The following is a 56,381-nucleotide window of genomic DNA, read 5'->3' as shown; positions in this document are numbered from 1 at the left end:
TCGGCGCGCTGCCGGTCGCTTTGCCGAAGTATAAGAGCGAAACCTATGGCGTCACCGCCTCGGGTCCGATCATCAAGGACAAGCTGTTCGTGGTGGTTTCGTACGAAAAGAACACCGACCCCCGCCCGCTCACGCCCGGCGCGGTAAACCAGGTCCCGGGCCTGACCGACGCGCAGGTCGCCGCGGTTCAGTCGATTGCCAAGAACGTCTATAATTATGACGCTGGCGGCATCCTCGCGGTCACCAACAATCTTGACGAGAAAATCGTCGGCAAGATCGACTGGAACATCACCGAAGGTCAGCGTTTCTCGCTGAGCTACATCAACGCTTTCGACGCGCAGGACAATCCGCAGAACAGCAGCACGTCGACGACGTCGCCAGCAATCGGGCTGGCATCGAACGCCTACAAGCTGACCGAAACGCTCCGTACCGGCATCGCACAGTTGAACTCCGACTGGAGCGACCGAGTTTCGACCGAAGCGCGCTTCGTGTACAGAGCCTATAAGCGCGGTCAGGATCCGGAATTGGGCCGTGGCTTCGCGCAATTCCGCATTTGTACTGCGCCGACCAGCGTTTTGACGCCGGTTGCAGGTAACGGCGACAATGCAACGTCGTGCGGTAACGGCAATCCAGTGATTGCTCTCGGGCCGGATATCAGCCGCCAGACGAACGCGTTGTTCACCGATACCTATGACGGTTCGTTCCTCGTCCGCTTCAAGGCTGGCCAGCACGACTTCAAGGCACTGTTCGAATATGCCGAGAACCGTACCACCAACGCCTTCCTGCAATATAGCGCTGGTGCCTATTATTTCGACTCGCTGGCGGATTTCCAAAATCGTAACGCAAGCTCGTTCGACTATCAGAACGCGCTGACGCTGAACCCGAACGATACGACGTCCAACTTCAAATACGGCGTCTATACCTTCGGCCTTCAGGACGATTGGAACATCACCCCGGAACTGCGGGTTACCTATGGCGCGCGCTACGACCTTTATGGTTCACGTGACCAGGTCATCAACAACCCGAACTTCTTCAACCGTTATGGCTTCTCGAACACCCAGAGCTTCAAGGGGCTTGAGGCGTTTCAGCCGCGCTTGAGCTTCAGCTACAAGCCAACGCCTTCGCTCAGCCTGCGCGGCGGCGTCGGGATCTTCAGCGGCGGTACGCCGGACATTTACTTCTCCAACTCCTACAGCAACAGCGGCTTCATCCAGAACCGTATTTCGACCGTCAACCGGGTAGCCGTTGCGGCGGGAAGCACGGCGACGGCGACCTGTACGAGCCCTTATACGGGTGCGAACGCTGCGCTTTGTGCGGCGGCCCTCAATGGCGTAACCGGTACGTCGATCCCGGGTTCAATCAATACGTTCCTCTCGACCAACACCGCTTCGCTGCTCACCGCGCCTACGGCATCGGTGGCGCCGAACTTCCGGTTGCCGTCGCAAACCCGCGCGACACTCTCGGCTGACTACCGCTTGTTCGGGGTTGACCTGGGTGCCGACTACGTGTTCTCAAAGGTCAATCAGGCGGTAACCTTCACCGATCTGCGCGCGCTTGTCGTCGGCACGTTGCCGGACGGTCGTCCGCGCTACACCTTCCGGCCAACGCCGGGCGCGGGTGTCCAAGCTGCCGACACCAATAACGATATTCAAATCGGTAACACCTCGCTCGGGCGCAGCCATATCTTCACGCTGCGTGCCAACAAGGACTTCGATTGGGGTTTGTCGGTCGGCGGCAGCTACACCTGGCAGGACGTGAAGGACGTCAGCAACGCGACGTCGTCAGTTGCTTCGTCGCTCTATGCGGCTCAAGCGTCGGTAGATCCGAACAATGCCAGCTACGGCATCAGCAGCAACGAAACGAAGTGGCAGTTCAAATATAACGTTGGCTTCGACCATGCCTTCTTTGGCGATTACCGTACCGTTGTGCAGTTCTTCGGCGAGACCCGTGCAGGGCAGCATTACAGCTTCTCGGCGCAGGACACCTCCTCGGGCCGCTCGGCGGTGTTTGGTACGACCGGTAACAACGATCGTTACTTGCTGTACGTGCCCACCGGCTTGAACGACCCGTTGGTCTCCTACGCCGCCAATGACACCACCACTGCGGCGGCGCTCAACAATCTCATCAACAACACCGCACTTCGGAACTTCCGCGGCAGAATCGCACCAAAGAACATCGCGCGGGCCCGTGCCAACACCCGTATCGATCTTCATCTTGAACAGGAAATTCCGACCTTCGTGTTCCATTCGCGGATTTCGCTGTTCGCGGACATCGAAAATCTGCCCAACCTGCTGAACAAGAATTGGGGTGGCCAATATTATACCGGCTTCCCTTACACCTCGGCAGTGGTGCAGGTGACCTGCCTCAACGCGGCTGGCGTTGCGCTTACCGGTGTTGTCGGATCGGCAACCAACCCGTCCAACGGCTGCGCCCGGTATCAGTATAGCAGCTTCCGGTCGCCGACCGAAGCAGTGAGCGTGAATCAGTCGCTGTACCTGATCCGCGTCGGCGCTCGCTTCAAATTCTGAGGCGTACGCAATTCGATAAAAAATTGGCCGCCGTCCCTTGGGACGGCGGCCTTTTTTGTCCTCACCGCATCGGTATTAAGCGTCAGCCCGCAGCTTTTGCCCCCGCCCCCGCGTAGATCGAGTTGATTGGCCGCGCGAACACCCGGCCCACCATTGGTTCGAAAAAGGACAGCGGCGCGCTGTCATAGGCCGGGTCGAATCCAGCCTGATCGTATTTCTCGCAAAACTCGGCGCAGGCTTCGAAGTGCGGATGCCCGCGATACGCTTCGCGCAAGTCGCGATCGCCGCCGATATAATGAAAGAAATAATAGCCCTGGAACACGCCGTGCATATTGGCGATCCAGTGCAGCTCCTCCGACACGAACGGTCGCAGCATCGCCGCACCGATCTCGGGATGGTTGAAGCTGCCCAGCGTATCGCCAATGTCGTGCAACAGCGCCATCACCACATAGGCTTCGTCGCGCCCATCGCGGTGCGCGCGGGTTGCGGTTTGCAGCGAATGTTCGAGCCGATCGATCGGAAAGCCGCCATAATCGCCGTCGAGCAGCTTCAAATGCGTCAACACGCGCGCGGGCAAGCCCTTGGCAAAGGTGGCGAAGTGGCCGGAGATCGTGCTCCAGTCGGCCTGCGTGCCATGTTCCATCGCGCTGAAGCGCGCGCGGTCGGGCTGATGGTTCATGCCTCTCTCCTCTCGTCACCCTTCCCCTGCCATGAAGCGGGGGAGGTCCGCGTTATCGCGGTTGCCCCGACGATAGCGTACTTTGCGCATCCCTCCCAGCCGGGCTAAGACGGCGCCATGTCGCTTCCTCCCCAACCCGCGATCCTTTCGCGGCCCTTCTTCGAAGACAAGAATCGCGCCTTCTGGACGCTGCAGGCGGCGGGGTGGACCGGCTATCTGATTCTGCGCAGCGTTTCGAACATTTCGAACGCCAGCGACATGACCAGCATGGTGCCGGTCGTGATCGAATCGATCGTGGGGTACAGCATCACGCTGCTGCTCTCGACGCTGTACCATTATTACCGCCGCCAACCGCGCTTCGCGATGGCGATTTTGACGGTGCTGACGCTCGCCGCCGCGACCCTGGTTTATGCGGTGCTCGATGCCTTTTCGTTCTCGTTCATCAACGCGAGCAATCCCGGGCTCAACCTCGGGCTGGTGCTGGGCACGATCTTCCTTAATTTCACCGTGCTCGCCGGGTGGACCGCGCTCTATTTCGGGATCAATTTCTATCTGATCGTCGAGGATCAGATCGATCAGCTCGCCGCGCTCGAGAACACCGCGTCCTCGGCACAACTGGCGATGCTGCGCTATCAGCTCAACCCGCATTTCCTGTTCAACACGCTCAACTCGATCTCCACATTGGTGCTGCTGAAAGAGACCGAGCGCGCCAATGCGATGCTCGGGCGGCTGTCCTCGTTCCTGCGCTATACGCTGGCCAACGAACCGACCGCCAACGTAACGGTGGTGCAGGAATTCGAGACGCTCAAACTCTATCTCGAAATCGAGAAGATGCGCTTCGAGGACCGGCTGCGCCCGTCCTTCGAGCTCGATCCGCGTGTCGCCAAGGCGCGCCTGCCCTCATTGCTGCTGCAACCTTTGGTCGAGAATGCGATCAAATATGCGGTAACGCCGCAGGAAGATGGCGCCGAAATCGCCGTGATCGCGCGGCTCGCCGGGGATCGAGTGCAGATCGTCGTATCCGACACCGGCCCCGGCTTGAACGAAAGCCGCGGACGGCCGAGCGTTTCTGCGGGCCAGCCCCTTTCAACCGGGGTCGGGCTTGCCAATATCAGGGAAAGACTGGCCCAGGCTTATGGGCCGGACCATAGATTCGAGACGCGATCGATCCCGGGGGGCGGTTTCGGGGTCGAGATTGAAATCCCGTTCCAGCTCGAGGAACCGAAGAAAGAGGCCGCATGACGATCCGCACCATCCTCGTCGACGACGAAAAACTGGCAACCCAGGGCCTCGCCCTGCGGCTGGCCGCCCATGAAGATGTGGAGATCATCGATACCTGCCAGAATGGCCGCGAGGCGATCCGCTCGATCAAGACCAACAAACCCGACCTCGTTTTTCTCGACATTCAGATGCCCGGCTTTGACGGTTTTTCGGTCGTCCAGGGGCTGATGGAGGTCGAACCACCGTTATTCGTGTTCGTAACGGCGTATTCAGACCATGCGCTGAAGGCGTTCGAAACCGACGCGGTCGATTATCTGATGAAACCCGTGGAGGAAGCGCGCCTGGCCGATACGCTTGACCGGGTACGCCAGCGTTTGGCCGAAAAGCGCGGGATCGAGGAGGTCGACCGGCTGAAGGAAGTGATCGCCGAAATTGCGCCCGACTCGGTCGAAACGCTCACCGATGGCGGCGAACAGGTTTCGTCCAACCGCTTCGAAAAGCTCATCAACATCAAGGATCGCGGGCAGATTTTCCGCGTCGATGTCGACACGATCGAACTGATCGAAGCAGCGGGCGACTATATGGTCATCAAAACCGGCGACAATTCGCTGGTGCTACGCGAGACGATGAAGGATCTCGAACGCCGCCTCGACCCGCGCCGCTTCCAGCGCGTTCACCGCTCGACCATCGTCAACCTCGATCTGGTGAAAGAGGTGAAGCCGCACACCAATGGCGAATGCTTCCTAGTGCTGCAGTCGAACGCGCAAGTGAAAGTGTCACGCAGTTACCGCGACGTGGTGGCGCGCTTCGTCCACTGACCAAACGCGCCGCAACCGACGGGATCGTTATTCGCTCGCGTCGGTTTCCGCGCCTTCCGCAGGCCGTTCGAACCACGCCTCGACCTCGCCCGATAGTTTCAGCGTCAGCGGCTGACCGTGGCGATCGACCTTCTTGCCCAGGGCAACGCGGATCCAGCCCTCGGAGCGGCTATATTCCTCCACATCATGGCGCTGCGCGCCCTTGAAGCGAATGCCGATGCCGCGCGACAGCGCCGCTTCGTCATAATGCGGGCTGCGCGGGTTGGAGGACAGGCGGTCGGGGGGAAGATCGGTCTCGGTCATGATTGCGGCTCATGGCGCAAAATGCGCGCATACGCCAGATGCGAAAACGGCGCGGAGCCGAAGCCCCGCGCCGTGTTTCCGGTCACCCGGCGATCAATCGCAGACGCGGACGCGGACCCAATCGTCATAATAGCGATCATAGCGCCGCTCGATCCAGCACCGGTCATAGCCGGCGCGCGACCGGTACGCGTAATAGCCGTCATTGGGATAATAACCGTGGCTGTGATAATAACGGTCGTCATAATAACGATCATATCCGCGCTCACGGTAATAATCGTCGCGATAGCGGTCGTTGCGGTTGGACGCGATCGCCGCGCCTACCGCCAGCCCGGCGATGCCCGCGACGATGGCGGTGCCCGCGCCGTCATTATGGCGATAATAGCGATGGCCATACCCACCCCAACGCTGCGCCTCCGCCGGAGCCGCCGCCGTCAACGCGGTCGCGCCGAGCGCCGCCGCGAGACCGATCTTCTTCAACAGGCCGTTCATCTCGAATCTCCTCACTCCAGCAGCCCTGCATACGTCGCCCAATAACGCATTGGCGGACTGGCTTGTTGCAACCAATATGCGAGTCGCCCTGAATGCGGGCGGAATGGTGCGTTTAACCGGTGTTCAGCGAAGGAAAATCGCAATGGCCTATTGGCTGCTCAAATCCGAACCCGACAGCTACAGTTGGGATGATCTGCTGGCCGAAGGTGCCACCGAATGGACCGGCGTGCGCAATGCCGCCGCCGCCTTGCACCTGAAGGCGATGCAGGTTGGCGACCGCGCCTTTTTCTACCATAGCGGCGGCCCGAAGGAGATTGTTGGCACGGTGGAAATCACGCGCACGGCGCGGCCCGATGGGGGCGATCCGCGCTGGGTGTCGGTTGCGGTCAAACCGCTTGTCGCCTTGGCATGTCCGGTCCCGCTGGCAACGATCAAGGCGACGGCGGGGCTTGCCGATCTGGCGATGCTGCGCCAGTCGCGGCTGTCGGTGTCGCCCGTCAGCGACACGGAATGGACGATGCTGCTGGCACTGGGTGAAGGGTAAGGGTTTGATGCGGGTTCGCGCGTTGTTGTGGATCGGGGCGTTCGCGCTCGTCACCGCCGCCAAGGCACCTCCTGCCCCGCCTCCTTCCCGCGAACCAGCCACCGTCCGCGTGCGGCTAGTGACGGGCGCGGGACCGATCGTGATCGCGCTTGATGCGCGCCATGCCCCCGCAACGGTCACCAATTTCCTCGCCTATGTCGACGATGGCCGGTTCGAAGGCACCAGCTTTTACCGCGCGACGCGCCGCAAAACCGCGCCCAGGACGGGCTTCGTGCAGGGCGGCATCGGCACCGACGCGCACCGGATGCTCGGGCTGGTGCCGCTGGAACCCACCAGCCAGACCGGGATCAAGCATCTCGACGGCGTGCTGTCGATGGCGCGCTATGATCGCACCGATTCGGCGACGGGCAATTTTTCAATCATGGTCGGCCCCACCCCCTCGCTCGACGCGCGACCGGGCTTTGTCGGCTATGCCGCGTTCGGGCGCGTGATTGCGGGCATGGACGTGGTCAAGCGGATGCTGGCCGAGCCAACCTCCCCCGGCGGCGAGGGCGCATTCAAGGGGCAGTTGATGGTCAACCCGGTCCGGATCCTGCGGGCCGAGCGGCTCGACGGTACGCCCAAGCCGACCGGCGCGCCCAAAGTGTGGCAAATGCTAAGGGGCGTGAAGCGCTAAGCGCACGCCGCGCCGCGCAGGCAAAGGGGCTGGGGTTATCGCCCCCACCGCCCGCCCGCACGGCAACGGGGGGGCGGACGATGGTGGCCTTTGGCCGCGCTCAGGCCTTGTGCGCGTAAAGCGAGCACCAGCCCGATGGCGCGATATCGCCCGCGACTAGCTTGCACCCCTTGGGGGCTTGCCACTGGAGGCAGACGTCGCAGCGCGCCTTGCCCTTGGGCTGCGGCTGATAATGCACGGCCTTTTGCGGCAGCTTGGTCGCGGCGGCGGCGGGTGCGGAGGTGACAGCGCCCACCAGCAACGCCCCGCCCCCAGCCGCCGCAAGCGACAAGAGCCGGCGGCGCGACAAATCGGCGGATTTCGGGTCGGTGGACATATACGCTCCTGTGATATTCGTTCCCTGGCGGCAGGAACCATCGCCGTCGCGAGTGCAGCGCGACGGCGATGCGCCCCCGCGCGCGCTATGCGCCCGGCGGCGGGCGAAGCGAAAGCTGCGGAAGTTACTTATTGGGTGCCGCGTGGGCACCGATTAGGGCATCGCCCCATCCCCGCTCCGTCGCCGGCGATTTCTTCCACTGACAGCCAAAAGCAATGCAGCGCGTCAGCGCTATACCGCCCTACCCCCAAAAACAAAAAGGCCGGCCGCTTTCGCGCCCGGCCCCTTTGGTATCACGCTCTCGCGTCACTTACGACTGCTTCGCCCGCGCTGCGCGCTTGCGCTCGTTCGGGTCGAGGTAGCGCTTGCGCAGACGGATCGACTTGGGCGTCACTTCGACCATTTCGTCATCGTCGATATAGGCAATCGCCTGTTCCAGCGTCATCTTCTTCGGCGGAGTCAGGCGGATGGCATCGTCCTTGCCGCCGCTGGCGCGGAAGTTGGTCAGCGCCTTGGTCTTCATCGGGTTGACTTCGAGATCGTCCGGCTTGGCGTTCTCGCCGACGATCATGCCCTCGTACAGCGCTTCGCCGTGGCCGACGAACAGGATGCCGCGCTCTTCGAGCGGCCCTAGCGCATAGCTATTCGCTTCGCCCGCGCCGTTCGAAATCAGCACGCCGTTCTTGCGGCCTTCGATATTGCCCTTGTGCGGGCCATAACGCTCGAACAGGCGGTTCATGATGCCGGTGCCGCGCGTGTCCGACAGGAACTCGCCGTGATAGCCGATCATCCCGCGCGACGGCGCGGAGAAGGTGATGCGGGTCTTGCCGCCGGTCGACGGACGCATGTCGGTCAGCTCGGCTTTGCGCAGGTTCATTTTCTCGACGACGGTGCCCGAATGTTCCTCATCGACGTCGATGATGACGGTTTCGTATGGTTCGGTCTTCTTGCCGTCCTCATCTTCCTGGAACAGCACGCGCGGACGCGAAATGCCCAGTTCGAAGCCCTCGCGGCGCATCGTCTCGATCAACACGCCAAGCTGAAGCTCGCCGCGCCCGGCGACTTCGAAGCTGTCCTTGTCGGCGGCTTCCACCACCTTCACGGCAACGTTCGATTCGGCTTCGCGGAACAAACGGTCGCGGATCATGCGGCTGGTCACCTTGGTGCCCTCACGCCCCGCCATCGGCGAATCGTTGACGGCAAAGCGCATCGACAGCGTGGGCGGATCGATCGGCTGTGCGTGCAGCGGCTCGGTCACGGTGATGTCGGCGATGGTGTTGGCGACGGTCGCAACGGTCAGACCAGCGAGGCTGATGATGTCGCCTGCCTTGGCTTCATCGACCGGTACGCGATCAAGCCCGCGGAACGACATGATCTTGGAGGCGCGGCCGGTCTCGATGATCTTGCCGTCATTGTCGAGCGCATGGATCGGCTGGTTGACCTTGACCGTGCCCGAATTGACGCGCCCGGTAAGGATGCGCCCCAGGAACGGATCGCGGTCGAGCAGCGTGACGAGGAAGGTGAACGGCACGCCGGCCACTTCCACGGCGGGTGGCGGAACGTGGCTGATGATCGTCTCGAACATCGGGATCAGCGTGCCTTCGCGCGCGTCCATGTCGGTCGAGGCATAGCCGTTGCGGCCCGATGCGTAGAGCACGGGGAAATCGAGCTGCTCGTCATTCGCGTCGAGCGACACGAACAGGTCGAACACTTCGTCGAGCACTTCCTGGATGCGCGCGTCGTTACGGTCGACCTTGTTGACCACGACGATCGGCTTCAGGCCCAGCGCCAGCGCCTTGCCGGTGACGAACTTGGTCTGCGGCATCGCGCCTTCCGACGAATCGACCAGCAGCACGACGCCGTCGACCATCGACAGGATGCGCTCGACTTCGCCGCCGAAATCGGCGTGGCCGGGGGTATCGACGATGTTGATGCGCACGCTCTCGCTCGCGCCCGGCGGGGTCCAGTCGACCGAAGTCGGCTTGGCGAGAATGGTGATGCCGCGCTCTTTTTCGAGGTCGTTCGAATCCATCGCGCGCTCTTCGACGCGCTGGTTGTCGCGGAAGGTGCCGGACTGGCGGAAGAGCTGATCGACCAGAGTTGTCTTACCATGATCGACGTGTGCGATGATGGCCACGTTGCGGAGGCTCATGTGTGTCTCGTTACAAAATCGGGAAAAGGATCGCGTGCCCCTAGCCGAAACGGTGCGGTGCAACAAGGCCGGGCAACACGCTGTGCTGCCCGGCCCGTGTCGATCAGGGTTGGTCGCGCTGCGGCGATCAGAACTTGCCGCTGACTTCGACGCCGTAAACGCGCGGTTCGCCACGGATATAGGACGGGATACCGAAGCCACCACCGGTGTTGCCCGCGTCGATCAGATATTTGCGATCGAGCAGATTGCGCGCGAATCCGCCGACCTGATAGCGGCCCCCGGCCAGCTCGACACCCGCACGCAGGTTGACCAGCGCATAGCCGCCCTGGCTGATCGCCTGGGAGTTCGGCAGTTCGAAGAACACCTTGCTCTGATAGGTGGCCGATGGCGTGGCGTAGAAGGTCAGATCGCCCGCCGGTACGCGCAACGTCGCGCCGCCCGAGGCGCTATACTTCGGTTGCAAGCGGAACTGCGCGCCCGAATAGACGCCATAGCTGGCATTGTTGGCGATCTTGCCATCGACATAGGCGAAGTTGCCGAACAGTTGCAGCAGCCTGTTGACGCGCACATTGCCCTCGAACTCGACCCCAGGATTGGTCGCCTTGCCCGCGCTTTGCGTGGTGGTGACGCCGTTGTTGGTCACCGACACCTGGAAGCCGTTATAATCCTGATAGAACACACCAAGCGAGCCGCTGAACGGGCCGACCTTGCCCTTGATGCCCGCTTCGTAGTTCCACACCACTTCGTCTGGTACGATCTGCAGGTTCGGCACCACCACGCCAGCCGAGGTGGTCGCCCCGAGTTGCACCACCGGCGAGCGGCGGCCCTTGCTGATCGTGGCATACAGGTTGATGCTGTCGGTTACGCGGTACAGCGCGTTGAAGCGCGGCAGGATCGCTGCGAAGCTCTTCTTTGCGGTGAAGATGGTGCCCCCGGTGCTGGCGGTGCCGAGCAGGCTGCTCCGCACGCCCAGCGACGCGAGGATCGTCGAATTGGGCTGGACCGAGCTGTAGCCCGACTTGCGCCGCTCGATCAGCAAACGCGCACCCGCCGTCAATTCAAGCCGTGGGGTGGGGATCCAGGTGCCATCGGCGAACACCGAATAGGTGTCGTTGGTGCCATAATTGGTGAACACCGATTGATACGGAACCTGCGTCGCCGCACCGCGCGTCAGCACCGCGGTTGCGTTCGCGGCGGTCACGGTGCCGTTCGGCGCGACGCACCCGGATACGCCATTGGCCGCAAGCACCGACCGAACCGCAGCAAAGGCCGGGCTGACGGAGCAAGCGAGATAGGTGCCTTCTTCGGTCGAGAAGGGCACGCGCTGCAGATTGTTCTCGAAGAACGCGTTCCACCCGAATGACGCGCGATAGGTGTCGCCGGTAAAATTGAAACGACCTTCATGGCTCCACTGATCGCCGCGCGCATCCTCGGCGAATTCGAGATACCAGGCCGGGCCGCCATCGGCATCGAACACTTCGTTGCTGTCGAACTTGCGATAGCCGTTGACGGTGGTGAAGGTGACGCCCGGTGCCAGTTCCCACGCGACCGTCAGGTTCGCATCATAAACGTCGCGCTTCAGGCCGAGTTTCGCCGCGCCGAGCACCTGCGCGCTGAACGGTGAGCCCGACAATTCGGCATAGCTATAATCGCCGCCATTGCCGCCGGTGGGCGCCAGTGCGCGCGAGCGGAAAGCGGTGCCGGGGTTGCGCTGACCGTCATAGGTCAGCACCAGGCTGGCGGTGATCGCATCGGTCGGTGCCCAGCGCAGCGAACCGCGAATACCGCGTTGATCCTGCCCGTTGAGATCGTCCTGCTTGATCTTGCCCTGGTTTTGGTTGGGGACATTGGGGTCGCCCGCGATGTTGCGGACGAAACCGTCATGATATTTGTAGGCGAAGGCAAGGCGGCCAGACAGCGTGTCGTTGCCGACATTGACGAAGCCCGACACCTGCCCACGATTGTAATTGCCGTAAGACGCGATGATCCCGGCCGAGGTCCCGGCCTTGGGTTGGGCGGAGATGATGTTCACCGCGCCAACCGCCGAGGCGGTACCGAACAGCGTCGCCTGTGGGCCCTTGACGACTTCGATGCGCTCCAGATCGTACAGATCCTGATACGCACCGCGCGTGCGCGAAATGTCGACGCCATTATAGTAAAGCGAGACGCGCGCGCCCTGCTGCGACGAGCCACTGTCCGAGGTGATGCCCCGGATGACGAAGCCGGGGTTGTTGTCGCTTTGTTCCTGAATGCGCAGACCCGGGATATACAGTGCCACTTCGGCGAGCGAATTGACGCCGAGTTCCTGCATCCTCGCGCCGGATACTGCGGTCACCGTAATCGGCACGTCCTGCAGCTTTTGTTCGCGCTTTTGCGCGGTGACGATGATGTCGCCTCCATCCGCCTCGGGTGTGGTCGGCTGCACTACCGACTGCGCGAGCGCCGCCGTCGAGGAACATCCGAGCATGACGCCCAGAAACGCGAGCGAATAGGAACGACGCATCAAAAACACCCTTTGTTTTTTGGAGTTTGTTGCGGTGCGGTATCGTCCGGGCATGTCGAATTCGCGTCACCGGAATGAAAGTTATGTGACGGTATGCGTGTTATTGAAATGATACACTTGAACCGCGCCGCGATCCGCTTCATCTAGGGGGCATTCCCGGTTGGAGTGACGACATGGCGACCGCTGCCGATAGCGAAACGACCCCCCTGGTACTGACCCCGCCCGAGCCCGTGGCGGTGCTCGCGCCCGAAAGGGCGGTGGGGCTGGTGCCGGTCGAAGATGGCGTGCGCACCAAACTGCAGGCCAAGGTCGCCGATTTCATCGACGATCTCGTCGCGCAGGACGTCAACTCCCCCGAATTTGGCAAGCGCGTCGATGCGATTTCCGCAATGGGACAAAAGGAAATCCGCGCCGCCGCCGATCAGTCGAACCGTTTTCTTGATCGTCCGGTCAAGGCGATGGACGGCGAAACCGGGATCGGTGCCGACCTTACCGAACTGCGCCGCACGATCGAAAAGCTCGACCCTTCGGTCAACGGCAAACTGATTTCGGGCCGCGGCGTGCTGAGCAAGATCTTTGGTGGCGGCATCAACACCTATTTCGACAAATACCGTTCCTCGCAATCGCACATCTCGGCGATCCTCAAGACGCTCGCGCGCGGCAAGGACGAACTGTTGATGGACAATGCCGCGATCGACACCGAACGCGCCAATCTGTGGACCGCGATGGGGCGGCTCGAACAGATGATCGTGCTGTCCAAGGAGATGGATGCACGGCTGGAAGAGAAAGCGAACGATCTCGACCATAGCGACCCGGCCAAGGCCAAGGCGATCCGCGAAAGCGCGCTCTTCTATGTCCGCCAGCGCACGCAGGATCTGCTGACGCAAATGGCGGTGACGGTGCAGGGCTATCTCGCGCTCGATCTGGTCAAGAAGAACAATGTCGAGCTGGTAAAGGGCGTCGATCGCGCGTCCACCACCACCGTCTCGGCGCTCCGCACGGCGGTGACGGTGGCGCAGGCGCTCGCCAACCAGAAACTGGTGCTCGACCAGATCACCGCGCTCAACACCACCACCGCCAACATCATCGATGCGACCGGCAAGCTGCTCAAATCGCAGACCGCGACCATCCACGAACAGGCCGCCGCCTCGACCATCCCGGTTGAAACGCTGCAACGCGCCTTCCAGAACATCTATGACACGATGGACGCGATCGACAGCTTCAAGCTGAAGGCGCTCGATTCGATGAAGACCACGGTCGGCACGCTCTCCAACGAAGTCGAAAAGTCGAAGGGCTATATCGCCCGTGCCGAGGGTGCCGCGCAGAACCGCCTGTCCGGCCCCGACGCCAGCTTCAAGCTGGAAGCGGAGTAACCCCCGTGACCGATGTCGATCGCCAGATCGCGCGCGCCGGCGAATTGCTCGAACGCACCCGCGCGGGTCGTGAAGCGCTGGCCAAGCGGCGGCGGCAGGGCACCGGCATCGCCCGACGCCTCACACTGGCGGCAAGCGCGGACCTCGCGATCGTCGTCGCGGCGATCGCGATCGGCTGGTTCGTGCCGCTCGGCATGGGCGGGGCGTTGCTGGTCGGCGCATTGCTGGTAGCGGTGACGCTGTTCCTGCTGTTCGCGACGCTAACCCCGACGGTGCGCGTCGAACAGCTCACGCAGGTGCCGCTGAAAGTGCTACCGCTGATGACCGAGCAATGGCTCGATACCCAGCGCAAGCTGCTGCCAGCACCTGCACAGACGCTGGTCGACGGCATTGGTGTGCGGCTGGAAACGTTGTCGCCGCAGCTTGCCTCGCTCGACGAGCACGAGCCCGTCGCCGCCGAAGTGCGCAAGCTGATTGGCGAGCAATTGCCCGAATTGCTGAAAGGTTATGCCAAGGTTCCCCCGCCGCTGCGTGGCGTCGCGCGCAACGGCAAGAGCCCTGATGCGCAACTGGCCGATGCGCTCAAGCTGATCGACGACGAAATCGGCGAGATGTCGGCGCAGATCGCGCAAGGGGATTTGGACTCGCTCGAAACGCGCGGGCGGTTTCTGGAGATCAAGTATCGGGATGAGGTTTAGCGCGGGACAGCGTGGATTGCTGGAGGACGGCCCCACCCCGCTCAGACCGAAAGCGTCCGTGCGCGCTCGCTCAGGCGCTCGACCGCCGCTGCGTGAATGCCAGGTGTCGTCGCCAGCACGCCAAACGCCTGCGCGCGCGGGGTGTTGAAGGCGAGCGGTGCGCCAAACGCATCGGTGACCGTCGCGCCCGCTTCGGCGGCAATCAGCGCGGCGGCGGCGACGTCCCATTCATAGCCCCAGCGCAGCGTCGCCACGAGATCGGCCTCGTCGGCTGCCACCATCGCGATGCGCAAGGCGATCGAATTGGGCTTGGCCACCGCAACCAGATCGCGGTCGGCCTTGGGCAGGCCATCGCTCGGTACGCGCGACCCGCTGAACACCCCCCGGTCGCCGACATGGATCGCGGCACCGTTGCGCGTCGCCCCGTGCCCCAGCGTCGCGCGCCAGATGTCGTTCCGGGCGGGCGCATCCAGGATGCCGATCGTCACCCGACCCTGCTCGACCAGCGCCACCGACACCGCCCAGCCATCGCGCCCACGAATGAAATCACGCGTGCCGTCGATCGGATCGACCACCCACACTCGCCCACAGGCGAGCCGGTCGGCATTGTCGGCGGTTTCCTCGGACAGCCATCCGGCATCGGGCAACAACGCCGACAACCGCGCGTGGAGCAGCGTGTTTACGTCAAGATCGACTTGCGAGACGGGGTCGCCCGGGCTCTTTTCCCAGCGATGAAAATCGGTGCGCCAATGCCGCAGGGCGAGCGCGCCCGCCTCCTGCACGATCGCAGTCACCGCATCGGCAAGACCGGAATCAGCCACTCGCCACCGTCATCCCGTCGATCCTGAGCGTCGGCACATTGGTGCCATAGCGGAATTCAAGGTCGTTGGCGGGCGTCAGGTTGAGGAACATGTCCTTCAAATTGCCCGCGATCGTGAATTCGGCGACTGGCCCGGTAATTTCACCGCGCTCAATGCGGAAGCCCGCAGCACCCCGACTATAATCGCCGGTAACGCTGTTGACGCCCATGCCAATCAGCTCGGTGACGAACACGCCGTCGGTGATATCGGCGATCAGCGTTTCCGGGGGCACATGGCCCGCCGCCATATGTAAATTGCTGGTCGAAACCCCGGGCGCGCCGCTCACCCCGCGCGCGGCATGGCCGGTCGGCTCCAGCCCCAATTGCCGCGCCGAGGCACTATCGAGCAGCCAGCGTTCGAGCATACCCGCTTCGATGATCGCGGTCGGCGACACCGGCAGCCCCTCGCCATCGAACGGACGCGAGCGCAGGCCGTGCGGGCGGTGCGGATCGTCGAGCACGGTCACGCCGCTGGCGAACACCTGTGTGCCGAGCGCCTCCAGCAGGAAGCTGGTCTTGCGCGTGATCGCCTGCCCCGAAATCGCGCCGGTCAAATGGCCGAGCAGGCTGGAGCCGACGCGCGGATCGAACACCACCGGCATCGGCCCGCTGGCGAGCCGTCCGGGATTGACGCGGGCGACGGTGCGCTCACCCGCACGCGTGCCGACGATCTCGGGCGCTTCCAGCGCGCGCAGGTGGCGGGCCGAGCTATAGGCATAATCGCGCACCATCGCCCCGCCCTCGCCCGCCAGCACACTCGCCGACACGCCATAGCCGGTGGCAGCATAACCTGCGGCAAAGCCGTGGCTGGTCGCCAGCGCCCAGATCGAGCGCGAGGCGCTGGCAGAGCCACCCTCGCTATTGGTGACACCCGCCACCGCCCGCGCGGCATCTTCCGCCGCCCGCGCCGCATCGCGCAGCGCTTCGGGGCTGGGCTCGCTGCCGCCCTTCGCCAGATCGTCGAGGTCGAGCAATGGCGGCGCGCCGTGCATCAGGCGTGCAGCGGGCGCGAGGCCGGCCCACGCATCCTCGGGGGCCTCGCGCGCCATTGCGATTGCGCGATCGACCAAAGCCGCCAGCGCATCCTGCGACAGGTCGGAGGTGGAGACGCTCGCCGAACGCTGGCCGACGAACACGCGCAAGCCGAGTTCCGCGCTTTCCGATCGTCCGACATCCTCCAGCACGCCCAACCGCACCGAAATGTCGAGCGCGGTGTCGGCGGCATAGACCGCATCGGCAGCATCGGCCCCGGCAGCGCGCGCGCGGGAGACGATATCGGCGGCGCGATCGCGCCCTTGGTCTGGGGTCAACATCCTCGTGGACTTAGGAGCGGCGGGACGGGCGCGCAACCGTGCGCGGTGTCGTTCAATACGGCCAGGGCGTGCCCACCACCACACAGGCCAGAAACATCAGCAGCCCGGCAAAGCGGTTGGAGCGGAAGCGGCGCAGCGCGCCTGTGCCGTCATCGGGCGACAAGGTGGCCACTTGCCAAAGGAAATGCCCCGCCACCGGCAGCAGCGCGACCAGCGCCAGCCAATCGGGCCGCAGCACCCAAATCGCCCCCGCCCACAGCGCCAGCGCTGCCAGATAGAACAACCCGACGCCCAAACGCACCCGCGCGCCCATGCGCAACGCCGACGAGCGCACCCCGATCAACGCATCATCCTCACGGTCCTGCAGCGCGTAGATGGTATCATAGCCGACCACCCAGCAAATCGACCCGGTATAGAGCAGCAGGCCGGGCACGCTGAGTGCGCCCATGATGTCGCTCCACCCGACCAGCGCCGCCCAGGAAAAGACGAGGCCCAACCACACTTGCGGCCACCAGGTAATGCGCTTCATGAAGGGATAGGCGGCAACCGGGGCCAAGCTCAGCACCGCCACCACCTTGGCATAAAGATCAAGCTGCAGCAGCACGAGCAGGCCAAGCAGGCACAGCACCACCAGCCACACCCACGCCGCCTTCAGCGAGACCGCTCCGCTCGCCAGCGGACGGCTGCGCGTGCGTGCGACTTGCCGGTCGAGATCGCGGTCGACGATGTCGTTATACACGCAGCCCGCGCCGCGCATCGCGATGCTGCCGAGCAGCAGCCACAGGATCAAATCCCAGCGCGATACCGCCCCGCCTGCCAGCGCGACACCCCACGCCCCCGGCCAGAACAACAGCCACCACCCGATCGGCCGGTCCAGCCGCGCCAACAATGCGAACGGACGCGCGGCGCGGGGAAGCCAGCCGACCAGGCCGCGATATTCGGTATCGGGGGTGGTCTGCGCTTCAACCATGTCGAGTCGCCCGCCCGGAAGTCCACAAAGTCCACGCTACGTCCCCCCGTTTTCGCCCCCTCTGCATGGTTTTGGTCGATACAGACGAGCAAGAGCGAAGGGCGGCGGGCGCGAGGGGTTGGTGCATGGCGACGAGCATGCACCAACATGCGCGTGTAGGACAGAGTGCAATCCGTGCCTCGACACCGCCATGTTGCGCCGCGATAGCAAGGGGGGATGGCCCGGCTGCGGGCCGGGGCATTGCAACAAGGGCGGACAGTGTGATCCATCTCTCCGTCGCGATCGGACGATTCTTCGAAGCGTTGCTGTGGGCGGTGGCGCGCGGGGTCGGCGTGATGGCGGGCTGGGCGGCACTGGCCATAGTCGCGCTCGCGCTCTTCGCCGTGGCGCTGCGCGCGCTGTGGCAGGGACGCAAGTGAGCGCCGACGATTTGCCACATCGCGCGCGCCTGCTCTAAGGCGCAGCCATGCCCGCCACCCCCGCCTGGCCCCCGCAATCGACCCCGCGGCTGTTCGTCGAGTCCCCGCTCGCCCCCGGCCCGCTGCGCATCGATGGCCCGCAGGCACATTATCTGGTCAGCGTGATGCGGATGAAGGCGGGTGATCCAGTCAAGCTGTTCGACGGCGCTTCCGGCGAGTGGCTGGGCGTCGCCGCCAGCGTCGGCAAGCGCGACCTCGTGCTCGACGTGAACCAGAAGCTGCGCGAGGCCGAGACGGTGCCCGACCTGTGGCTGTGCGCCGCCCCGATCAAGAAAGGCCGGATCGACTGGGTCGCCGAGAAAGCGTGCGAGCTTGGTGTCGCGCGCCTCGTGCCGGTGCTGACCCGCCGCACGATCGTCGACCGGCCGAACGGCGAGCGGCTGCGCGCACATATGATCGAGGCGGCTGAACAATGCGGGCGCACGGCGGTGCCCGAGCTTGCCGAACCGGTGAAACTGGCCGCGTTGCTGCGCGACTGGCCCGCAGACCGCGCGCTGTTCTTCGCCGACGAAACCGGCGGTGCGCCCGCTTTGGCAGCAATGCGCGCGGCGAGCGGTGCGGCGGCGATCCTGATCGGTCCTGAAGGCGGCTTCGACGATGACGAACGCGCCGCGATTCGGGCGGTGCCCGGCGCCGTTGCCATTGGCCTGGGCCCGCGTATTTTGCGAGCGGATACGGCGGCGGCGGCGGCCGTCGCGCTGTGGATGGCGGCACGCGGCGATTGGTGAGGCGCATCGGTAGCTAAACGAAACGCGCTGGCGGGCGACCGCAGGCGGCGCTAAGGCGCGATCATGACGACGCGCCCAGAAACCAAGAAAACATCCCCCGTAATCGAGTCGCGCGACCAGCTCGTCGCGAGCTTTGCGCGGGGCGAGAAGGCCCCTGATCGCTGGCGGATCGGCACCGAACACGAGAAGTTCGTCTATGCCGATAGCGACCATCACGCGCCAAGCTACACCGAGAAGGGCGGCATTCGCGACCTGCTCGACGCGCTGACCGAATTCGGCTGGGAACCGGTGATGGAAGGCGACAACGTCATCGCGCTCAACGGTGCCGACGGATCGATCAGCCTCGAACCCGCCGGCCAGTTCGAGCTGTCGGGCGCGCCGCTCGAAAACCTGCACCAGACCTGCGCCGAAACCGGGCGGCATCTGGAACAAATCAAGGCGATCGGCGACAGGTTCGGCATCGGCTTCCTCGGGCTCGGCATGTGGCCCGACAAGACCCGCGCCGAGCTGCCGATCATGCCCAAGGGCCGCTATGCCATCATGCTGCGCCACATGCCGCGCGTCGGCAGCATGGGCCTCGACATGATGCTGCGCACCTGCACGATCCAGGTGAACCTCGATTACAGTTCCGAAGCCGACATGGTGCAGAAGTTCCGCGTGGGGCTGGCGCTGCAACCGCTCGCCACCGCCTTGTTCGCCAATTCGCCCTTCACCGAGGGCAAACCCAACGGGATGCTGTCGTACCGCAGCCACATCTGGTCGGACACCGATCCTGCGCGCACCGGTATGTTGCCCTTCGTGTTCGAGGATGGCTTCGGCTATGATCGCTACACCGAATATGCGCTCGATGTGCCGATGTACTTCGTTTATCGCGAGGGGCGCTATATCGACGCGGCAGGCCTGTCCTTCCGCGATTTCCTGAAGGGTGAATTGTCGGTCCTGCCGGGCGAAAAGCCCACGCTCGACGATTGGAACGACCATCTCTCCACGGCCTTCCCCGAAGTGCGGCTGAAGACCTTCCTCGAAATGCGCGGGGCCGATGGCGGCCCGTGGGGCCGGATTTGCGCGCTGCCTGCTTTGTGGGTCGGGTTGCTGTACGATCAGAGCGCGCTCGATGCGGCGTGGGATGTGGTCAAGCACTGGACGATCGAGGAACGCCAGACGCTGCGCGACTCGGTGCCCAAGCTCGGCCTCGACGCGCCGATCGCGGGCGGGCGGACCTTGCGCGCCATTGCCGGCGACGTGCTCGATATCGCCAGCGCAGGTCTGACGGCACGTAACCGCACCGATGCAAGCGGCAGCAACGAAACCGGCTTCCTCGATCCGCTGCGCGAGATCGTGCGCAGCGGCAAGGTGCCCGCCGAATTGCTGCTCGAAAAATATCACGGCATTTGGAATGGTGACGTGTCGAAGGCGTATGAGGAATTGCGGTTCTAGGAGCCGATAACGCTGGGGGGCGAACATGGTCGATCATCCGGAACGGATTACCGAGTGCTTTGAAGCGGCTTGGAATGCGCATGACATGGGCGCCTTTGGCGCGCTGTTCCATCCGGATGCCACCTTCGTGAATCGCTATGCGATGTACTGGCGCGGCATCGACCAGGTCGTTGCCGGACATCGCTTCATCCATGAAACGATCTACAGCGATTCGGTCCTGCGGGTTGATCCCGCCGACATCGATTGGGTCGGGGAGGATGCGGCGATCCTGCATTTCTGGACACGCCTCACCGCCGGTGCCGCGCATCCGGCTGGCCCCCATGCCGCCGACACACTGATCCTCGCGATCGCCACGCGCCGCGATGGCGATTGGCGCATCCAGGCGGCGGAAAATGTCACCCTCGCCGATCCGACGACGGGCAAGGACATTTTGCGCGCGGGCTAACGCAGCCGATATTTTTACGGTTTTTGAATATCTTGCCGAAATTCTCGGCAAGAAAAACCGTGCCCGTTGCTCATCCAAAAATAGCACTTCACAAAAGTGCCTCATAAGTGTCATCATTCTGTAACCGAATGACTCGATGAAGGATGAAACCCATGACCAAATTGATTGCTTTGAGCTTGCTTGTCCTGGCGCCACTGTCGGCGCCGGCAGTGGCGACCCCCTCGGCTGCAACGCCGTCTGCGCGTGCGGCTGCCCAGAACGCAGATGCGATCTCGGCATTGGAAACTCGGGTTCGGCTCAACCCGGATGATGGCGGACGCCATATCGAACTGGCCGCCGCCTATTTGCGCAGTGGACGCACGGCTGAGGCACTCACCGCCTTCCGTCGCGCCCGCGCGCTTGAGAATGAGATGCTGGAAACGCCGACGGGCGACGCGATCTGGTCGCACCAGATTGCCGACAGCGTGCTTGCCCGCGCCGCAGCGCGCCCGGTCCAACTGTCTTCGCGCTAATATCCGCCGGGACCATCGGGGTTCGGGTCGTCCCGAACCCCGCAGGGCGCGTTAAACTGCGGCGGTGCGCCCGCCGCCGAGCCAGGCGAAGAAGCGCGGCACCAGGCCGTTGCGCGCCATCCATTCCGAATAGTCGCGATACGCCGGGTCCATCCCAAGGTGGCGCTCTTCGGTCTTGGCGCGCCAGTAATAGACGCCGCTGACCACGCCCAACAGGATCGTAGCGCGCGCAGCATCGACCAGCGAGCCCGTCGTCAGGAACGGCACGGTCGAAATCCACCAGAACAGGTTCTTCGACAGATAGGCCGGGTGTCGCGAAAAGGCGTAAGGTCCGTGCGTCAAGATACCGCGATGCGTTAGATTCGAAAAACGAAAACCGAACGCAACCGTCGCCCAGGCATAGATCGCCGTCAAACCAACCAGCACCGTGCCGATGGCGACCAGCACCACCGGATGTCCGGCGAACCAGACCGACCAGCCATCGGAGCCATAAGTGCCGGGATGATAATCGAGCGGCCCGTTTTCGGCCATCAGCGTGAAGGGGGGGTAGCAGATCAGCGCCGCCATCCACGCCGCCGCAAACGGGTTTGCACTGCGGATGTGCGAATCGAGTGGACGGAAGGTGAGGATATAGCCGGCGGTCGCGAACGCGCAGTCGATCACGAACATGAAGCCGATCAGCCAATTGGCCAGCACCACCGGATTGTGCAGCACCTCCGCGACATTCCCGTGGATGAACCCGGCGAACCCCGGCGGCACCACCGCCAGCATGAACGCCAGGAAAAAGGCCTTCACGCCCCAACTGCGCAAATGGTTATACAGCGCCTCACGGTCGATCGGCTCGTCGAGCCCCATCAACCACGCGCCGAGCGCCCAAGCGCCATCCTTGGGCGCAACCAGGCGACGATCGATCCACAAGACATAGGGTACAGAACCGACGAACAGCAGCGGCGCGGCGACGCCAAAGCATTGCATCGCAAAGGGAAAACCGCCCCATTGGTTGCTCCAGTAAAAGCGCCCGGTGCCATAAATCAGCGCGATGCCCGCCCAGGTTGCCCATAGCCCCGCGAGCTTGGTCAGCGACACATCGAGCGTCTCGCGCCACGGCTTCGGCTTGCTCCAGTCGATCCCGGTCGAGGCACGCCGGTGGACCTTGTCGACCAGCACCGCCCACAGCACCATCGGCAGCGCGCAGGCAGCGATGTTGACGAGCGCGGCATAGGGCCCGTCCATGCCAAAATAGCGCGCAATCGCGACCCACACGAACAAGCCGCCGAGCCCCGCCAACCCGCAGCCAGTGCTGACCGCCGAGACCGGGCGAGGATCGGCCACCTTGGCGGCACGCGCGAGGGCGGTGTCATGAAACATCGCGCTAGGCGTAGCGCAGGAACGGTTAGCGATGCGTAAAGGACAATCCCGGCAACTGGCGGCGGTCCGCTATCGCCCCACCCCGGCACGGCATTGCATCAACGGTTGAATGCGCGTGCCGAACGCCTCCACCCCTTCAACGAAATCGTCGAAGGTCAGCAGCACGCCACCGGTATTGGGCACCGCTGCCATCTCGTCGAGCATCCGCGCGACATTGGCATAGGAGCCGACCAGCGTGCCCATGTTGATGTTGACCGCCCCTTCCGGTGCCGCAAGCTGGCGGACATTGGTGTCCTTATTGTGCGTGTCCTTCGCGCCCTGGTCGGCCAGCCAGGCGATCGCCTCGAGATCGGCACCGTCATTATAGGACTGCCACTTCGCCATCGCCGCTTCATCGGTTTCAGCCGCGATAATCATGACCAGCACGAAGATCGACACCGCACGCCCGGTCTTTGCGGTGGCCGCCGCGAGCCGCGCATTGTTCGACGCGAACGCCGTCGGCGTGTTCACCCCCTTGCCCAGGCAGAAGGCATAATCCGCCCATTTCGCCGAGAAAGCGAGCCCGTCATCGGAAGACCCCGCGCAGATAATCTTCATGTCGCCGCTCGGCACCGGGCGGACGCGACAATCGTCCATTTGATAATAATCGCCCTTGAAGTCACTCTCGCCGGTTTCCCACAGTTCGCGCAGGATATGGGCATATTCATCGAGCATCGTGTAGCGATTGCGGAAATGTTCGTCGCCGGGCCACAGCCCCATCTGGGTATATTCGGGCGGTTGCCAGCCGGTGATGAGGTTGAGCCCGAACCGCCCATGACTGATCGAATCGATCGTGTTGCACATCCGCGCGGCGAAGGCGGGCGGGATGATGAGCGTGGGGCAGGTCGCGAAGATCTTGATCTTCTCCGTCACCGCCGCCAGCCCCGCCATCAGCGTGAAGCTTTCCAGCCCATATTCCCAAAATTCAGTCTTGCCCCCGAAGCCGCGCAGCTTGATCATCGACAACAAGAAATCGAGCCCGTGTTTTTCCGCCGATTGCGCGATCGTCTTGTTGAGATCGAACGACGGCAGATATTGCGGGGCGTTTTCCGAAATCAGCCAGCCATTGTTGTTGATGGGGACGAAGACGCCGACTTGCATGGTGTTACCCTTCCGCGATTTCGCCCGCCAGCCAGGCGAGCACGAAGTTGTTGAACGCATCCGGATCGACCACGTTGACGGCATGGCCGCCATGTTCCGCCCGGCAGAAACCCGCGATCGGCAAGCCATTGGCAAGCGCGACCCCGGCATTGGACGGCACCAGCATATCGTCATCCGAACACACGACCAGCACTGGCCGGTGGATCTCACGCAGGCGATCGGCGATGTCGAAGGTGGCTAGCGCGGCGATGCGTTTTTCCATCGTGGCGACGCCCGGAAACTGCGCCAGTTGCGCGGGCAGCTCCGCCTCCAGCGCCGCGTGATGCGCCGAAATCCAGTTGGCCGGATACAGAAAGATCGGCTGCGCCCGCAGATACGCCTCCACACCGCTATCGCGCAGCAATGCAAGGCGCGCGTCGAAACAGCGCAGGAAATGCGGATCGGGGGACGCCCAGCCATTGACCACGACGAGCTTGTCGATCCGCTCCGGCGCCAACAGCGCCAGCGCGAGCGCCGCCACACCGCCTGCGGCATGGCCGACGATCGTCGCGCGCGCCAAGCCGAGCGTGTCGAGCAGCGTCAGCATGTCCGCCGCCAGATCCTCGACCGTCACCGTCTCGGGCAAAATGCGGTCGCTGCGACCGGTCCCCCGGTGATCGTAGGCGATGACGTAATAGCGCTCGGCAAGCGCCGCGATATTGGGCGCCCAATAGCTTGCCGAACCGCCGAGGCCCGACGACAGGAGGAGCGGCGGCGCAGCAGCGCTGCCGTAGGTTTCATAATATAGGCCGGATGCGTGAGGCATGGCGTTAGCCCCGCATCGGCAGCGATCGCGTGCCGACCATCTCAACCAAGATGCGCGACCGAGGCGATTTCCACCAGGCAATCCGGCTTCACCAGATCGGCGCGGATGCAGTAGCGCGCGGGCTTCGCGCCCGGAAAATATTCGGCATACACGCCGTTGAAGGCCGCATAATCGGCCAAGTCTTTCAGGAAGATGTGGTTCATCGCAACGTCTTCCAGCGTCGCACCCGCCGCTTCCAGCGTCACCTTGATAACCTCCAGCACATGCCGCGTCTGTGCGGCGGCATCGCCGACATGCAGCACCGCACCGCCCTCACCAAGCGCCAGCACGCCCGAGACATAGACGGTGTTCCCCGCCCTGGCTCCGGCCGAATACGGCGCGATCGGGGTCGGGAATTGCGGGGGATTGATCGCTTCGAAGGGCATGAACCTACTCCTTGGGCGACTGGCCGAACGACCCGCAAAAATCTGCCGTCGTGCTGACCCAGCCGAAGAATTTCTCGACATTGTAAACGCTCGCCGCCTGCATTTCGGGCGGGCCGAGATGATGCGTGGCATCCGCCAGCATCACCCCGAAATATTCGAGATGAAACGCATCGCGCAGCGTCGATTCGACGCAGACATTGGTCGCAATGCCGACGAATATGAGAGTCCGGATCCCGCGCGCGCGCAACGTGCTGTCGAGCTGGGAATTGAAAAACGCCGAATAGCGCGTCTTTTGCAGCGCGATGTCGCCGGGTTGCGGCGTCAGCGTATCGACCAGCGCATAATCCCACCCACCGCGCGCCAGCAAGGTGCCCGCCAGTTCGGCGCGTTGGCGCATCGTCTTCAGCGCGTTCGATTTGTGCCAGTTGGGCGAACCCGGCCCGCCCGCCTCGCGATACGCGGGGTCCCAGCCATTTTGCAAGAACACCACCTGCACGCCCGCAGCCCGTGCCGTATCGAGCACCGTGGCGATCTTGCCGATCGTCCCCGCCGCGCCCGAAATGTCGAACCCCGCCAAATCGACATAGCCGCCCTTGCTGGCATAGGCGTTCTGCATGTCCACCACTATGACGGCGGTATGCTCGGGCGCGAGCCGCAGCGCTTCGGGCCGTGCCGGGAGCGTCACCGCCGTGTCGCCATCCCCGCCGGGGCAGATCACGGTCTGGTCATCGGCCACGCAACACTCCCTCGCGAAAGCACGCGATCCTGTCGTGGATGTCGCACAAGTGCAAGGGCCGCATCTTGCGCACCGGCTTTACCCACGCTAACCGGAGCCATCGCCGCAGCAGCGCGCGCAGCCGGCGAGCGGGTATAGTACAATGGTAGTACAGCAGCCTTCCAAGCTGAATACACGGGTTCGATTCCCGTTACCCGCTCCAGCCCGCATTCCGGCGCGCGCATGACCACCCTTTCCTTTTCCCAGGCGCAGGACGAGATCGTCGCGGTCGGGCGCTGGCTTGATGGCAAGGGCTGGGCTCCCGCGACATCGGGCAATTATTCGGCGCGGCTTGAGGACGGCAGCATCGCCGTCACCGTATCGGGCCGCCACAAGGGGCGCCTGACGCGCGACGATATTATGCGCGTGGATGTCGAGGGCCACGCACTCGACGGTAAGCGGCCCTCGGCGGAAACCGCGCTGCATCTGGCGCTGTACCGGCTCTTCCCCACGTGCGGCGCGGTGCTGCACAGCCATTCGCCCGCCGCTGTTGGCCTCAGCCGCGCGACGCCGGGCGCGGGCTACACGTTCACCGGTCATGAAATGCTCAAGGCCCTGCCCGGCATCATGACCCATGAAACTTCTGCGGTGCTGCCGATCGTCGACAACAGCCAGGACATGGCCGTGCTCGACGCCGCCATCGCCCCCCGCCTGCTGGCGCAGGACGCAATCCCCGCCTACCTCATCCGCAGCCACGGTTTGTATGGCTGGGGCCAGGACATGGCCGAGGCCGAGCGCGTGATCGAGGCGGTGGAATGGATGATCGCCGCCGAACTGGCCGAAAGGAGCTTTCAATGAGCCGCCTGCAAGTCTTTGCCGAGGATGACGCCGCGACCCCGCTGCTCGACACCACCGACACCGCCGAAATCGAGGCCACACTGCGCGGAGCGGGCGTGCGCTTCGAACGCTGGCCGCTCAAGCCGGTGACGGCGGACAGCGATCCGCTCACCATCTATGCCGACGAAGTGGCGCGCCTGACCACCGCGGGCGGTTATCAGTCGATCGATGTCGCGCGGATCACGCCCGATCATCCCGATCGCGCTGCGCTGCGCGAAAAATTCCTGTCCGAACATACGCATGGCGAGGATGAAGTGCGCTTCTTCATTGACGGCGAAGGGCTGTTCACGCTCCACCATGACGGGCGCGTCTTCAACATGCTGTGCCGCGCGGGCGACCTCATCTCGGTGCCGGCCGGGATGCGCCATTGGTTCGACATGGGTACGGCACCGCGCTTCACCGCAATCCGCCTGTTCGTGAACCCCGATGGCTGGGTCGCCGCCTTTACCGGCAGCGACATTGCCGAGCGCTTTCCGCGTTTGGAACCCGCGACCGCGTGAAGGCGATCCTCACCGATATCGAGGGCACGACATCGAGCATTGCCTTCGTGGCGGAAGTGCTGTTCCCATACGCCCGCGCGCGCCTTGCCGACTATGTCGCGGCACACCCCCTGGAAACCGCACCAATCCTCGCCGAAGTCGCCGCAACCGAGCCGGGCGACCCGGTCGCCACGCTGCTGCGCTGGATCGACGAGGACCGCAAGGCGACCCCGCTCAAGACGCTGCAAGGCATGATCTGGACCGATGGTTATGCCTCGGGTGCTTTTACCGGCCATGTCTATCCCGACGCGGTCGCAGGCTTGCGCCGCTGGCACGCGGCGGGAATCGCACTCTACGTTTTTTCCTCCGGCTCGGTCCCTGCGCAGAAACTGCTGTTCGGGCATAGCGAGGCAGGCGATCTGACCCCGCTTTTCTCGGGCTTTTTCGACACCACCACCGGCCCGAAGCGTGAGGCCTCCTCCTATGCCAAAATCGCCGGAGCGATCGGGTTGCCGCCGGGTGAGGTGCTGTTCCTGTCGGACACGCCCGAGGAAATCGCGGCGGCACGCGGTGCGGGGATAAACGCGCGGCTGATCGACCGCTCGGGCGACGGCGGGGATATCATCACCTTCGACGATCTCTTTTAAGGACCCGCGATGATCCTCCAAGGCACGCATCAACGCTCGATCACGCGCACCGTCGATGGCGCGGGCGCGCGCATTCTTGACCAGCGCGAACTGCCTTGGACCGTGAAATGGGTCGAACTCCGCTCCGCGCGCGATGCCGAGCGGGCAATCCGGGAGATGTGGACGCGCGGCGCACCCCTTATCGGCGCGACCGCAGCCTATGGGCTGGCGATGGCACTGGCGGAGGACGGATCGGACGGCGCGCTTGATGCGGCCTACACGTTGTTGCTCGACTCGCGCCCGACTGCGGTCAATCTGAAATGGGCGCTCGATCAGGTTATGGAGACTGTACGCCCCCTCCCCGCCACTGACCGTGCCCAAGCCGCGTTCGCGCGCGCCGATGCCATTTGCGACGAGGATGTCGCGCTGAACCAGGCGATCGGCGAACACGGCCTTGCCCTGTTCCGCGCGCTTCATGCGAAACACCCGGATCGTCCGCTCAACATCCTGACGCATTGCAATGCGGGCTGGCTGGCGACAGTCGATTACGGCACCGCCACCGCGCCCATCTATCTGGCGCATGACGCCGGCATTCCGGTGCATGTCTGGGTCGACGAGACGCGCCCGCGCAACCAGGGCGCGTTGCTCACCGCCTTTGAACTTGCCGGGCATGGCGTGCCGCACACTGTGATCGCCGACAATGCCGGTGGCCATTTGATGATGACGGGCCAGGTCGACGCCGTCATCGTCGGCACCGACCGCGTGACCGCCAATGGCGACGTTTGCAACAAGATCGGCACCTATCTGAAAGCGCTCGCCGCCCGGGACAATGGCGTGCCCTTCTATGTCGCTTTGCCTTACACCACCTTCGACGCAAGCACCGCGACGGGGGCGGACATTCCGATCGAAGAGCGCTCGGGCGACGAAGTGACCTATGTTGCCGGCGAAGGCGGGCGCATTCGCGTGACTGCGTCGAACGCCGCCAACCCTGCCTTCGACGTGACGCCCGCGCGGCTGGTGACCGGCTATCTGACCGAGCGCGGGCTGCTGGAGCACATATGACTTCGTGGCTCAACTTGACCACGGTCTCGCCGCTGCGGCGTTATGCGACGGCGCTTGTCGCTATTCTCGGACTGGCCTTCGTTTTGCGCGTCGCCGCAAGGGCGATGGGGGGTGCCAAAGGGTTTTGGGAAAATAGTTACTTCCTGTTCTTCGAGCTCGCCCAACAATTGGCGAAAGGACAGGGATATTCCTTTCCAGGCCCGGTCCCGACAGCCTTCCGCGTACCCTTATACCCAATCTTCATCGCGCTGGTGACGCAAGGGCGGCAGGATTTCTGGGCGCTGCTGATCGCGCAATCGCTGATTTCTACTGCAACGGTCGCCTGCGTGGCAGGGCTTACGCTGTTGTGGTTTGGACGGCGCACCGCCCTGGTCGCGTCCGCAATCGCCGCTGTCTATCCATATTATCTGTGGCACGACACCGCCCTGCAGGAAACCGGGCTGTTCACCTTTTTGAGCGCCTTCGCCATGCTGCTGTTGGTCATCGCGCAGCGACGGCGCTCGCCTGGCACCGCCGTGGGCGCGGGCTTCGTGCTTGGCCTGGCGATCCTGACGCGCGCGACCTTGATGCCTTTTGCGCTGTTCGCGGTCGGCTGGTTGCTGCTGCCGGACGCTCTGGGCCACGCCCTTCGACGCCGTACGCTAACGGCGGCGTTGTGCTGCGCCGCACTGGTCGCGACCCTGTCGCCCTGGCTCCTTCGTACGCACGCTTTGACCGGTCGTTATACGCTCGGCACGGAATTCGGCGCCGCCGTCTTTATCGGCAATAACGACGCCACCTTCAGCGCCTATCCAACACGCAGCATGGACCGTAGCCGCGATATTGCCATGACCACGCTAAGCCCTGCCGACAAAGCCGAGATTAGAGCGCTCCGCTTAAACGACACAGCGACCAGCGATTGGTTTTTAAAGCGTGGGCTTGGCTATATCGCGGCGCATCCCGGCACCTTCGTGCTCAGTGCGCTCCGCAAGAACATGGCGGCATTCGGCCCGATGCCCAGCCCGGCGCGGGATTGGAAGGGCAATTTGGTCGAGGCGTTGAGTTACGGCCCGATCTTGCTGCTCGGTTTGATCGGCGCATGGTGGACGCGGAGGCGATGGCGGAGCTTCCTGCCGGTTTACGCCCATTTCGTGTCCTTTGCGGCGATCACCGGCATACTCTGGGGGCATTCAAGCCACCGTACCTATTTGACGGTCTATCTCATCATTTTCGCCGCACATGTATTGGTGACGTGCTGGTCCAGATTTACGGGCGACGGATCATCCGCTCCAACGCGGCGTCCAGGGTAGCATCCTGCTTGGCGAAGCACAGCCGCACGACGCTCTTCACCGGTTCCTCCGCGTAGAACGCCGAAACGGGAATCGTCGCCACCCCCACCTCTTCCAGCAGCCACTGCGCAAAGGTGGTATCGTCCATGCCGATGCCCGAGGCAGCGAGATCGATGTTGAGGAAATAGGTCGCGGCACTCGGCAGCACGGAGTAGCCAAGCCCGCTCAACCCCGCCGCCAGCCGATCGCGCGAACGCTGGTAGCCGGCACGCATATCCTCGAAATATGTAACATCCTTGCCCAGCCCGAACGCAGCGGCGGCCTGCAAATTGGGGGGCGTGGTAAAGGTTAGAAACTGATGCGCCTTGGCCAGCACCGAGGAAATGGCAGGCGCGGCGCACATCCAGCCGACCTTCCACCCCGTTAGCGAGAAAATCTTGCCCGCCGAGCCGATCTTGATGGTGCGATCCCGCATTCCCGGTTGCGCCATTAACGAGCGGTGCTGCCGCCCGTCGAACACGACATGCTCCCACACCTCATCGCAGATCGCGATGGCATCGTGGGTGATGCAAAAATCGGCGAGCAGCGCCAGTTCATCCGCCCCCATCATCGTCCCCGTGGGGTTGAGCGGCGAATTAAGCAGCACCAACCGCGTGCGCTCGCTTCCAACCGCGCCCAGCGCGGTGGCCGTGATGCGCCATTCGGGCGGTTCGAGCCGTACCAGCTTCGCCACGCCCCCGGCGCGTTGCACCAGCGGCAGATAGGCATCGTAAAGCGGCTGGAACATCACCACTTCGTCGCCGGGCGAAACCAGTGCGAAAATCGCCGCCGCCAGCGCCTCGGTCGCGCCCGAGGTGACGATCACCTCGCTCGCATCGAGATCGAGGCCCTGATGCACGCGGTAATGATCCGCCACCGCTTGACGCAGCGCGGGCGTGCCCGCCATCGGCGGATATTGATTCGAGTCCTCAAGCAGCGCGCGCGCCGCTTCGGCCAGCACATCTTCGGGGCCACGCCCGTCGGGAAAGCCCTGCCCAAGGTTGATCGCACCGGTCGCGCGCGCGCGCGCCGACATCGCTTCGAAAATGGTGGTGCCGAGCGCGGCGTAAACCGGGTTCATCGCTTGCTCCGCTCCGCGAAAGGGATGGTGGTCGGGCGTCCATCGTACAGCGACACTAAAACTTTATGAAATCGTAATTTTCAGCATCTCTGCGGGTTTTGGTCGGCATGGGATTTCACATCCCCTTCTACGCCCCCGGATCACAATCCGATAATTCCAATTTCGGTGAAATTACGAATTAAGTTGACTCGCGGTCATATCTTATTCCATAATTCCACATATCTCGAATTATTGGGTCGATTTTCGAGCGAAAACCGTAGGAGGGTGGAATGTTCAAGGCCGTATTTTTGGGATTGTTTGCACTGGCCGGCACGGGCGCATCCGCCGCGCAAGCAGCCGATGCACCGGCGCGCGCCACCGCGCCGGACGCATTTTTGATGACGGCCAAGGGCGATGGCGGCTGGTCAATCTGGTGCGATTACGAACAGCGTGGTGCCGGTGACGTGAAGCGCGAAGTTGCACCAGACAAGAATCACTCGGGCGCGCTGACCATTGCCCAACTCAATCACGGTGCGTGTCATTACACCGGCGGCAGCGGGCCATTGACGATTACGATCTCGGGCGACGCGTGGGCCTGTCCCTTCAAGGTTGCGACCGACGCCGCTTGCGAAAAGATCATCGCGCGTCTCGACTCCGGTGAGTTCAAGCTCACTCGGCGAAGCGCTCCCCGTTGAAAGAAAAAGGATCATGGCGTGTCATTGAGACACGCCATGTTTCCGGTATAGACGAATCATGGAACTGAAAAACGCTGTCACCGGGCTTTCCGCCCTGGCCCATCCAGGACGCCTTGCCGTCTTTCGTCTGCTGGTGAAGGCAGGGCGCGAAGGCGTCGCGGCGGGCGAAATCGCGCGACAGCTCGACGTTCCACCCAACACCTTGTCGTCGAACCTCAATATCCTTGCCCATGCCGATTTGATCGAGAGCCGCCGCGACGGACGCTCGGTGATCTATTCGGCGCGATATGAAAGCATGGCGGACCTGCTCGAATATCTCATGGAGGATTGCTGCGGCGGCAACCCGGAAATCTGCGCGCGGCTGGCCGATATGGTCCTGCGCAGCCACTGCGACCAAGAGGGGCACGCATGAGCGAGCGTATCTACAATGTCCTGATCCTCTGCACGGGCAATTCCGCGCGATCGATCCTGGCCGAGGTGTTGCTCAACACTTTGGGCCGCGGGCGCTTCCGCGGCTTTTCGGCGGGTAGTTTCCCAAAGGGGGCCGTGCATCCGATGGCGCTGGAGGTGTTGCGCGCATCGGGCATGTCGACGGAAGGCCTGCGCTCGAAAAGCTGGGACGAGTTTTCCGGGCCGGACGCGCCGGCAATCGACATCATCATCACCGTTTGTGACAACGCCGCCGGTGAGGTTTGCCCCATCTGGCCGGGCCACCCGGTTACCGCGCATTGGGGCATCGAAGACCCCGCCGCCGTGGAAGGTGAGGGTCAGCGGCACGCGTTCGAGACTGCGATGCGCTATCTCAGCAATCGCATCAACCTGCTGCTCGCCCTCCCGATCGAGAGCATCGACGCGCTCACGCTGAAGACGAAGTTGCGCGAAATCGGCCAGACCGAGGGCGCAACCGAGACGGCAGGAGCCATCGCATGAACCCGGACATCATCATCTATCACAATCCGGAATGCGGCACCTCGCGCAACGTACTGGCGATGATCCGCAACGCGGGGACCGAACCGCACGTGATCGAATATCTCAAGACGCCACCGTCGCGCGCGCTGCTCGTCCAGTTGATCGACCGTGCCGCGATACGCCCGCGCGATCTGCTGCGCGAAAAGGGCACACCGTTCGCCGAGCTTGGCCTTGGGGACGAGAGCCTGAGCGACGACGCGCTGCTCGACGCAATGATGGCGCACCCGATCCTCATCAACCGTCCGCTGGTGGTGTCGCCACTTGGCGTCAAGCTGTGCCGTCCCTCGGAAGCGGTGCTCGATCTGTTGCCCACACCGCAACAAGGCGCGTTCGCCAAGGAAGATGGCGAGCAGGTCGTGGACGCAACCGGCGCGCGGATCGCCTGATGCTCGTCGCCGCTTTGATCTTTCTCGCGACGATCACGCTCGTCATCTGGCAACCCAAGGGCCTCGGCATCGGCTGGAGCGCGATGGCCGGGGCGGGTGTGGCGTTGCTGGCGGGCGCCATCACGCTCGCCGACGTGCCGGTGGTGTGGAACATCGTCTGGAACGCAACCGGCGCGTTCGTCGCGATCATCCTCATCAGCCTGATCCTCGACGAGGCCGGTTTCTTCGAATGGGCCGCGCTCCATGTCGCGCGCTGGGGCGGCGGCAGCGGCAAGCGGCTGTTCGCACTGGTTGTCTTGCTGGGCGCGGCGGTGTCTTCCGTGTTCGCCAATGACGGGGCGGCGTTGATCCTCACCCCAATCGTAATCGCGATGCTCCGCGCACTTGGTTACGGCATCAAGGCGACGCTTGCCTTCGTAATGGCGGCGGGGTTCATCGCCGATACCGCCAGCTTGCCCCTGGTCGTTTCCAACCTGGTCAACATCGTTTCGGCCGACTTCTTCAAGCTTGGCTTTGCCGAGTATGCGCTGGTGATGGTGCCGGTCGATCTCGCCGCGATCGTGGCGACGCTGGGTGCGCTGCTGCTGTTCTTCGGGCACGATATTCCCGCCGATTACGATCTCGGCCAGTTGCGCGCGCCCGGCGACGCCATTCGCGACCGCGCGACTTTCCGCGCCGGTTGGGTGGTGCTCGCGCTGCTGCTGGCAGGATTCTTCCTGCTGGAGCCGTTGGGCGTGCCGGTCAGCGCAACCGCCGCCGCCGGTGCGTTGGTGCTGATCGCGATCGCCGCGCGCGGCCATGTTATCCAGACTGGCAAGGTCATTCGTGGCGCGCCCTGGCAAGTGGTGATCTTTTCGCTCGGTATGTATCTGGTGGTCTATGGGCTCAAGAATGCCGGTTTGACCGGCTATATCGCCTCCGCGCTGGATCATGCGGCCCAGGGCGGCGTGTGGGGCGCGGCGTTCGGTACGGGATTCATGGCGGCGATCCTCTCGTCGATCCTCAACAACATGCCGACGGTGCTCGTCGGGGCGCTCTCGGTCGATGCAACGCACGCGACCGGCGCGGTGCGCGAGGCGATGATCTACGCCAATGTCATCGGGTGCGATCTCGGCCCGAAAATTACGCCGATCGGCAGCCTCGCGACGCTGCTGTGGCTCCACGTGCTCGGCCAGAAGGACATTCGCATCGGCTGGGGCTATTATTGCCGGGTCGGTGCGATGCTGACGATTCCCATCCTCACCATAACGCTCGCCGCGCTTGCGCTGCGGATCGGTGCTGGCTGATGGCACTGCGAATCCTTTCCGATCCCGACCATCTTCCCGCGCTCAACCCCGCTTTCGCGCATCGACGCCCGGCCACCGGGCTCGGCCCGGATGAACCCGCCCCGCGCATCCTGCTGCTCTACGGATCGCTGCGGGAACGCTCTTACTCGCGGTTGTGCGTGGAAGAGGCGGCGCGGCTGTTACGCTTCTTCGGTGCGGAAACCCGAATCTTCGACCCTTCGGCCCTGCCGCTTCCCGACCAGATTGCTGGTGACGACCATCCGGCGGTCCACGAACTGCGGGAACTTTCGATATGGTCGGAAGGGCACGTCTGGTGCAGCCCCGAACGCCACGGCCAAATCACCAGCATCATGAAGGCGCAGATCGACCATCTGCCGCTTGCCCTGCGCGGCATCCGGCCGACCCAGGGGCGCACGCTTGCCGTGATGCAGGTTTCGGCGGGGTCGCAATCGTTCAACAGCGTCAACACGCTGCGCATTCTCGGTCGCTGGATGCGGATGTTCACCATCCCCAATCAGTCCAGCGTGGCAAAGGCGTTCCAGGAGTTTGATGAAGCCGGGCGGATGAAAGCATCCGATTATTACGACCGGATCGTCGATGTGATGGAGGAATTGGTCCGGTTCACCGTCCTGCTGCGCCCCCACGCAACCCAGCTCGTCGATCGCTATTCGGAACGCAAGGCAAGCGGCGTCGCGATCCATCCGGCGACCGACTTGTCGAGTATTGCGAGCAAGCCCTAACGCGCTGCGCTTGCCGCCACTAACGGCAGCATCAGGCGGCTGAAGACCCGCGTACCGCCCCCGCGTGGCGGATCAAGGTTCGACGAGCGCTGCATCCGTGCGCGATATTGTCCGGGCGTTAGAAGCCATTCAATCCCACAACCATCCCCCCTGGAACATTGCGCAAGCTTCGCCTTGGTGGCCGACCGGACGCACTTTTTTGCGTCATCCAACACGATCACGTCCTCAGCCTTCTACAATACGACCAAACTGAGGGCAGATGATGATGAAAGTATATCAGCTATTTTTGGGCGTTGCTACATGTACGCTTGCGTCAACCGCGATGGCTCGTGAAGTCCCCGCTGTTAAAGATGCAGTAACGAACGACGCAGCCAGTGAACCGGCCAAGGTCGCGCCTGCTGAAGCGGTCTTCTCGACCGGCGTCGCCAAGGGACGCGACCGCCTCGACAGTGCGACGTCGACCAGCGCGCTCAAAAATGATGATATCCAGAAGATCGGCGCGCGCTCGCTTGCCGAAATCCTGCGCAGCATCCCCGGCATCCGGACCGAAGCGTCGACCGGTGAGGCCAATGGCAGCTATACGATCCGTGGCCTCCCCCTTGCCTCGGGCGGCTCCAAATTCATGCAGATCCAGGAAGACGGCTTGCCCGTCCTCGAATTTGGCGACTTTTTCAACGTCGCGTCGGACCTTTTCATCCGTGCGGACTTCAATCTGTCCGCCGTTGAGGCGATCCGTGGTGGATCGGCATCGACCTTTGCCTCAAATTCGCCGGGCGGCGTAATCAACCTGATCTCCAAGACCGGCGATGTCTCGGGTGGCGCGATCCAGCTAACCAGCGGGCTCGACTATGACACGAAGCGGCTCGACTTCGACTATGGCGGCCGGATCAACGATACGCTGCGCTTCCACGTGGGCGGCTTCTATCGCACGGGCGAAGGCCCCCGCGCGGTCGGCTTCAACGCCTTTCAGGGCGGCCAGATCAAGTTCAACATCACCAAGGAATTCAACGCGGGATATGTTCGCCTCACGGGCAAATATCTCGACGACCGGGCACCCGCTTATTTGCCCGGACCAATCCGGATCACCGGCACCGATGCCGACCCGCATTATTCGAGCTTTGCAAATTTCGACGCCCGCCGGGATTCGGTCCTGTCGCGCTATATCACGAGCTTCCCGACGCTCGACGGCAATAACCAGCCGATCAAGGTGCCGGTCAGCCAGGGTCTGAGCGCGCTGGTAAAGGCAATCGGCATCGAATCGCAGTTCGATGTCGCCGGCTGGACCGTTACCCAACGCGCCCGCTATTCGAAGATTTCGGGCACCACCATTCGTGATCTCGTGGCCAACATCTATCCCGCCAACGGCCTGCCCGCATCGCTTGGCGCGGGGACCGGAACGCTGACCTACGCCAACGGCCCCAGAGCGGGCCAGGTCATCACGCCCGCCGCCAACATCAACGGCAACGGCCTGATCGTCGCCACGTCGCTGTCAAAGATCGACGTGCGTTCGCTGGACAATTTCACCAATGACGTTCGCGCGACGCGTGTTTTCAAAATCGGCCGGGGGAACCTGACGCTGACCGGTGGCGTGTACAAATCGCTGCAGGATCTTGTATCGGACTGGCTCTATTCGAACATTACCCAGGATGCGCGCGGCGGAGGCAATTCGTCGCTGATCAACTACACCAACGCCGCCGGTGTTCCGCAAAGCCAGGATGGTTTCCTCGGGTTCACGCGATCCGGCAGCACCGGCTTTTTCCGGCGGACCTACGATGTCCAATATGACGTGACCGCCCCTTATGGCTCGATCAATTATCATATCGGCAAAATCGCGATCGGCGGCAGCATCCGCTATGACTTTGGCAAGGTGCGTGGCCAGTTGTTCGGCTATGATCTGGGCGGCGGGCGCATCGGGACGATTGGCTACGACTTCAATGGCGACGGCGTGATTTCGGTTGCCGAATCAAAGACGAACGTCATCCCGCTGACGCGCCCCGCCCCGGTCAGCTACGATTACGGGTATTTAAGCTATTCGACCGGCATCAATTTCCGCGTTGCCGAGCCGCTTGCCGTGTTTGCGCGTTACAGCCGCGGCGCGCGGGCGAACGCCGACAAGATCCTGTTCTCGTCCAAGGTCAGCGTTACCGATGGCAGCCTGCCCGATTCGGCCGATGGTTCGGACATCGTGACGCAGGCGGAGGCTGGCCTGAAGTTCCGCAAGCCGGGGCTGACCTTCAACATCACCGGCTTCATTGCCAATACCGAAGACACCAACGTTCAGGCCGGTGCCATCACGACAGATCGCAAATATCGTGCGCATGGTGCCGAAATTGAAGCCGGTTTCCAGCGTGGACCGTTCAGCATCAACGGCGGGTTGACCTACACCTCCGCCAAGATCATCAGCGACCGGTTGAACGCTGCCGTCGCCGGTATGGTGCCACGCCGCCAGCCCAAATTCATCTACGAAGTCACGCCGCAATATGAGAGCCGGAAGTTCACGGTCGGTGCCTATATCGTGGGCAACACGAACAGCTCTGCGCAGGACGTCAACGCCCTGAAGATTCCGGGCTATACGCTGGTCAACCCCTTCATTCAGTATCGCCCGGTCGATCGGCTGCAGTTGATGCTCAACGTCAACAACGTCTTCGACAAACTGGCCATCATCGAAATCAGCCAGACGAACGTTCCGGCAAGCGGTGTCGGCTGGGGCCGGGCAGCGAACGGCCGCACGATTTCAGCATCGGCGCGCTATACTTTCTAAGCGGGAGGAAACACAGGATCGGTGGAGCGGAGGGTATCTCCGCTCCACCGAATCAGTCCCCGCTGCCAACGGGCACCGATCAACCGATTCTCATTTTCAAAGCGTGGACGCCGGACTCGACGAAGATTTGTTTGCACACGATCATGATCGATACGATTTCCCGAAACCGCGCACCAAGGGAGATTTCGTTACAGACACCCCATCTCACGATGGCCCATATAACGCACAAAACCCCAACCAATACGGATCGCATCCAAATCGGGGTTGCCAATTAACCATTTGATTTTACTATAACAAATGGAACGTATTCCGCTCTCGCTTCAGGCGGGATCGCACCGCCGCCACTGTGCGACGGCGCGTTGGCGGAACCCTTACCAAACCGAATTTTCGACCGCGCCGACGCGCCCGATTGGAAAAACGTTTGTTAACTAAGTGAAATTACCCAGCTCCTGCGATCTGTATTGCAATGGGGCTGGTAAAAATGAGTATCAAGCGGAACGGACAAATTGGCGGCGCCTTGATTCTGGGGGCAATCGCCATCGCGGGCGTGGTCGCATCGATCGAAATTAATCAAATCCGCTTTGGCGGCCCAATCCAGGTAAAAAGCCAGCTAGTCAGCGATCTGTCAGCCGAAATTCTGACGCCCCCCGAATATGTTATCGAGCCCTATCTCGAGGCAACGCTGCTCGTAAACGACCCATCGTCTTTGGGGACTCGCAAGGCCCGCATCGCGGAACTGCACAAGCAGTATGACGACCGACACACCTACTGGTCCAACGCCGACCTGGATCCCACACTCAAGCAAGAGCTGATCGATCAAGCGGGGGCATCCGCTAACAAATTCTGGAACGAAATCGACAATGAGCTAATCCCTGCGATAGAGCGGAAAGATGATGCGGCAATGCGCGCCAGCTATGCGCGCTTGTCGAACGATCACGACGATCAACGCAGCAAGATCAATAAGCTTATCGCGTCGACGCTCGCTTACCAGACCAAGCTTGGCGAAGCGAGCAACGCTGGAGTGGCGTGGGCGATGGCATGGTTGATCGGCATCGGGCTTATCGTCACTGGCTTGTTGGTCGCCGGGCTTTGGTACGTCATGAAGCAGGCGCTTTTGCCGCTTTCCGTCACTGCGGATGCGATGCAACGCATGGCCGCTGGCGACTTCGATGTCGCCGTGCCGGGAGCCGAGCGCCCGGACGAAATTGGCGCGATGGCTGCCGCCGTTGAAGTCTTTCGCGGTGCATCGCGGGCACAGGCCGAAAATGAGGCCAAGCAACGCGTAGTCGTCGATGAGTTGGCGCGCGCGATGGATGCGCTTGCCGCAGGGGAAATGACCTATCGGATCGAAACCCCGCTAGCACCCGAATATGAAAGCCTGCGAACGGGCTTCAACCGTTCCATCGCCGGTCTTGGCGAGATTTTGTCGAGCGTATCGGCCACCGCGACCAGCGTGCACAGCGGCGCTTCGGAAATCCGCGCGGCATCCGATGACCTGGCGTTGCGCACCGAACAGCAAGCGGCAAGCCTGGAAGAAGCTGCGGCTGCGATGAATCAAGTGACGACGATGGTGCGCGAAACCGCAAAGGGTGCCGCCGAAGTCAGCCGTTCGATCGATGAAGCGCACCGCGAAGCAAGCCAAGGTGGTGCGGTCGTCAAGCGTGCGGTTGGGGCAATGGGCGCGATCGAGAAATCGGCGAGCGAAATTACGCAGATCATCAACGTCATCGACGGTATCGCCTTCCAGACCAATTTGCTCGCGTTGAACGCGGGCGTCGAAGCGGCGCGCGCAGGCGATGCCGGTAAGGGCTTCGCGGTCGTGGCAAATGAAGTCCGCGCGCTCGCCCAGCGATCCGCAGACGCGGCGAAGGATATCAAGGGGTTGATTACGACATCTGCCGAGCAGGTCGGCGCGGGCGTGTCGCTTGTCGGTGAGACCGGCACGCTGCTCGACCGGATCCAGATGCACGTGAGCACCGTCAGCACGATGATTACGACCATTGCCGAGTCTGCGGAAACGCAGGCCACCAACCTGCAACAGGTCAACGGCGCGGTTGGCGAAATGGACAAGATGACCCAGCAAAATGCCGCAATGGTCGAGGAATCGACTGCGGCGGCGCGCAGCCTGGCCAGCGAAGCCGAAACGCTTGCCGATGTCGTCTCGCGCTTCAAGCTCGCCAGCGAACCGCCCGCACCTCGTGCGGTAGCGCCAACCCGGCTGAAACCAAAGCGCAAGGCGCGCGCGCCGATGGTTTCGGGCAATCTCGCCCTGAAATCCGACGATGGCGATGACAATTGGTCTGAATTCTAAGCGGGATTTGGCACCATGCCGCATTCAACCCTGATCCTGCCGGCCCGATGCGATCGACAGGCAGTTGATGATTTAATCCCCGAATTGCGGGCCGCAGTGGCGGCTGGCGATGTCATGATCGACGGTGGCGGCGTGGTCCAATTCGGCCAGGCGATGTTGCAGGTGCTGTTCGGCGCCCGGAAGATGGCGTTCGCGCATCAGACGGCGCTGACGGTATCAGCATCCGACGCGATGCGTGCGACCCTGACGATGATCGGAGCCGATCACCTGCTCGACGGTGGAGACGCGCGATGACCAACGAAGAAATCCAGGCGATCTTCTTCGTCGAATGCGATGAAGCGCTTGCGGCTGCGGAAGCGGCACTCGATCGATGTCGCTTGGGCCATACCGACGATGAAACGGTCAACGCGATCTTTCGCGCGGTCCATTCGATCAAGGGCGGCGCGGGTGCGTTCGGCTTCAGCGCCTTGCAAGCCTATACGCATGGCTTCGAGACCTTGCTGTCCGATGTTCGCGACGGGACACTGGCAATCAGCGAACCATTGGTCGGGCTGATGCTGCGTGCGCTCGACGTTCTGGGCGATCATGTCGGGGCCGCCCGCGATGGCGATGCGGCACCGGATGACTCCGCGTTGCTCGCGCAGCTCGCCGCGGCTCAGACTGGCGTGCTGGCAACGGACATGACGGATGGCGTGACGAATGGCGACGCCGTTGGGGTGACGGACGACGACGATTTTTCCTTCGATCTTGATGCGATGCTCGGCGATATTGCTGCCGACATTGCGACCAATGTCGACTGGATCGTCACGGTTCATCCGCATGTCGGTGCTCTCGCCAATGGCGGTGAGCCGCTGCTGCTGCTGCGCGAACTTTGCGAACTGGGCAATGGCCAAGCTTGCGTCACGCTCGACGATAGCGCGGTGCCAGAGCTCGATGCGCTCAACCCCGGCGAAGGTTATCTTCGCTGGACGGTGATCCTGTCCGGCACGGTCGAGCGCGCCGCGATCGAGGAGATTTTCGATTTTGTTGGCGACGGTTGCAGCCTGACCATCACGCAAGCGGGCAACGAAAACGCGACACCGGTCGCCGCCGAAGCACCCGTGCAAGCGAGCATCGCTACGCCGATCGCCCCGCCCGTTGCCGTGCCGGTTCAGCCTGCGATTGCAGTGGTGCCTTCCGCTACCGAAGCCGCAGCACCCGCATCAGCGGCCAGTCAATCGATCCGCATTGACCTCGCCAAGCTCGATCGCCTGATCGACGCAGTCGGGGAACTCGTGATCGCGCAGGCGATGATGACGCAGCGCCTGGCCGGCCACAATCTCGGCGGGATCGAGGAGCTTGCCATGCTCGACGGGCTGACTCGCGACATTCAGGAAAGCGCGATGGCGATCCGCGCGCAGCCGATCGGATCGGTGTTCAGCCGCGTGCCGCGCATCCTGCGCGAGCTTGAGGCATCGACCGGCAAGAAGGTGCGGCTTGAGCTGGCGGGCGAAGCAACCGAGCTCGACAAAACCGTGATCGAACGGCTTAGCGAACCGCTGACGCATCTGATCCGCAACGCGGTCGATCATGGCATCGAACCCGTCGCCGACCGGATCGCCGCCGGTAAGCCGCCGGAGGGCGTGCTGTCACTGTCGGCCGAACATCGTTCGGGCCGGATCGTCATCCGCATTGCCGATGATGGTCGCGGGATCGACCGACCGCGCGTTTACGCCAAGGCGGTCGAACGCGGACTGATCGCCGCCGATGCCGTGATGAGCGACGAGGAGATCGACAATCTGATCTTCGCGCCAGGCTTCTCGACCGCACAGACGCTATCGAACATTTCGGGGCGCGGCGTCGGCATGGATGTGGTGCGGCAAAATGTGAAGGAACTCCGCGGTCGCATCTCGATCGAATCGCATCCCGGAAAGGGGTCGGTTTTCACGCTCGCGCTGCCGCTGACGCTCGCGATATCGGACGGGATGATCGTGACCGTGGGCGACCAGACCCTGGTCGTTCCGCTCGCCCATGTCGTCGAGAGCCTTCGTCCCGAGCCGCGCGATGTCCACCATCTGGGCGCTGGGCGCGGGATGCTCAACGTGCGCGGGCGGTTCATCCCCATTCTACCGCTTGAGGGACCGGTTGGCGCGCGCGGGGCGGTTGCTGATCCGACCAAGGCGGTGTTGATTGTCGTCGATACCGAAACGGCGGGCCAGGCAGCCTTGCTCGTCGATACGATCTGCGACCAGCGCCAGTTCGTAATCAAGAGCCTCGACACCCATTACCGACCGGTCGAAGGGGTGGCCGGTGCAACCATCCTCGGCAATGGCCGCGTCGCCCTGATTATCGATGTCGATGGGCTGGTTGCAGGCGCGGTGAGCGAAGCACCACCGCTCAAGGAAGCCGCGTGAACGCGCTCGCCGAGGCCTTTGAGAAGCTGCCCGGCATCGGCAAAGGCGTTTACGCGCCCGCTGATTTCGAGGCCGTGCGCAAGATCGTCCACCAGACCGCGGGGATCGTGCTGGTGCCAGGCAAGGCGATGCTGGTCTATTCACGGCTGGCCCCGCTGGTACGCAACACCGGCTGCGGCACCTTTGCCGCTTATGTAAAGCGGATCGAAGCGGACGATTCGGAACGGCGGCGGGCGATTTGCGCGCTGACGACCAACCACACTTTCTTCTTCCGCGAAGATCACCATTTCGATCATCTCGGCACAGAGGTTCGTCCCGGATTATTGAAGCGCGCGAGCGCTGGCGAGCAAGTGCGGATTTGGTCGGCGGGCTGTTCGAGCGGCGAAGAAACCTGGTCGATCATCATGACGATGCTCGGCTCCGACCGCGCCGCCGCCGCGCGGCTGGGCGGGCTCGATTTCCTGCTGCTCGCAACCGACATCGCCGACCACGCGCTCGAGACGGCAGAGGCGGCCCGATATCGCGTCGATTCGCTCAACGCGGTGCCGAGCGAGCTACGGCGCGCGTGGATGCGCGAGCGCGACGGCCATGCCACCATCGCCGATGAAGCCCGCGCGCTTGTACGATTCAAATCGCTCAACCTGCTCGGTGATTGGCCGATGGCGCGCCCGTTCGACGTGATATTTTGCCGCAATGTGATGATCTATTTCGACCAGCCCACCAAGGACCGGCTGGTCCACCGCTTTGCCCAGCAACTCGCGCCGGGCGGCCATCTGTACATCGGCCATAGCGAGCGCGTAACCGGGCCCGCCGCGCAAATGCTGACGGCAGTCGGCCCGACCATCTACCGGAAGGTGGCGGCATGACGATCCGCGTCCTGATCGTCGATGATTCGCCGACCATGCGGGCTTTGCTGAGCGAATTGCTTCGGCGCGAAGCCGATATCAATGTCATCGCGACCGCCGCCGATGCCGCCGAGGCCCGCACCATCATCCGGGAACAAAACCCCGATGTCGTAACGCTCGATATCGAAATGCCGGGCATGAACGGTCTGGAGTTTCTGGACAAGGTTATGCGGCTGAGGCCGACCCCGGTCATCATCGTTTCGGGGCTGACGCGCGCAGGCGCAGATGCAACCGTCCGCGCGCTTCAAATTGGCGCCGTCGATTGTTACGCCAAGCCCGATGGCAAGATCGGCTCCCTGCTGACGAGCGATGATGGACGGCTCGCCACGCTGATCCGCAATGCCGCCTCCGCGCGCTTGCGGGATCGGAGCGCGCGCCCCATCGCGCCCCCCAACTCGCCCACGCCTGCCCCGCCCGTGCCCACCCGGACCGCACATCAGCGACCAGCCTTGATTGCAATCGGGGCCTCGACCGGTGGGGTCGAAGCATTGCACGAAGTGCTCCAGAACTTTCCCGCGGATTGCCCGCCAACCGTCATCGTGCAGCACATCAATGGCCACTTCGCCGAGGCGGTTGCCCGGCGTCTCGATCAGCGATGCGCGCCTACGATCACCACTGCCGAACCCGATCAGCCGCTGAAGCCTGGCCATGTCTATCTGGCACCCGGCAATGATCGGCATCTGCAGATACGCGGCAGTGCAACCAGCCCGTGGGCCAGAATGCGCGCGGATGACAAGGTTTCCGGGCATCGCCCGAGCGTTGACGTTCTGTTTCGCACGGTTGCCGAAACCGTCGGCAACAAGGCCATCGGCATCTTGCTGACCGGCATGGGATCGGATGGTGCGCAAGGACTGCTCACGATGGCGCGCGCCGGGGCCACCACCATCGCGCAAGACGAAGCGACCTGCACCGTCTTCGGTATGCCCAAAGCCGCGATTGCCCTGGGGGCGGCTGGCTTGGTCGCTCCGCTCCACCGTATCGCTGACCACGCGCTTGCAGGGGTTATTTAATGCTGCAACAGATTATCGAAACACCAACGCCCCCCCAGCCCCGCCCCGTGCGGCTGACGGTAATGCAGGGTCAGGCGCGCGTCAGCGGCGATCCACGCGTCGAATTCACCACCGTGCTCGGTAGCTGCATTGCCTGCTGCCTGTTCGATCCGACGAGCCATGTCGGCGGCATGAATCACTTCCTGCTGGCCGAGCCAAAGGGCGGACGCGGCGTTGACGAACATTATGGCGCCTATCTGATGGAAGTGCTGATCAACGAAATGCTGGCTTATGGTGCCAGCCGGACGGCGATTCGCGCGCATCTCTATGGCGGTGCCAACATGCACAGCGGCATGACGCGGATCGGGATGGCCAACGCCACCTTTGCCGTCAACTTTCTGGAACGGGAGCGGGTTCCGCTCGTGCGATCGTCCCTGGGGGGCGTCCACGCACGCCGGGTCGATTTCCGGCCCACGCGCGGCCAGGCGCGCTTCCGGCTCGTCGATGACAGCATCGCTCAGCAGCCAACAGAACGTCCCGCCACAACGCGCGGCGAAGTCGAATTTTTTTGAACCGGGTGGAGCAAATGATGACAGCGCTAAATCCCAAGATACGCGTTTTGACGGTTGACGACAGCGCGACCATGCGCGGGTTGCTCAAGAACGCATTGGTCGGCCACGGATTCGAGGTCGAGCAAGCCGATGACGGCATTTCGGCACTCGAATGGCTTGCCAGTAACGATTGCGATGTCGTGATTACCGACATCAATATGCCGCGCCTCGACGGTTTCGGGCTGATCGAACGCGTTCGGGCGGGTGGGGCGCATGTCCACCGTCCCATCCTCGTCCTGTCGACCGAATCTTCCGACGAGAAAAAGGCGCGCGCGCGAACAGCCGGCGCAACCGGGTGGATCGTCAAGCCATTCGACGCTGAAAAGCTCGCCGCCGCGGTCCGGCGCGTAACGCACTAATCCCATTGTCAGGATCGATCATGACTCGTCAGCTCATCACCTTCGAAGTCGAATCCCAAGTCTTCGGCATCGACATCATGGCCATTCGCGAAATCCGCGCCTGGACGCCAACCACGCGCCTGCCGCAGGTGCCGCATTATATCGCAGGCGTGGTCAACCTGCGCGGTACGGTTTTGCCCGTGGTCGATCTTGCCGCACGGCTCGGCTGGCGTGCGACTGCGCCGACCGCGCGCCATGTCATCATCGTCACCCAGATCCTGGGGCAGTTCCGCGGGTTGATCGTCGATTCGGTCAGCGACATCGTCACCTTCCCGATCGCATCGCTGCAATCGCCGCCGACGACGGGCGATGCGGTCGTCCCTTTCCTCGAAGGGCTCGTTTCGATCGACGACCGGATGGTGATGGTCCTCGACCTGCCGTCGCTGACCGATGCCAACGACATTGCCGAAGCGGCCTAACCCGCCCCCCCGTTTTGTGAAAGTGTACCAGTATAATGGCCGTCACCAAAGTTCTTGTTATCGATGATTCGATTACCATGCGCGCGTTGTTCACCAACGCGCTGGAGCGCAGTAAGGATATTGTCGTCGTCGGCGCGGTCGATAGCGCCGATGAAGCCCGCGCGATGATCCCGAAGTTGCAACCGAATGTCTTGACGCTGGACGTCGAAATGCCCGGCATGAACGGCCTCGATTTTCTGGCAGAGCTGATGGAGAAGCAACCGATTCCGGTCGTGATGCTCTCGACGCTGACGCAAAAGGGCGCCGATGTATCGCTGCGCGCGATCGAACTCGGCGCGGTCGATTGTTTCCCCAAACCCCAGCGCGCGACGCCCGATGAGTTCGAGAAGATTTCCGGCAAGCTCTGCAAGGTTGTGCTGACCGCCGCGAAGACCAACCTTGCTGCCCGCAAAGTGCCTGCCGCAACTGCACCCGCCGCCGCGCTCGGCGATTATGTTTGGGATGGGGAAATCATTGCCGTTGCTGGCGGCATGGGGGCGATCGAGGCCGCTTCCGACATGCTCGTCGCCTTCCCCGCCAATTGCCCGCCGACCATCGTTTCACTGGCAATCGACGAAGGGCTTGGTGTGCCCTTCGCCTCGCGCCTGTCGAAAAATACGTCAGCCAAGGTCAAACTGGCCGCCGATGGAGAATCGCTCGAACCAGGCACGATGTACATCGCCGTCGACCCACGTTTTCACGTTGTGGTCGACCGCTGGCCCGGCGGACGCCTCCGTCTCGTCGAGCGCGATCCGGTCAATGGCGTACGCCCGTCGGCCGATTTGCTGTTCGGCTCCGTCGCGAAGACCGGCGGCACCAAGGCGATTGGCGTCGTGCTTTCCGGTGACGGCAACGACGGCGCGGCCGGCATCGCGGCGATCAAAAGCGCTGGTGGCATCTGCCTTGTCCAGGATCCTGCCACCGCGCTGGTTCCATGCATGGCCCAAGCCGCAATCGCACGCGGGGTAACCGCGACGGCTGCACCCATTCAACTTGCCGCGTACGCGTGCCCAACACGGAGCCCCAGCCTTGCCGCTTGATCACAGCCAAATTGAGAACGTCGCGCGGGAGCTGGCGGCGTTAGCTATCGACATCGAAGCGATCGGCGTGGAGTTGTGCGTAGATGCTGCAGTGGCAGCGGCGCACAGCACCTCGCTGCAATCGATCGACCTGATCGGGCAACGCCAGCGCGCGCTGGCGGATCTGCTACGGGCCGAAAACTTTGACCATGCGCTCGCCGACTGCAATTTGAGCCGCATCGTAGATCTCTTTGCGGATGATAGGACAGCGCTCGAACGGTAGATTTTTGACCGGATCCATTCGAATGCGCCTGATCCCTCGCGATACCGGTCGCGTAGGTCTCACCCGGTAGAACCGCCTGGGGCTTGAGCCGATGCACCGTCCCCCAATGTCCTTAACAACGCGCGTAAAGATGTGCCGTCAACGAGGTGTCCAGCGCACCCACCATACGCCCCCTGAAAGGGCAGAACACTTATTTGGCTTTGTGCAAGCCGTTGGCGGAGACGGAGGCATCTCTCATTTCTTGCTAATCTGATGTAATTGTTAAACGTTTTGACAAGCAGACTTTGTCTACCCCACACTTTTCCCCACATCGGGTCAGAGATGTAACGGATCGCGCTGGCATCGGGTGGCCGCTTTGCTTCCTAATCTCTGTCATAGCGGATAGCGTCTCTATCGCTTGAAAGCGGTTATGCTTACAAGCTTATCTCAACGACGGAGTTTGGGACGAATTCGCCATCCCAACATGCATCCCTGGACCGTCGGTTCAGCCGAGAGTTGCCTTTCGCCAGCGTTCCCTGACTAAATCGCGGGCGACAATGCCGCCTTCGCCTTATTCCGCGGCGTTACGGAGTTGCTGGCGCGCTCCGAAATTCGCTCCGCTTCGGCGGTCTGCATGAGCTGTCGGTGTCCCGCCTCGTCGGGCATGGCGTGGGCTTCCAGAAGATCGCCATCGAGGTCGGCGTGAGTGCGCAGGGCGGTGCCCTCCAGCCGCTGCGTCTGCACGGCCCGGGCGCTGACAACACCCGCGGCGACTTGCTCGCTGCCTTCTTCGGCTGGGGGCAGGGCCGGACCGGATCGACCGCAACGTGCAGATCGATCCGGTCACGCATTGCGCATCTACCAAGCGAAAAGTTCGGGCCGCGTCATGACGGTTTGCGCGGCTGAAGCTCCTCAATCGCCTTATCAAGCTTGCGCTTATGCGCGGTTCGCACCTTCAACATGTCCTCGCCAGGCGACCCCGGCTGCGGGTTCGTGGCGCGCAGCTTTGCGATTTCAGCATCGTTGTCCCGGCCGAGCTTCTCCATCCGCTGGCGATAGCCTTCACGCACGCGATCGACAGCCGAGACGCGTTTCATCGTAATCGGTGGGAAAGTGCGAAGGTGCTCCGGCAGGTCCATCTCGGTATCATGCATCGATACCCAAATCTGGAGAGGCGTGATCACGACTGACGGCACGTCGGCCTCGACCGCCCTCTCGATCATGTCGCGAAGCTCCTGCATGGCCTCTGCTGATCCGATCAGGTGAGGTTCTGCCACGATTCGATCGTTGAGATTCTGGCACTCGGCCACCAGTTCGAGTTGTTCTTGCGTCGCCTTCCAAGCCGGCATCATGCTCTCCTGCTGTGAGTGTCGCGCCTGCGCGCCAGCCCCATATAGGCAGGCGCTGGCTGATCGCCCGCTCTGGTCACCACGTCGGGTGAAGTTCCTTCGTGTGTTCATGCCCGGTAGCGTCGTCCCACGTCAGCCGAATATGCACGCGATTCGGTGAGTCCATGTGGACTGTTGCGATCAATTCGACCGACGCATGTTGCTCCATCGAAGGCACCGGAAACTTGCGCCTGATATCGCTTGCCATCAGCAAGCCGCTGTCATCGAGCACCTCGATGCGGACGTTCGATGCGACGCCCTTGCCCCGGTTAAACACCTTCAAGCGATAGTTCGACTTCCCGGCTTTGTAGAAGTTTGCCGAGATATCCGCCTGCTTCTGCGCCACCGTCTCCGCCGACTCCTTCTCAACCAGCAGTCGGTTCAATCGGTCAGCCGTCTCCTGAAAATCAGTCTGCCGCTTGTTGAACCGGGCTGTTGTCCACGCCGAGTAGATGGCGATAACCAAGGCCAGAGTTGCGACGATATCACCGGCATCGACCTGGACCATGGGCATCAGCGGAATTTGATATGCTTGGAGCCGGAGAACGCCTTCCGCATCGAATCACGGAAGTCCTTTGTAAAATCGTCAACGATCTCCTTTTTCACCTCGGACACCTCCGCTTCGATGATCTCTCCGTTCTCGCGGATCAATTCCTCTCGGCTGAACACACGATCGCAGGCCGTGCAGCGGATCGGGCCGCCGTCGGTCTCTTTGTCATACTCGAAGTCAGCGCTAGCGCATGTTGGACAAATGAGCCTAATCGACCGGGAATACTTGTTAGAGTCCATGTCAGCCTCCGATAGTGGTTTGCGGGCCGTGAATGATCCGGTCAAGCATCTGTATGCGAATGACCGTCAGCCACGAACCCTGCCGTGCCTGTAGCGAGCGATGAACGGCTAGGTCTGGGGAGGACGTTGCCGACGCACCCTGACTTTGCGAATGACTGTTAAGCCAGCGCGATTTCCTAAATCCAGCCAGTCCCCGATCGGCCCATCAACCGCCCGTTCGCTCTCGTCGGGAGCAGACTGTCAGCAATACGCCCTATTCTCAGCCGTTCAGTCTGTTTCGGAGCAATCCCAAAAGCTGATGGGGTGGACGCCCCCCGGCGGCATCTATGTGCCAGAGTGGAGGTGTTGATTCACCACTGAGGGAGGCGTCCGTGTCGCAGGTTATCACAATCGGTCTGGATATCGCCAAGAACGTTTTTCATGCGCACGGCGCAGATGAGCGCGGTGCGATGGTCTTCAGTCGGAAGCTGACGAGGGGCAAGCTGCTCGACTTCTTCGCCGGTCAGCCGGCGTGCGTGATTGCGCTCGAAGCGTGCGGCGGCGCGCATCACTGGGCGCGCGAGTTGCAGGCGATGGGACACGAGGTTCGGCTGATCCCGCCAGCGTACGTGAAGCCGTTTGTGAAACGGCACAAGAACGACGCGATCGATGCGGAGGCGATCTGTGAAGCGGCGCAGCGACCGGGAATGCGCTTTGTGGCGGTGAAGAGCGAGGAGCAGCAAGCGGCCGGGCTCGTGTTCCGCACCCGCGATCTTGTGGTGCGTCAGCGCACCCAGCTGATCAACGCGATCCGGGGCCACCTAGCGGAATATGGTTGGGTGGCACCGCGCGGGACCGCGCACATGACGATGCTGGCTGATCTTCTGGAGGATGAAGAGATGACCTTGAGCCTGCCGGAGGCGGCGCGACCGATGTTCAAGCTCATGGTCGATCTCCTGGGCGAGCTCGGCCAGCAGATCGCCGTGCTCGACCGCGAGATCGCGCGGCGGGCGAAGGCGGACGAGGCGGCCCGGCGTCTGATGACCATCCCGGGGGTCGGACCCATCGCAGCGACGGCGATTATCGCGCTCGCTCCGTCGATCGAGACGTTCCGCAAAGGCCGCGACTTCGCGGCGTGGCTTGGCCTTGCGCCGCGCCAGCACTCAACCGGCGGCAAGCAACGGCTCGGCAGCATATCGAAGATGGGCGAGCGAACGATTAGACGGCTGCTGATCATCGGCGGCAGCTCGATGGTGCGCCAGGCCTGTCGCCACGGTGCGCCAGCGGGTTCATGGCTGGAGCGGATGCTGGCGCGCAAGCCACGCATGCTCGTCTCGGTCGCGCTCGCCAACAAGATGGCGCGCATGGTCTGGGCGCTGCTCACCAAGAGGGAGGATTACAGGGCTCCGGCAGCGGTCGCGGCGTAAGCCGGGACGGCGGTCAGAGGCGTCGGGGACGTAGGCGGTCGAAGGAGGGTATGGCACAACAGTCGGCGAGACGGGGCTGGAAGAACCAGGGAATGGCAGAGCGCTAGCCAAGCGCGCAAAGCTGAAATGGATCCGGTCCGCGCACTCCCATACTGGCCCGCAGCTATGGCGCTGCTCATCGAGGCCGGACAGATGACAGCATCCGACTACGTGCCAACATACCCCGATTTAGCGCTTGCATCCAAAGGGGCGTCCACAGATGCCGTTGGTTCATCGTGTCTGAGGCTACAGGCTCAAGGCAACCTAAGCCCGAAGCGCGTTTCGTATGAAAACCCTAGGATTCATCCAGATCATCGAACGCCAAAAGCGCCCAAGCCGAACGTACCCGATCTGTCGTCGCCTCAAAGTCCTCGTTTTCGGTGCCTGCGGGTATCGCCTGAGCGATTTGATCGTATAGGCCGCGTGCCGCTACCCTAGACACGGACGATCCCGCGTTCTTCCGCACCGCCAAACATTCTGCTCCGCTACACCCCTCGCGCACTGACCCACTTAAGGTAGTGAGGACGGATCGTATGGGGGCCTCAATCCCGTCCTTCGCATTTCGCGCATGTAATATGCGCGCTGGCAGCCCGGCGAGAAACGCGAGGTCAGGAACCAGCCGGAGAACGAAGTGTCGTGAATATTCGCACTTCTCACGATCACCTCCGCCGGGATAGGCCTCTTCAATCTTTTTCAGTGGCTCGCCTGCCATCCACCGTTTTAGCATCGGTTCAATTACAGGTAGCGCGTATCGACCGCGCTGATCGTCGGTCGCCAGTTTTTCGTATGCGCCGCCAAACAGACCTTGCACATTCTCGGGCCGGACCAGCTCAAGCAGTTTGGCTGGTTTTTCGTTCAACCAAGCGACCAGCGCGTCAACCGCGACTGTTGTATCCACGCTACGCTGCGGATCGTCGAATACGGCGCCAATTTCGCGGAGGGTTTCAACGGAAACGCCGGTCAAACCTGACACGCGATCAAGCCAATGGTCTGCTTCGGGCGGCTCCAGCTTCTTTTTTGCGGCAAAGGCTGATGCGATGCGACTCTCGATCCACTCCACGTCACCGCGTTTGCGGGCCCGGAAAGCCGCAAAGGAGCGGCTTAGGAGGGTCCGCAAAGGAGCGTCCCCGCCATCATCTGCTGGCAGCGGTAACCTGCTTACCAGGTAGGCAGGCATGCCGTGATCAACTGTTCCTTCGTGAATTTTGTCCAGCAATGCCGTCGTCGGATCGTCGATCACCAAGCACTGGTCACTTTGGGAAAAGATCGACTGGAGCGTTATCCAGTGGGCATTAATCAGGTTCGACTGGTCATCGAACTCAACAACCCGACTGGGAACGACCATAACAAATCCTTGCGAACCTTCGCCCGCTCGTCCGGCCCGACCCGCGGCGTTCAGGAGTTCGTGCGCTTCTAGCTGCGCCATTTTGTCGACCTCGGGATCAAATCGCGAATCCCCGGAGATGATGACGACCTGGCTGGGCAAATTCATTCCCTGGGCGAGCGTCGAAGTTGCGAACAGCACGCTAATACCGCCTTCGCGCTTGAAAAGCGCTTCGTGCAATTGGCGCTCCTCTCGCAATAGCAGTGAGTGATGACTTGCCGCACCGCCGACGAAAGCGCCGTCTGCCCTTAGCCTGAGATAACAATGGCTAGCGTTGCCCATCTCCTCGGCGGCCAGACGATATAGCTCCGCTTCACTGTCTGACAGGGTGACCGTCGGCGCGTCGAGCTGCCGATGGAAATCACGCGCGGAGGCTTCAGCCAGCGGAATCGTCTGCACGAAAACAAGTGTCTTTAGCCCAGAAGAAGCCGCCGCAGCTGCCAGCGTGGCGCTGGTCTGATTGCCGTTTGGCGTGAGATACCAGCGCCCGCCTTTTGAGCGCCCCGTCGAAAGGGAGTGTTCCTCGGGTAGCAGTGGCAACAACGTGTAATCGCCGCGATTTTTGGTAGCCCACGTCTGCAAAAGGCCGAAGAAACCGAAGGGCTGTGCTTTCATCTCCCGCTTCACCGCCACAGGTGCGTTCTGGTGATTGGGATTGGCATCGCGTGCGGCTTTGAGCTTGCCGTTTAGTTCCGTGATCCGTTTTGCGGGATAGACGACGCTACCCCTGACTTGCCGTGTGGGCTTCCACGCGAGGTTCAGCGCAAGGCATTGTCTTCCGGTCAGCTCGCTCGCCCATTCGGCGATTTCTTCAGCGTTCTTCATCATCGCGGATAAAAGCAAGAGATCGGCCGCAGGCGCGAGCTGGGTCAAATTCAGCACTGCCAGCATCGCATCGACGCTGCGGCGGCTGCGCTCAGCATCTCGCGGATGAAGCAAATGGCACTCGTCAAACACGATCAGCCCTAGATCGGCGAAAGCCTCTGGCTGCATCGACATCAGCATTAGACAACGTTCGGGGGTGGTGACGATGGCCTCCGGCAGCACGAGAATGTCGTCGAGCCGTCCAACGCTCAAATCCTTCACGCGCTGAAAAAATTCGGTGGCGGGCGCGATGCCTCCTACGCCGGGCGCAGCATCGACACGCAGCATAAGCCGCGCGGCGATGCTCCTCACGCCCTTAAGAAGCTCCAGCAAAAGCGCCTCGACGGCAAGTTCGGGCGATTCCAATTCCAGATCGATTGCTGGGGCAGGCAGGCGGCTCGCGTCACGCAGACGCCCCGACGCCAGCAATTTGATCGCGAGCAACAGTGCCCGTTCAACAGGAGTGCTTTCGTCACGGTCGGCCCTGATACGTTTAGCGCTTTCAGCCGCATCGGCATGCGCCTCCGCGACGAGGAACAGAAGCGTGGCAGAAACCTCCGAGGCCACTCCCGCACCATCAACATAGGACGCGATCCGCTCGCCTTTACTCTCTTCCCCTAATAGGCAAACCTGATGTGCAGACGCCGCGACAAAAGCTGCGGCGCGACGATTTTCGCGCTCGGGAAGCAGCGCGACAAAGGCCTCATGCGCGGCGGCGAGCCGCCGCACCTCTGCAAGGACGGTCGCCAGCTCTGCCGAAGCCGCTTCGCCTTGCACCCCGCGCAACCTGATGCGCGCCGCGACAATGTCGGTGAACGCCTCAGTCAATTTCTTCGGCAACGCGTCGAGATCCAGCCCGGCCAGTGGAGGCGAGGACGCAATTAGGGCGGAGGTGATCGGATCAAACACCTGCAGCCGCCAATTCGTTGATCTTTTGGGTCACGCGCGCGGCGAAGTCGTTCATAAAGCCGCGCAGATCATCGAAATGCATGGTTTCGGCGCGACGTTTGATGAGGTCGCCCTTAGCAGACGTATCAAACCCTGCGAACAGCGCTTTTCGGTTTTCTTCGCTTTTATGCTCATTACTCACGGTGACGCTGACGCGATAATGTCGCGCCTCATGCCATAGAATCGATTCGATCGCCTCGTCGATGTCTAGGGCAGGAAAGGCATGCTGCTGCGCCTCTAGCATCGCGGTCGTCTCGCTCGTCAGTTCCGCGACGCGGGCGCCGGCTTCCAAATCGACAATGTCAGGCCATACCTGTTGCGTTATCTTGCCGCGCGGATTGGACGTGGCCTTGTCCTCGAAAATCACGATCGCCTTCACGGACTTTCCGTCTTCGGCAATTTCGAGCTGGAGCCCGTCAAAGCCTTTATGCGCATGGTACGGATGCGGGGGTTTCAAGATCGCGCCCTGCTTTTGCTGATTAGCGGCGATCCAAGAGATCACTTGAAATATCCAGCCGTCGCGCTGCCACGCATTGCCCTTCTTATCGACCTTCATTTTTGTAAGTGCATCTGCGCCAATTTCGAAGGATGTCTTTGGGGGCCTAACGTTCAGCCCATCAAGTATGTGTCCCACATGACGATATTGCCCCAAGGCAACACGCGCTACGCGCTCGGCCAACAGATCGATATCTTCAACAACCCATTCCGAACCGTGACAGAGGGGATCATGCGCAATTGGGATAAGAATTAAGGTCATAGTTTGCATTTTAATCTAGACCGTTCTCAGCTCTCCGAAAAGCGATTTGTCCATAATGGCGCATCCTACTTCTGATCCAGATCGTAGCCGAGCCTTAATGCGGCAGAGTTGACTGCTTCCCGCGGAAACGTCATTCCTCTTTCTACCTTTGGATACTGGATGACTCTGGATTGGGGACCGGGGTTGTGGCAGATGGGACTCTCCCTGAGCCCAGCTGCGGCATATCCCGTTACCGCGTCGCGGCGGTTATTACGGATGCTCCCAGAATTCGCCGATCAGCAACCGGCCCATTTCTCGCCTTTACCGTGCGCCTCTAAAGAGGCAGATTTCGGGCGGCGAGTTACAGCTCTCGATGTCCGCTTTCGCCCTCGCTCAGCCAAAAGCCGCCAGTCCGCAGCCGGCCCAGTTCCTGCCGTTCGGCAGCCGTAGAGGTCACCAGCGTCAAGCTGAAAATGGGAAAACTGCGTCGTTCCGGACGATCTGACCGTTTCGGTTCCCACTTTTCGTCCCACATTTTCCCTTGGCTTTGATGGTATCTTTTGGCGCACTATGGCCAATCCGTCGCAAGGTCGGTCGGTCGCGATCCTGTCGCCCAAATTATTCGTCGACCATCGAGACACCTTCTGACCCCTCAATCGGTGTGGGTTTGGCGCCAGTGCTTAACATTTGGCACAAGCGACTGAAGAACGTTCTCACGAAATCATCCTGGATCATGCTGAGGAACAGCTCGTCCCGTCGCGCAAAATTCAGGTTCTTAAGAGCGGCGAGCAACGATAGAAGATCCTCGCCCCGAACGTCACTCTTTTCCCTCGGCAGAAGTTGTATTCTGTTCGCATATTGGACCAGTTCGACCTGATCCAGAAGGCGCCTCGACTCGAGCGTCAGCAGGCTTGACAGCTTTCTTTCATCTTCCAGCGTTATTCCTTTCGAACTTAGCAAGCTGGAGGAGGTCCACCTCAGTGCCTTTGGTCCGTTCGACGTTCGAGCGGCCAACTCGGACGCGAATTGCTCCGGTTCAGCGCACAAGTCTGAAATCTGAGACCACACCCCATCCCATCGCAAGTCCTCAGCGTGATTGGTCAGTTCACGTTCGAGACCCGCCGTGCGTTCGGTGAGGTGCATTGCGCAAAAGAAGTCCTGGAAGTACCGGTGCGTGAATGACCAGCCGCCCCCGCTGTCACCGATGAGACCGGTCGCATCCCTAATCTCATCAAGCACTACGCTACCCTCGAGACCCGCAAGGCTTGCGGGCATGATATCTACGAGTAGGCCCTCCGCGAATCTGGTCGCTCCGGTCGCTTGGAGCTTCGCCGCAAGCCTTCCAAGAATTGATTTCACGAGCGGCGCGTTGAGGTGACGATAGCGTCGGATTCCGCGCCTCAGATCCCAACCCTCCGTCAGCTGGCTGACCACCTCCTGGGCGACCTCGCCAACGTTAAAGGGCATCAGTCCGCGGACCAGAAAAAGCGCGAGCGCGAGCGAGAGACTTAGAGGGTTCGTGAGGAAGCTCTCAGAGTCTGATTCGAAATTATCCGTCGTAATTTCATGACGTTGCGATGCGTCGGACGAAGAGTTGGATTGAGGCGATGAAGATCCAGGCGGTTGCCGAGGCGATGGTCTGTTCGAAGTCCTTGGC

The 56,381-nt window shown here is 62.4% G+C and carries 58 protein-coding genes, 1 tRNA gene and 1 pseudogene (1 of these 60 running past the window's edge); 37 read left to right on the top strand and 23 right to left on the bottom strand.

Annotated features, from left to right (window positions below):
- Nucleotides 1-2,528 carry the 3' portion of a carboxypeptidase regulatory-like domain-containing protein gene (locus WC704_RS00300; protein WP_372888008.1) on the top strand. The gene continues 802 nt to the left of window position 1, outside the view, so only the last 2,528 of its 3,330 coding nucleotides appear in the window; its start codon lies beyond the left edge, outside the window; it ends in the stop codon at nt 2,526-2,528.
- 82 nt (nt 2,529-2,610) lie between these two features.
- Here WC704_RS00300 and WC704_RS00295 read toward each other — a convergent pair whose 3' ends face one another.
- Nucleotides 2,611-3,207 (bottom strand): HD domain-containing protein, encoded by a 597-nt coding sequence (locus tag WC704_RS00295; protein ID WP_372888007.1) that lies wholly within the window; start codon nt 3,205-3,207, stop codon nt 2,611-2,613.
- 117 nt (nt 3,208-3,324) lie between these two features.
- Between WC704_RS00295 and WC704_RS00290 the strand changes: the two genes are divergently transcribed.
- A complete protein-coding gene (locus WC704_RS00290; protein ID WP_372888006.1) occupies nt 3,325-4,449 on the top strand; it encodes a sensor histidine kinase in 1,125 nt (374 codons plus the stop codon).
- The gene (locus WC704_RS00285; protein ID WP_372888005.1) at nt 4,446-5,246 is read left to right on the top strand and encodes a LytR/AlgR family response regulator transcription factor; all 801 of its coding nucleotides are present in this window, start codon (nt 4,446-4,448) and stop codon (nt 5,244-5,246) included. Before WC704_RS00290 ends, WC704_RS00285 begins: the two co-directional genes overlap by 4 nt.
- A 27-nt stretch (nt 5,247-5,273) precedes the next feature.
- Here the strand turns inward: WC704_RS00285 and WC704_RS00280 are convergent, their stop codons facing one another.
- Complete coding sequence (locus WC704_RS00280) at nt 5,274-5,549, bottom strand: DUF3297 family protein (protein ID WP_372888004.1); 276 nt, start codon at nt 5,547-5,549, stop codon at nt 5,274-5,276.
- A 93-nt stretch (nt 5,550-5,642) separates the two neighbouring features.
- Nucleotides 5,643-6,038 carry a hypothetical protein gene (locus WC704_RS00275; RefSeq protein ID WP_372888003.1) on the bottom strand — a complete coding sequence of 132 codons (396 nt, stop codon included), beginning with the start codon at nt 6,036-6,038 and terminating at the stop codon, nt 5,643-5,645.
- Between the two features lie 142 nt (nt 6,039-6,180).
- Between WC704_RS00275 and WC704_RS00270 the strand changes: the two genes are divergently transcribed.
- Entirely contained in the window at nt 6,181-6,582 is a 402-nt protein-coding gene (locus WC704_RS00270) for an EVE domain-containing protein (RefSeq protein WP_372888002.1), read from the top strand.
- Between the two features lie 7 nt (nt 6,583-6,589).
- Nucleotides 6,590-7,258, top strand: coding sequence for a peptidylprolyl isomerase (locus tag WC704_RS00265; RefSeq protein WP_372888690.1), 669 nt, complete (start codon nt 6,590-6,592; stop codon nt 7,256-7,258).
- Between the two features lie 100 nt (nt 7,259-7,358).
- Here WC704_RS00265 and WC704_RS00260 read toward each other — a convergent pair whose 3' ends face one another.
- From WC704_RS00260 to WC704_RS00250, 3 genes are all read right to left on the bottom strand, one after another.
- Nucleotides 7,359-7,634 (bottom strand): hypothetical protein, encoded by a 276-nt coding sequence (locus WC704_RS00260; RefSeq protein WP_372888001.1) that lies wholly within the window; start codon nt 7,632-7,634, stop codon nt 7,359-7,361.
- A gap of 310 nt (nt 7,635-7,944) precedes the next feature.
- Nucleotides 7,945-9,786: a translational GTPase TypA gene (gene typA, locus WC704_RS00255; RefSeq protein ID WP_372888000.1), complete on the bottom strand. Its 1,842-nt coding sequence runs from the start codon at nt 9,784-9,786 to the stop codon at nt 7,945-7,947.
- Nucleotides 9,787-9,913: 127 nt separating this feature from the next.
- Nucleotides 9,914-12,289, bottom strand: a complete 2,376-nt coding sequence (locus WC704_RS00250) for a TonB-dependent receptor (RefSeq protein ID WP_372887999.1) — start codon at nt 12,287-12,289, stop codon at nt 9,914-9,916.
- A 173-nt stretch (nt 12,290-12,462) separates the two neighbouring features.
- Here WC704_RS00250 and WC704_RS00245 point away from each other — a divergent pair, with 173 nt between their 5' ends.
- Nucleotides 12,463-13,662, top strand: a complete 1,200-nt coding sequence (locus WC704_RS00245; RefSeq protein WP_372887998.1) for a toxic anion resistance protein — start codon at nt 12,463-12,465, stop codon at nt 13,660-13,662.
- Nucleotides 13,663-13,667: 5 nt separating this feature from the next.
- On the top strand, nt 13,668-14,360 hold the full coding sequence (locus WC704_RS00240) for a hypothetical protein (protein ID WP_372887997.1): 693 nt from the start codon (nt 13,668-13,670) through the stop codon (nt 14,358-14,360).
- 41 nt (nt 14,361-14,401) lie between these two features.
- On the opposite strand, the gene WC704_RS00235 is transcribed toward WC704_RS00240, so the two are convergent.
- The 3 genes from WC704_RS00235 to ubiA are packed head-to-tail and all read right to left on the bottom strand — an operon-like array spanning nt 14,402 to nt 17,502.
- The gene (locus WC704_RS00235; RefSeq protein WP_372887996.1) at nt 14,402-15,181 is read right to left on the bottom strand and encodes a 3'(2'),5'-bisphosphate nucleotidase CysQ; all 780 of its coding nucleotides are present in this window, start codon (nt 15,179-15,181) and stop codon (nt 14,402-14,404) included.
- Complete coding sequence (locus tag WC704_RS00230; RefSeq protein WP_372887995.1) at nt 15,174-16,532, bottom strand: TldD/PmbA family protein; 1,359 nt, start codon at nt 16,530-16,532, stop codon at nt 15,174-15,176. The genes WC704_RS00235 and WC704_RS00230 overlap by 8 nt, the downstream gene beginning before the upstream one ends.
- A 52-nt stretch (nt 16,533-16,584) precedes the next feature.
- Nucleotides 16,585-17,502, bottom strand: a complete 918-nt coding sequence (ubiA, locus tag WC704_RS00225; RefSeq protein WP_372887994.1) for a 4-hydroxybenzoate octaprenyltransferase — start codon at nt 17,500-17,502, stop codon at nt 16,585-16,587.
- A gap of 260 nt (nt 17,503-17,762) precedes the next feature.
- Between ubiA and WC704_RS00220 the strand changes: the two genes are divergently transcribed.
- The 5 genes from WC704_RS00220 to WC704_RS00200 all read left to right on the top strand — a co-directional run bounded on the left by WC704_RS00220 (nt 17,763) and on the right by WC704_RS00200 (nt 21,103).
- On the top strand, nt 17,763-17,921 hold the full coding sequence (locus tag WC704_RS00220) for a hypothetical protein (protein WP_372887993.1): 159 nt from the start codon (nt 17,763-17,765) through the stop codon (nt 17,919-17,921).
- A 47-nt stretch (nt 17,922-17,968) separates the two neighbouring features.
- Nucleotides 17,969-18,709 carry a 16S rRNA (uracil(1498)-N(3))-methyltransferase gene (locus tag WC704_RS00215; protein WP_372887992.1) on the top strand — a complete coding sequence of 247 codons (741 nt, stop codon included), beginning with the start codon at nt 17,969-17,971 and terminating at the stop codon, nt 18,707-18,709.
- Nucleotides 18,710-18,772: 63 nt separating this feature from the next.
- On the top strand, nt 18,773-20,146 hold the full coding sequence (locus WC704_RS00210) for a glutamate--cysteine ligase (RefSeq protein ID WP_372887991.1): 1,374 nt from the start codon (nt 18,773-18,775) through the stop codon (nt 20,144-20,146).
- Nucleotides 20,147-20,171: 25 nt separating this feature from the next.
- Complete coding sequence (locus WC704_RS00205; protein WP_372887990.1) at nt 20,172-20,591, top strand: SgcJ/EcaC family oxidoreductase; 420 nt, start codon at nt 20,172-20,174, stop codon at nt 20,589-20,591.
- A 152-nt stretch (nt 20,592-20,743) separates the two neighbouring features.
- Nucleotides 20,744-21,103 (top strand): BTAD domain-containing putative transcriptional regulator, encoded by a 360-nt coding sequence (locus WC704_RS00200; RefSeq protein ID WP_372887989.1) that lies wholly within the window; start codon nt 20,744-20,746, stop codon nt 21,101-21,103.
- A 51-nt stretch (nt 21,104-21,154) separates the two neighbouring features.
- Here the strand turns inward: WC704_RS00200 and WC704_RS00195 are convergent, their stop codons facing one another.
- From WC704_RS00195 to rutB, 5 genes are all read right to left on the bottom strand, one after another.
- A complete protein-coding gene (locus WC704_RS00195) occupies nt 21,155-22,471 on the bottom strand; it encodes an isoprenylcysteine carboxylmethyltransferase family protein (protein WP_372887988.1) in 1,317 nt (438 codons plus the stop codon).
- Nucleotides 22,472-22,540: 69 nt separating this feature from the next.
- Nucleotides 22,541-23,611 carry a pyrimidine utilization protein A gene (gene rutA, locus WC704_RS00190; protein ID WP_372887987.1) on the bottom strand — a complete coding sequence of 357 codons (1,071 nt, stop codon included), beginning with the start codon at nt 23,609-23,611 and terminating at the stop codon, nt 22,541-22,543.
- Between the two features lie 4 nt (nt 23,612-23,615).
- Complete coding sequence (rutD, locus tag WC704_RS00185) at nt 23,616-24,416, bottom strand: pyrimidine utilization protein D (protein ID WP_372887986.1); 801 nt, start codon at nt 24,414-24,416, stop codon at nt 23,616-23,618.
- 41 nt (nt 24,417-24,457) lie between these two features.
- On the bottom strand, nt 24,458-24,841 hold the full coding sequence (rutC, locus tag WC704_RS00180) for a pyrimidine utilization protein C (RefSeq protein WP_372887985.1): 384 nt from the start codon (nt 24,839-24,841) through the stop codon (nt 24,458-24,460).
- Between the two features lie 4 nt (nt 24,842-24,845).
- On the bottom strand, nt 24,846-25,577 hold the full coding sequence (rutB, locus tag WC704_RS00175; protein ID WP_372887984.1) for a pyrimidine utilization protein B: 732 nt from the start codon (nt 25,575-25,577) through the stop codon (nt 24,846-24,848).
- 128 nt (nt 25,578-25,705) lie between these two features.
- Between rutB and WC704_RS00170 the strand changes: the two genes are divergently transcribed.
- The 6 genes from WC704_RS00170 (at nt 25,706) to WC704_RS00145 (ending at nt 29,909) form a co-directional block, all read left to right on the top strand.
- Nucleotides 25,706-25,779: transfer RNA gene (locus tag WC704_RS00170), tRNA-Gly, on the top strand.
- A gap of 20 nt (nt 25,780-25,799) precedes the next feature.
- Nucleotides 25,800-26,414, top strand: a complete 615-nt coding sequence (locus tag WC704_RS00165; RefSeq protein WP_372887983.1) for a methylthioribulose 1-phosphate dehydratase — start codon at nt 25,800-25,802, stop codon at nt 26,412-26,414.
- A complete protein-coding gene (locus WC704_RS00160) occupies nt 26,411-26,953 on the top strand; it encodes an acireductone dioxygenase (RefSeq protein ID WP_372887982.1) in 543 nt (180 codons plus the stop codon). The genes WC704_RS00165 and WC704_RS00160 overlap by 4 nt, the downstream gene beginning before the upstream one ends.
- On the top strand, nt 26,950-27,579 hold the full coding sequence (gene mtnC / locus WC704_RS00155; protein ID WP_372887981.1) for an acireductone synthase: 630 nt from the start codon (nt 26,950-26,952) through the stop codon (nt 27,577-27,579). Before WC704_RS00160 ends, mtnC begins: the two co-directional genes overlap by 4 nt.
- 9 nt (nt 27,580-27,588) lie before the next feature.
- Nucleotides 27,589-28,620, top strand: a complete 1,032-nt coding sequence (gene mtnA, locus WC704_RS00150; protein WP_372887980.1) for an S-methyl-5-thioribose-1-phosphate isomerase — start codon at nt 27,589-27,591, stop codon at nt 28,618-28,620.
- Nucleotides 28,617-29,909 (top strand): ArnT family glycosyltransferase, encoded by a 1,293-nt coding sequence (locus tag WC704_RS00145; RefSeq protein WP_372887979.1) that lies wholly within the window; start codon nt 28,617-28,619, stop codon nt 29,907-29,909. Before mtnA ends, WC704_RS00145 begins: the two co-directional genes overlap by 4 nt.
- Here the strand turns inward: WC704_RS00145 and WC704_RS00140 are convergent.
- The gene (locus WC704_RS00140) at nt 29,866-31,008 is read right to left on the bottom strand and encodes an aminotransferase (RefSeq protein ID WP_372887978.1); all 1,143 of its coding nucleotides are present in this window, start codon (nt 31,006-31,008) and stop codon (nt 29,866-29,868) included. The genes WC704_RS00145 and WC704_RS00140 overlap by 44 nt on opposite strands.
- Nucleotides 31,009-31,277: 269 nt before the next feature.
- On the opposite strand from WC704_RS00140, the gene WC704_RS00135 reads away from it, so the two are divergent.
- The 17 genes from WC704_RS00135 to WC704_RS00055 all read left to right on the top strand — a co-directional run bounded on the left by WC704_RS00135 (nt 31,278) and on the right by WC704_RS00055 (nt 47,191).
- Entirely contained in the window at nt 31,278-31,682 is a 405-nt protein-coding gene (locus WC704_RS00135) for a hypothetical protein (protein WP_372887977.1), read from the top strand.
- 58 nt (nt 31,683-31,740) lie between these two features.
- Entirely contained in the window at nt 31,741-32,094 is a 354-nt protein-coding gene (locus tag WC704_RS00130; protein ID WP_372887976.1) for an ArsR/SmtB family transcription factor, read from the top strand.
- The gene (locus WC704_RS00125; RefSeq protein WP_372887975.1) at nt 32,091-32,612 is read left to right on the top strand and encodes an arsenate reductase ArsC; all 522 of its coding nucleotides are present in this window, start codon (nt 32,091-32,093) and stop codon (nt 32,610-32,612) included. Before WC704_RS00130 ends, WC704_RS00125 begins: the two co-directional genes overlap by 4 nt.
- Nucleotides 32,609-33,037 carry an arsenate reductase (glutaredoxin) gene (gene arsC / locus WC704_RS00120; protein WP_372887974.1) on the top strand — a complete coding sequence of 143 codons (429 nt, stop codon included), beginning with the start codon at nt 32,609-32,611 and terminating at the stop codon, nt 33,035-33,037. The genes WC704_RS00125 and arsC overlap by 4 nt, the downstream gene beginning before the upstream one ends.
- Nucleotides 33,037-34,323 (top strand): arsenic transporter, encoded by a 1,287-nt coding sequence (locus tag WC704_RS00115; protein WP_372887973.1) that lies wholly within the window; start codon nt 33,037-33,039, stop codon nt 34,321-34,323. Before arsC ends, WC704_RS00115 begins: the two co-directional genes overlap by 1 nt.
- On the top strand, nt 34,323-35,063 hold the full coding sequence (gene arsH, locus WC704_RS00110; protein WP_372887972.1) for an arsenical resistance protein ArsH: 741 nt from the start codon (nt 34,323-34,325) through the stop codon (nt 35,061-35,063). The genes WC704_RS00115 and arsH overlap by 1 nt, the downstream gene beginning before the upstream one ends.
- 322 nt (nt 35,064-35,385) lie before the next feature.
- Nucleotides 35,386-37,824, top strand: a complete 2,439-nt coding sequence (locus tag WC704_RS00105) for a TonB-dependent receptor domain-containing protein (protein WP_372887971.1) — start codon at nt 35,386-35,388, stop codon at nt 37,822-37,824.
- A 481-nt stretch (nt 37,825-38,305) separates the two neighbouring features.
- Nucleotides 38,306-40,135, top strand: coding sequence for a methyl-accepting chemotaxis protein (locus tag WC704_RS00100; protein WP_372887970.1), 1,830 nt, complete (start codon nt 38,306-38,308; stop codon nt 40,133-40,135).
- A 15-nt stretch (nt 40,136-40,150) separates the two neighbouring features.
- The gene (locus tag WC704_RS00095) at nt 40,151-40,429 is read left to right on the top strand and encodes an STAS domain-containing protein (RefSeq protein ID WP_372887969.1); all 279 of its coding nucleotides are present in this window, start codon (nt 40,151-40,153) and stop codon (nt 40,427-40,429) included.
- The gene (locus WC704_RS00090) at nt 40,426-42,528 is read left to right on the top strand and encodes a chemotaxis protein CheA (protein WP_372887968.1); all 2,103 of its coding nucleotides are present in this window, start codon (nt 40,426-40,428) and stop codon (nt 42,526-42,528) included. The genes WC704_RS00095 and WC704_RS00090 overlap by 4 nt, the downstream gene beginning before the upstream one ends.
- Nucleotides 42,525-43,394 (top strand): protein-glutamate O-methyltransferase CheR, encoded by an 870-nt coding sequence (locus tag WC704_RS00085; protein ID WP_372887967.1) that lies wholly within the window; start codon nt 42,525-42,527, stop codon nt 43,392-43,394. Before WC704_RS00090 ends, WC704_RS00085 begins: the two co-directional genes overlap by 4 nt.
- Nucleotides 43,391-44,443 (top strand): chemotaxis response regulator protein-glutamate methylesterase, encoded by a 1,053-nt coding sequence (locus WC704_RS00080; protein WP_372887966.1) that lies wholly within the window; start codon nt 43,391-43,393, stop codon nt 44,441-44,443. Before WC704_RS00085 ends, WC704_RS00080 begins: the two co-directional genes overlap by 4 nt.
- A complete protein-coding gene (locus WC704_RS00075; protein WP_372887965.1) occupies nt 44,443-44,994 on the top strand; it encodes a chemotaxis protein CheD in 552 nt (183 codons plus the stop codon). The genes WC704_RS00080 and WC704_RS00075 overlap by 1 nt, the downstream gene beginning before the upstream one ends.
- Before the next feature lie 17 nt (nt 44,995-45,011).
- Nucleotides 45,012-45,392 (top strand): response regulator, encoded by a 381-nt coding sequence (locus WC704_RS00070; protein ID WP_372887964.1) that lies wholly within the window; start codon nt 45,012-45,014, stop codon nt 45,390-45,392.
- A 20-nt stretch (nt 45,393-45,412) separates the two neighbouring features.
- Nucleotides 45,413-45,850 carry a chemotaxis protein CheW gene (locus tag WC704_RS00065; protein ID WP_372887963.1) on the top strand — a complete coding sequence of 146 codons (438 nt, stop codon included), beginning with the start codon at nt 45,413-45,415 and terminating at the stop codon, nt 45,848-45,850.
- 35 nt (nt 45,851-45,885) lie between these two features.
- Nucleotides 45,886-46,929, top strand: a complete 1,044-nt coding sequence (locus tag WC704_RS00060) for a chemotaxis protein CheB (RefSeq protein ID WP_372887962.1) — start codon at nt 45,886-45,888, stop codon at nt 46,927-46,929.
- Nucleotides 46,919-47,191, top strand: a complete 273-nt coding sequence (locus tag WC704_RS00055) for a hypothetical protein (RefSeq protein WP_372887961.1) — start codon at nt 46,919-46,921, stop codon at nt 47,189-47,191. The genes WC704_RS00060 and WC704_RS00055 overlap by 11 nt, the downstream gene beginning before the upstream one ends.
- A gap of 519 nt (nt 47,192-47,710) precedes the next feature.
- Here the strand turns inward: WC704_RS00055 and WC704_RS00050 are convergent.
- On the bottom strand, nt 47,711-47,914 hold the full coding sequence (locus tag WC704_RS00050) for a hypothetical protein (protein ID WP_372887960.1): 204 nt from the start codon (nt 47,912-47,914) through the stop codon (nt 47,711-47,713).
- Between WC704_RS00050 and WC704_RS00045 the strand changes: the two genes are divergently transcribed.
- Nucleotides 47,816-48,076, top strand: coding sequence for a hypothetical protein (locus tag WC704_RS00045; RefSeq protein ID WP_372888731.1), 261 nt, complete (start codon nt 47,816-47,818; stop codon nt 48,074-48,076). The genes WC704_RS00050 and WC704_RS00045 overlap by 99 nt on opposite strands.
- Here WC704_RS00045 and WC704_RS00040 read toward each other — a convergent pair.
- From WC704_RS00040 to WC704_RS00030, 3 genes are all read right to left on the bottom strand, one after another.
- Nucleotides 48,055-48,519 carry a hypothetical protein gene (locus WC704_RS00040; protein ID WP_372887959.1) on the bottom strand — a complete coding sequence of 155 codons (465 nt, stop codon included), beginning with the start codon at nt 48,517-48,519 and terminating at the stop codon, nt 48,055-48,057. The genes WC704_RS00045 and WC704_RS00040 overlap by 22 nt on opposite strands.
- 76 nt (nt 48,520-48,595) lie before the next feature.
- Nucleotides 48,596-49,072 carry a hypothetical protein gene (locus tag WC704_RS00035; RefSeq protein WP_372887958.1) on the bottom strand — a complete coding sequence of 159 codons (477 nt, stop codon included), beginning with the start codon at nt 49,070-49,072 and terminating at the stop codon, nt 48,596-48,598.
- Nucleotides 49,072-49,347 carry a hypothetical protein gene (locus tag WC704_RS00030; protein ID WP_372887957.1) on the bottom strand — a complete coding sequence of 92 codons (276 nt, stop codon included), beginning with the start codon at nt 49,345-49,347 and terminating at the stop codon, nt 49,072-49,074. Before WC704_RS00030 ends, WC704_RS00035 begins: the two co-directional genes overlap by 1 nt.
- A gap of 371 nt (nt 49,348-49,718) precedes the next feature.
- Here WC704_RS00030 and WC704_RS00025 point away from each other — a divergent pair, with 371 nt between their 5' ends.
- The gene (locus WC704_RS00025) at nt 49,719-50,753 is read left to right on the top strand and encodes an IS110 family transposase (RefSeq protein WP_372887956.1); all 1,035 of its coding nucleotides are present in this window, start codon (nt 49,719-49,721) and stop codon (nt 50,751-50,753) included.
- Between the two features lie 334 nt (nt 50,754-51,087).
- On the opposite strand, the gene WC704_RS00020 is transcribed toward WC704_RS00025, so the two are convergent.
- The 4 genes and pseudogenes from WC704_RS00020 to WC704_RS00005 all read right to left on the bottom strand — a co-directional run.
- Complete coding sequence (locus tag WC704_RS00020; RefSeq protein WP_372887955.1) at nt 51,088-53,949, bottom strand: helicase-related protein; 2,862 nt, start codon at nt 53,947-53,949, stop codon at nt 51,088-51,090.
- Complete coding sequence (locus WC704_RS00015; protein WP_372887954.1) at nt 53,942-54,745, bottom strand: hypothetical protein; 804 nt, start codon at nt 54,743-54,745, stop codon at nt 53,942-53,944. The genes WC704_RS00020 and WC704_RS00015 overlap by 8 nt, the downstream gene beginning before the upstream one ends.
- 597 nt (nt 54,746-55,342) lie before the next feature.
- Nucleotides 55,343-56,191, bottom strand: coding sequence for an NACHT domain-containing NTPase (locus WC704_RS00010; RefSeq protein WP_372887953.1), 849 nt, complete (start codon nt 56,189-56,191; stop codon nt 55,343-55,345).
- A gap of 97 nt (nt 56,192-56,288) precedes the next feature.
- Nucleotides 56,289-56,381: pseudogene (locus WC704_RS00005) on the bottom strand (IS5/IS1182 family transposase); the annotation flags it as partial.

It is taken from the genome of Sphingomonas sp. (genome assembly GCF_041661885.1).
Lineage (GTDB): Bacteria > Pseudomonadota > Alphaproteobacteria > Sphingomonadales > Sphingomonadaceae > Sphingomonas.
This window is presented reverse-complemented; position numbering and strand designations above follow the sequence as displayed.

Coding starts and splice junctions, on each gene's coding strand:
- WC704_RS00295 (WP_372888007.1), bottom strand. CDS start 3,207: ATGAACCATCAGCCCGACCGCGCGCGCTTCAGCGCGATGGAACATGGC.
- WC704_RS00290 (WP_372888006.1), top strand. CDS start 3,325: ATGTCGCTTCCTCCCCAACCCGCGATCCTTTCGCGGCCCTTCTTCGAA.
- WC704_RS00285 (WP_372888005.1), top strand. CDS start 4,446: ATGACGATCCGCACCATCCTCGTCGACGACGAAAAACTGGCAACCCAG.
- WC704_RS00280 (WP_372888004.1), bottom strand. CDS start 5,549: ATGACCGAGACCGATCTTCCCCCCGACCGCCTGTCCTCCAACCCGCGC.
- WC704_RS00275 (WP_372888003.1), bottom strand. CDS start 6,038: ATGAACGGCCTGTTGAAGAAGATCGGTCTCGCGGCGGCGCTCGGCGCG.
- WC704_RS00270 (WP_372888002.1), top strand. CDS start 6,181: ATGGCCTATTGGCTGCTCAAATCCGAACCCGACAGCTACAGTTGGGAT.
- WC704_RS00265 (WP_372888690.1), top strand. CDS start 6,590: ATGCGGGTTCGCGCGTTGTTGTGGATCGGGGCGTTCGCGCTCGTCACC.
- WC704_RS00260 (WP_372888001.1), bottom strand. CDS start 7,634: ATGTCCACCGACCCGAAATCCGCCGATTTGTCGCGCCGCCGGCTCTTG.
- typA (WP_372888000.1), bottom strand. CDS start 9,786: ATGAGCCTCCGCAACGTGGCCATCATCGCACACGTCGATCATGGTAAG.
- WC704_RS00250 (WP_372887999.1), bottom strand. CDS start 12,289: ATGCGTCGTTCCTATTCGCTCGCGTTTCTGGGCGTCATGCTCGGATGT.
- WC704_RS00245 (WP_372887998.1), top strand. CDS start 12,463: ATGGCGACCGCTGCCGATAGCGAAACGACCCCCCTGGTACTGACCCCG.
- WC704_RS00230 (WP_372887995.1), bottom strand. CDS start 16,532: ATGTTGACCCCAGACCAAGGGCGCGATCGCGCCGCCGATATCGTCTCC.
- ubiA (WP_372887994.1), bottom strand. CDS start 17,502: ATGGTTGAAGCGCAGACCACCCCCGATACCGAATATCGCGGCCTGGTC.
- WC704_RS00215 (WP_372887992.1), top strand. CDS start 17,969: ATGCCCGCCACCCCCGCCTGGCCCCCGCAATCGACCCCGCGGCTGTTC.
- WC704_RS00210 (WP_372887991.1), top strand. CDS start 18,773: ATGACGACGCGCCCAGAAACCAAGAAAACATCCCCCGTAATCGAGTCG.
- WC704_RS00205 (WP_372887990.1), top strand. CDS start 20,172: ATGGTCGATCATCCGGAACGGATTACCGAGTGCTTTGAAGCGGCTTGG.
- WC704_RS00200 (WP_372887989.1), top strand. CDS start 20,744: ATGACCAAATTGATTGCTTTGAGCTTGCTTGTCCTGGCGCCACTGTCG.
- WC704_RS00195 (WP_372887988.1), bottom strand. CDS start 22,471: ATGTTTCATGACACCGCCCTCGCGCGTGCCGCCAAGGTGGCCGATCCT.
- rutA (WP_372887987.1), bottom strand. CDS start 23,611: ATGCAAGTCGGCGTCTTCGTCCCCATCAACAACAATGGCTGGCTGATT.
- rutD (WP_372887986.1), bottom strand. CDS start 24,416: ATGCCTCACGCATCCGGCCTATATTATGAAACCTACGGCAGCGCTGCT.
- rutC (WP_372887985.1), bottom strand. CDS start 24,841: ATGCCCTTCGAAGCGATCAATCCCCCGCAATTCCCGACCCCGATCGCG.
- WC704_RS00165 (WP_372887983.1), top strand. CDS start 25,800: ATGACCACCCTTTCCTTTTCCCAGGCGCAGGACGAGATCGTCGCGGTC.
- WC704_RS00160 (WP_372887982.1), top strand. CDS start 26,411: ATGAGCCGCCTGCAAGTCTTTGCCGAGGATGACGCCGCGACCCCGCTG.
- mtnA (WP_372887980.1), top strand. CDS start 27,589: ATGATCCTCCAAGGCACGCATCAACGCTCGATCACGCGCACCGTCGAT.
- WC704_RS00145 (WP_372887979.1), top strand. CDS start 28,617: ATGACTTCGTGGCTCAACTTGACCACGGTCTCGCCGCTGCGGCGTTAT.
- WC704_RS00140 (WP_372887978.1), bottom strand. CDS start 31,008: ATGAACCCGGTTTACGCCGCGCTCGGCACCACCATTTTCGAAGCGATG.
- WC704_RS00135 (WP_372887977.1), top strand. CDS start 31,278: ATGTTCAAGGCCGTATTTTTGGGATTGTTTGCACTGGCCGGCACGGGC.
- WC704_RS00130 (WP_372887976.1), top strand. CDS start 31,741: ATGGAACTGAAAAACGCTGTCACCGGGCTTTCCGCCCTGGCCCATCCA.
- WC704_RS00125 (WP_372887975.1), top strand. CDS start 32,091: ATGAGCGAGCGTATCTACAATGTCCTGATCCTCTGCACGGGCAATTCC.
- arsC (WP_372887974.1), top strand. CDS start 32,609: ATGAACCCGGACATCATCATCTATCACAATCCGGAATGCGGCACCTCG.
- WC704_RS00115 (WP_372887973.1), top strand. CDS start 33,037: ATGCTCGTCGCCGCTTTGATCTTTCTCGCGACGATCACGCTCGTCATC.
- arsH (WP_372887972.1), top strand. CDS start 34,323: ATGGCACTGCGAATCCTTTCCGATCCCGACCATCTTCCCGCGCTCAAC.
- WC704_RS00105 (WP_372887971.1), top strand. CDS start 35,386: ATGGCTCGTGAAGTCCCCGCTGTTAAAGATGCAGTAACGAACGACGCA.
- WC704_RS00100 (WP_372887970.1), top strand. CDS start 38,306: ATGAGTATCAAGCGGAACGGACAAATTGGCGGCGCCTTGATTCTGGGG.
- WC704_RS00095 (WP_372887969.1), top strand. CDS start 40,151: ATGCCGCATTCAACCCTGATCCTGCCGGCCCGATGCGATCGACAGGCA.
- WC704_RS00090 (WP_372887968.1), top strand. CDS start 40,426: ATGACCAACGAAGAAATCCAGGCGATCTTCTTCGTCGAATGCGATGAA.
- WC704_RS00080 (WP_372887966.1), top strand. CDS start 43,391: ATGACGATCCGCGTCCTGATCGTCGATGATTCGCCGACCATGCGGGCT.
- WC704_RS00075 (WP_372887965.1), top strand. CDS start 44,443: ATGCTGCAACAGATTATCGAAACACCAACGCCCCCCCAGCCCCGCCCC.
- WC704_RS00070 (WP_372887964.1), top strand. CDS start 45,012: ATGACAGCGCTAAATCCCAAGATACGCGTTTTGACGGTTGACGACAGC.
- WC704_RS00065 (WP_372887963.1), top strand. CDS start 45,413: ATGACTCGTCAGCTCATCACCTTCGAAGTCGAATCCCAAGTCTTCGGC.
- WC704_RS00060 (WP_372887962.1), top strand. CDS start 45,886: ATGGCCGTCACCAAAGTTCTTGTTATCGATGATTCGATTACCATGCGC.
- WC704_RS00040 (WP_372887959.1), bottom strand. CDS start 48,519: ATGCCGGCTTGGAAGGCGACGCAAGAACAACTCGAACTGGTGGCCGAG.
- WC704_RS00035 (WP_372887958.1), bottom strand. CDS start 49,072: ATGCCCATGGTCCAGGTCGATGCCGGTGATATCGTCGCAACTCTGGCC.
- WC704_RS00030 (WP_372887957.1), bottom strand. CDS start 49,347: ATGGACTCTAACAAGTATTCCCGGTCGATTAGGCTCATTTGTCCAACA.
- WC704_RS00015 (WP_372887954.1), bottom strand. CDS start 54,745: ATGACCTTAATTCTTATCCCAATTGCGCATGATCCCCTCTGTCACGGT.
- WC704_RS00010 (WP_372887953.1), bottom strand. CDS start 56,191: ATGCCCTTTAACGTTGGCGAGGTCGCCCAGGAGGTGGTCAGCCAGCTG.